This window comes from Streptantibioticus cattleyicolor NRRL 8057 = DSM 46488 (assembly GCF_000240165.1).
Taxonomy (GTDB): Bacteria; Actinomycetota; Actinomycetes; order Streptomycetales; family Streptomycetaceae; genus Streptantibioticus; species Streptantibioticus cattleyicolor.
In genome coordinates, this window is record NC_017586.1 from 5369946 (window position 1) to 5425764 (window position 55819).

The 55819-nt window shown below is 74.1% G+C and carries 51 protein-coding genes, 1 tRNA gene and 2 pseudogenes (2 of these 54 only partly in view); 26 read left to right on the forward strand and 28 right to left on the reverse strand.

Annotated features, from left to right (window positions below):
- Positions 1-268, reverse strand: partial view of an ABC transporter permease gene (locus SCATT_RS23530; protein ID WP_014145679.1) — the 5' portion only. Its footprint begins 638 nt before the window's first position; only the first 268 of its 906 coding nucleotides appear in the window; its start codon is at positions 266-268; the stop codon falls past the left edge of the window.
- The gene (locus SCATT_RS23535) at positions 265-3177 is read right to left on the reverse strand and encodes an alpha/beta fold hydrolase (protein WP_014145680.1); all 2913 of its coding nucleotides are present in this window, start codon (positions 3175-3177) and stop codon (positions 265-267) included. Before SCATT_RS23535 ends, SCATT_RS23530 begins: the two co-directional genes overlap by 4 nt.
- 261 nt (positions 3178-3438) lie before the next feature.
- On the opposite strand from SCATT_RS23535, the gene SCATT_RS23540 reads away from it, so the two are divergent.
- The gene (locus SCATT_RS23540; protein ID WP_014145681.1) at positions 3439-4419 is read left to right on the forward strand and encodes an aldo/keto reductase; all 981 of its coding nucleotides are present in this window, start codon (positions 3439-3441) and stop codon (positions 4417-4419) included.
- 10 nt (positions 4420-4429) lie between these two features.
- On the opposite strand, the gene SCATT_RS23545 is transcribed toward SCATT_RS23540, so the two are convergent.
- Complete coding sequence (locus tag SCATT_RS23545) at positions 4430-5467, reverse strand: sphingomyelin phosphodiesterase (protein ID WP_014145682.1); 1038 nt, start codon at positions 5465-5467, stop codon at positions 4430-4432.
- A 371-nt stretch (positions 5468-5838) separates the two neighbouring features.
- Between SCATT_RS23545 and SCATT_RS23550 the strand changes: the two genes are divergently transcribed.
- Positions 5839-6246 (forward strand): universal stress protein, encoded by a 408-nt coding sequence (locus tag SCATT_RS23550; protein WP_202447765.1) that lies wholly within the window; start codon positions 5839-5841, stop codon positions 6244-6246.
- A gap of 78 nt (positions 6247-6324) precedes the next feature.
- On the opposite strand, the gene SCATT_RS23555 is transcribed toward SCATT_RS23550, so the two are convergent.
- Positions 6325-7224: a transketolase family protein gene (locus SCATT_RS23555; RefSeq protein ID WP_014145684.1), complete on the reverse strand. Its 900-nt coding sequence runs from the start codon at positions 7222-7224 to the stop codon at positions 6325-6327.
- A gap of 102 nt (positions 7225-7326) precedes the next feature.
- Complete coding sequence (locus SCATT_RS23560) at positions 7327-8043, reverse strand: thiamine pyrophosphate-dependent enzyme (RefSeq protein WP_014145685.1); 717 nt, start codon at positions 8041-8043, stop codon at positions 7327-7329.
- A 54-nt stretch (positions 8044-8097) separates the two neighbouring features.
- Here SCATT_RS23560 and soxR point away from each other — a divergent pair, with 54 nt between their 5' ends.
- From soxR to SCATT_RS23575, 3 genes are all read left to right on the forward strand, one after another.
- Entirely contained in the window at positions 8098-8583 is a 486-nt protein-coding gene (soxR, locus tag SCATT_RS23565) for a redox-sensitive transcriptional activator SoxR (RefSeq protein ID WP_014145686.1), read from the forward strand.
- A 107-nt stretch (positions 8584-8690) separates the two neighbouring features.
- Positions 8691-8764 (forward strand) — tRNA-Pro (locus tag SCATT_RS23570).
- A gap of 937 nt (positions 8765-9701) precedes the next feature.
- On the forward strand, positions 9702-10472 hold the full coding sequence (locus SCATT_RS23575) for an IS5/IS1182 family transposase (protein WP_014626964.1): 771 nt from the start codon (positions 9702-9704) through the stop codon (positions 10470-10472).
- A gap of 53 nt (positions 10473-10525) precedes the next feature.
- Here the strand turns inward: SCATT_RS23575 and SCATT_RS38680 are convergent, their stop codons facing one another.
- Both SCATT_RS38680 and SCATT_RS23585 read right to left on the reverse strand, forming a co-directional pair.
- Positions 10526-10948, reverse strand: a complete 423-nt coding sequence (locus SCATT_RS38680) for a hypothetical protein (RefSeq protein ID WP_014145688.1) — start codon at positions 10946-10948, stop codon at positions 10526-10528.
- The gene (locus SCATT_RS23585; RefSeq protein ID WP_231905152.1) at positions 10872-11243 is read right to left on the reverse strand and encodes a type IV secretion protein Rhs; all 372 of its coding nucleotides are present in this window, start codon (positions 11241-11243) and stop codon (positions 10872-10874) included. The genes SCATT_RS38680 and SCATT_RS23585 overlap by 77 nt, the downstream gene beginning before the upstream one ends.
- Positions 11244-11707: 464 nt before the next feature.
- Between SCATT_RS23585 and SCATT_RS23590 the strand changes: the two genes are divergently transcribed.
- The 3 genes from SCATT_RS23590 (at position 11708) to SCATT_RS23600 (ending at position 14751) form a co-directional block, all read left to right on the forward strand.
- Entirely contained in the window at positions 11708-12310 is a 603-nt protein-coding gene (locus SCATT_RS23590; protein WP_202447766.1) for a GNAT family N-acetyltransferase, read from the forward strand.
- An 81-nt stretch (positions 12311-12391) separates the two neighbouring features.
- The gene (locus SCATT_RS23595; protein WP_014145691.1) at positions 12392-13399 is read left to right on the forward strand and encodes a glycosyltransferase family protein; all 1008 of its coding nucleotides are present in this window, start codon (positions 12392-12394) and stop codon (positions 13397-13399) included.
- Positions 13396-14751: an MFS transporter gene (locus SCATT_RS23600; RefSeq protein WP_014145692.1), complete on the forward strand. Its 1356-nt coding sequence runs from the start codon at positions 13396-13398 to the stop codon at positions 14749-14751. The genes SCATT_RS23595 and SCATT_RS23600 overlap by 4 nt, the downstream gene beginning before the upstream one ends.
- Positions 14752-14762: 11 nt before the next feature.
- On the opposite strand, the gene SCATT_RS23605 is transcribed toward SCATT_RS23600, so the two are convergent.
- The 3 genes from SCATT_RS23605 to SCATT_RS23615 all read right to left on the reverse strand — a co-directional run bounded on the left by SCATT_RS23605 (position 14763) and on the right by SCATT_RS23615 (position 19340).
- Positions 14763-16238 (reverse strand): alpha/beta hydrolase, encoded by a 1476-nt coding sequence (locus tag SCATT_RS23605; protein WP_014145693.1) that lies wholly within the window; start codon positions 16236-16238, stop codon positions 14763-14765.
- Between the two features lie 206 nt (positions 16239-16444).
- Positions 16445-17866, reverse strand: coding sequence for an amidase (locus SCATT_RS23610; RefSeq protein WP_014145694.1), 1422 nt, complete (start codon positions 17864-17866; stop codon positions 16445-16447).
- A 139-nt stretch (positions 17867-18005) separates the two neighbouring features.
- Positions 18006-19340, reverse strand: a complete 1335-nt coding sequence (locus SCATT_RS23615) for an alpha/beta fold hydrolase (protein ID WP_014145695.1) — start codon at positions 19338-19340, stop codon at positions 18006-18008.
- An 80-nt stretch (positions 19341-19420) separates the two neighbouring features.
- On the opposite strand from SCATT_RS23615, the gene SCATT_RS23620 reads away from it, so the two are divergent.
- The 6 genes from SCATT_RS23620 (at position 19421) to SCATT_RS23645 (ending at position 23421) form a co-directional block, all read left to right on the forward strand.
- Entirely contained in the window at positions 19421-20038 is a 618-nt protein-coding gene (locus SCATT_RS23620; protein WP_014145696.1) for a TetR-like C-terminal domain-containing protein, read from the forward strand.
- 63 nt (positions 20039-20101) lie between these two features.
- Positions 20102-20782: a class I SAM-dependent methyltransferase gene (locus SCATT_RS23625; RefSeq protein WP_014145697.1), complete on the forward strand. Its 681-nt coding sequence runs from the start codon at positions 20102-20104 to the stop codon at positions 20780-20782.
- Positions 20783-21137: 355 nt separating this feature from the next.
- Positions 21138-21320, forward strand: coding sequence for a hypothetical protein (locus tag SCATT_RS40610; protein ID WP_041824954.1), 183 nt, complete (start codon positions 21138-21140; stop codon positions 21318-21320).
- A 159-nt stretch (positions 21321-21479) separates the two neighbouring features.
- A complete protein-coding gene (locus SCATT_RS23635; RefSeq protein WP_014145699.1) occupies positions 21480-21779 on the forward strand; it encodes a hypothetical protein in 300 nt (99 codons plus the stop codon).
- Between the two features lie 69 nt (positions 21780-21848).
- Entirely contained in the window at positions 21849-22505 is a 657-nt protein-coding gene (locus tag SCATT_RS23640) for an outer membrane protein assembly factor BamB family protein (protein ID WP_231905154.1), read from the forward strand.
- Between the two features lie 130 nt (positions 22506-22635).
- Positions 22636-23421: a DUF427 domain-containing protein gene (locus tag SCATT_RS23645; protein ID WP_014145701.1), complete on the forward strand. Its 786-nt coding sequence runs from the start codon at positions 22636-22638 to the stop codon at positions 23419-23421.
- On the opposite strand, the gene SCATT_RS23650 is transcribed toward SCATT_RS23645, so the two are convergent.
- The 4 genes from SCATT_RS23650 to SCATT_RS23665 form a co-directional block, all read right to left on the reverse strand.
- Positions 23402-24577 (reverse strand): MAB_1171c family putative transporter, encoded by a 1176-nt coding sequence (locus tag SCATT_RS23650; protein WP_014145702.1) that lies wholly within the window; start codon positions 24575-24577, stop codon positions 23402-23404. The two genes, SCATT_RS23645 and SCATT_RS23650, sit on opposite strands and share 20 nt — an antisense overlap.
- A complete protein-coding gene (locus SCATT_RS23655; RefSeq protein WP_014145703.1) occupies positions 24574-25260 on the reverse strand; it encodes a hypothetical protein in 687 nt (228 codons plus the stop codon). The genes SCATT_RS23650 and SCATT_RS23655 overlap by 4 nt, the downstream gene beginning before the upstream one ends.
- A gap of 188 nt (positions 25261-25448) precedes the next feature.
- Positions 25449-25964, reverse strand: a complete 516-nt coding sequence (locus SCATT_RS23660; RefSeq protein ID WP_202446730.1) for a helix-turn-helix transcriptional regulator — start codon at positions 25962-25964, stop codon at positions 25449-25451.
- Between the two features lie 483 nt (positions 25965-26447).
- Entirely contained in the window at positions 26448-26840 is a 393-nt protein-coding gene (locus SCATT_RS23665; RefSeq protein ID WP_014628585.1) for a DUF5997 family protein, read from the reverse strand.
- A gap of 86 nt (positions 26841-26926) precedes the next feature.
- Here SCATT_RS23665 and SCATT_RS23670 point away from each other — a divergent pair, with 86 nt between their 5' ends.
- Together SCATT_RS23670 and SCATT_RS39730 are read left to right on the forward strand one after the other, a co-directional pair.
- Entirely contained in the window at positions 26927-27682 is a 756-nt protein-coding gene (locus tag SCATT_RS23670; RefSeq protein WP_014145707.1) for a LysR substrate-binding domain-containing protein, read from the forward strand.
- 74 nt (positions 27683-27756) lie between these two features.
- A pseudogene (locus SCATT_RS39730) lies at positions 27757-28490 on the forward strand (Mut7-C RNAse domain-containing protein).
- A gap of 21 nt (positions 28491-28511) precedes the next feature.
- Here SCATT_RS39730 and SCATT_RS23680 read toward each other — a convergent pair.
- The 4 genes from SCATT_RS23680 to SCATT_RS40405 all read right to left on the reverse strand — a co-directional run bounded on the left by SCATT_RS23680 (position 28512) and on the right by SCATT_RS40405 (position 33685).
- The gene (locus SCATT_RS23680) at positions 28512-29180 is read right to left on the reverse strand and encodes a hypothetical protein (protein ID WP_014145710.1); all 669 of its coding nucleotides are present in this window, start codon (positions 29178-29180) and stop codon (positions 28512-28514) included.
- 95 nt (positions 29181-29275) lie between these two features.
- Positions 29276-31495, reverse strand: coding sequence for an ArnT family glycosyltransferase (locus tag SCATT_RS40400; RefSeq protein WP_014628586.1), 2220 nt, complete (start codon positions 31493-31495; stop codon positions 29276-29278).
- 150 nt (positions 31496-31645) lie between these two features.
- Entirely contained in the window at positions 31646-33472 is a 1827-nt protein-coding gene (locus SCATT_RS23690; RefSeq protein WP_014145712.1) for an ABC transporter ATP-binding protein, read from the reverse strand.
- A gap of 78 nt (positions 33473-33550) precedes the next feature.
- Positions 33551-33685: a hypothetical protein gene (locus SCATT_RS40405; protein WP_014628587.1), complete on the reverse strand. Its 135-nt coding sequence runs from the start codon at positions 33683-33685 to the stop codon at positions 33551-33553.
- Between the two features lie 315 nt (positions 33686-34000).
- Here SCATT_RS40405 and SCATT_RS23695 point away from each other — a divergent pair, with 315 nt between their 5' ends.
- Complete coding sequence (locus SCATT_RS23695; RefSeq protein ID WP_014145713.1) at positions 34001-35443, forward strand: APC family permease; 1443 nt, start codon at positions 34001-34003, stop codon at positions 35441-35443.
- Positions 35444-35467: 24 nt separating this feature from the next.
- Here SCATT_RS23695 and SCATT_RS23700 read toward each other — a convergent pair whose 3' ends face one another.
- Entirely contained in the window at positions 35468-35893 is a 426-nt protein-coding gene (locus SCATT_RS23700; RefSeq protein ID WP_014145714.1) for a DUF7144 family membrane protein, read from the reverse strand.
- 91 nt (positions 35894-35984) lie between these two features.
- Between SCATT_RS23700 and SCATT_RS23705 the strand changes: the two genes are divergently transcribed.
- Together SCATT_RS23705 and SCATT_RS23710 are read left to right on the forward strand one after the other, a co-directional pair.
- A complete protein-coding gene (locus SCATT_RS23705; protein ID WP_014145715.1) occupies positions 35985-37289 on the forward strand; it encodes a VWA domain-containing protein in 1305 nt (434 codons plus the stop codon).
- A gap of 2 nt (positions 37290-37291) precedes the next feature.
- Positions 37292-38119, forward strand: coding sequence for a hypothetical protein (locus SCATT_RS23710; protein ID WP_014145716.1), 828 nt, complete (start codon positions 37292-37294; stop codon positions 38117-38119).
- A gap of 39 nt (positions 38120-38158) precedes the next feature.
- Here the strand turns inward: SCATT_RS23710 and SCATT_RS23715 are convergent, their stop codons facing one another.
- Complete coding sequence (locus SCATT_RS23715; RefSeq protein ID WP_014145718.1) at positions 38159-38593, reverse strand: YchJ family protein; 435 nt, start codon at positions 38591-38593, stop codon at positions 38159-38161.
- 60 nt (positions 38594-38653) lie between these two features.
- Positions 38654-39676 carry a polyprenyl synthetase family protein gene (locus SCATT_RS23720; protein WP_014145719.1) on the reverse strand — a complete coding sequence of 341 codons (1023 nt, stop codon included), beginning with the start codon at positions 39674-39676 and terminating at the stop codon, positions 38654-38656.
- A gap of 143 nt (positions 39677-39819) precedes the next feature.
- Here SCATT_RS23720 and SCATT_RS23725 point away from each other — a divergent pair, with 143 nt between their 5' ends.
- Together SCATT_RS23725 and SCATT_RS23730 are read left to right on the forward strand one after the other, a co-directional pair.
- Complete coding sequence (locus SCATT_RS23725; protein ID WP_014145720.1) at positions 39820-40221, forward strand: RNA-binding S4 domain-containing protein; 402 nt, start codon at positions 39820-39822, stop codon at positions 40219-40221.
- Positions 40221-40991 (forward strand): nucleotidyltransferase domain-containing protein, encoded by a 771-nt coding sequence (locus SCATT_RS23730; RefSeq protein WP_014145721.1) that lies wholly within the window; start codon positions 40221-40223, stop codon positions 40989-40991. Before SCATT_RS23725 ends, SCATT_RS23730 begins: the two co-directional genes overlap by 1 nt.
- 46 nt (positions 40992-41037) lie before the next feature.
- On the opposite strand, the pseudogene SCATT_RS36800 reads toward SCATT_RS23730, so the two are convergent.
- The 4 genes and pseudogenes from SCATT_RS36800 to argJ all read right to left on the reverse strand — a co-directional run.
- A pseudogene (locus tag SCATT_RS36800) lies at positions 41038-41721 on the reverse strand (EamA family transporter); the annotation flags it as partial.
- A 324-nt stretch (positions 41722-42045) separates the two neighbouring features.
- The gene (locus tag SCATT_RS23745; RefSeq protein WP_014145723.1) at positions 42046-43491 is read right to left on the reverse strand and encodes an RtcB family protein; all 1446 of its coding nucleotides are present in this window, start codon (positions 43489-43491) and stop codon (positions 42046-42048) included.
- A gap of 25 nt (positions 43492-43516) precedes the next feature.
- Entirely contained in the window at positions 43517-43969 is a 453-nt protein-coding gene (locus SCATT_RS23750) for an archease (RefSeq protein WP_014145724.1), read from the reverse strand.
- Positions 43970-44088: 119 nt separating this feature from the next.
- Positions 44089-45243 (reverse strand): bifunctional glutamate N-acetyltransferase/amino-acid acetyltransferase ArgJ, encoded by a 1155-nt coding sequence (gene argJ / locus SCATT_RS23755; protein ID WP_014145725.1) that lies wholly within the window; start codon positions 45241-45243, stop codon positions 44089-44091.
- A gap of 687 nt (positions 45244-45930) precedes the next feature.
- Between argJ and SCATT_RS23760 the strand changes: the two genes are divergently transcribed.
- The 4 genes from SCATT_RS23760 to SCATT_RS23775 all read left to right on the forward strand — a co-directional run bounded on the left by SCATT_RS23760 (position 45931) and on the right by SCATT_RS23775 (position 51668).
- Entirely contained in the window at positions 45931-47307 is a 1377-nt protein-coding gene (locus SCATT_RS23760; RefSeq protein WP_014145726.1) for a sensor histidine kinase, read from the forward strand.
- Between the two features lie 59 nt (positions 47308-47366).
- Complete coding sequence (locus SCATT_RS23765) at positions 47367-49376, forward strand: glycoside hydrolase (protein WP_014145727.1); 2010 nt, start codon at positions 47367-47369, stop codon at positions 49374-49376.
- 176 nt (positions 49377-49552) lie between these two features.
- On the forward strand, positions 49553-51097 hold the full coding sequence (locus SCATT_RS23770; RefSeq protein ID WP_014145728.1) for a hypothetical protein: 1545 nt from the start codon (positions 49553-49555) through the stop codon (positions 51095-51097).
- A 109-nt stretch (positions 51098-51206) separates the two neighbouring features.
- Entirely contained in the window at positions 51207-51668 is a 462-nt protein-coding gene (locus tag SCATT_RS23775; protein WP_231905156.1) for a hypothetical protein, read from the forward strand.
- A 14-nt stretch (positions 51669-51682) separates the two neighbouring features.
- On the opposite strand, the gene SCATT_RS23780 is transcribed toward SCATT_RS23775, so the two are convergent.
- Genes SCATT_RS23780 through SCATT_RS23790 form a run of 3 tightly spaced genes read right to left on the reverse strand, consistent with a single transcriptional unit; the run spans position 51683 to position 54589 of the window.
- Entirely contained in the window at positions 51683-52237 is a 555-nt protein-coding gene (locus SCATT_RS23780) for a cupin domain-containing protein (RefSeq protein WP_014145730.1), read from the reverse strand.
- Positions 52238-52253: 16 nt separating this feature from the next.
- Positions 52254-53492, reverse strand: a complete 1239-nt coding sequence (locus SCATT_RS23785) for a cytochrome P450 (RefSeq protein WP_014145731.1) — start codon at positions 53490-53492, stop codon at positions 52254-52256.
- Positions 53492-54589, reverse strand: a complete 1098-nt coding sequence (locus tag SCATT_RS23790) for a type III polyketide synthase (protein WP_014145732.1) — start codon at positions 54587-54589, stop codon at positions 53492-53494. Before SCATT_RS23790 ends, SCATT_RS23785 begins: the two co-directional genes overlap by 1 nt.
- Before the next feature lie 494 nt (positions 54590-55083).
- On the opposite strand from SCATT_RS23790, the gene accD reads away from it, so the two are divergent.
- A protein-coding gene (accD, locus tag SCATT_RS23795) for an acetyl-CoA carboxylase, carboxyltransferase subunit beta (RefSeq protein ID WP_014145733.1) crosses the window boundary here: on the forward strand, positions 55084-55819 show its 5' end (the start). The gene runs 1055 nt beyond the window's last position; 736 of the gene's 1791 nt are visible here — the first part of the coding sequence; its start codon is at positions 55084-55086; the stop codon falls past the right edge of the window.

A 55819-nucleotide genomic window follows, 5' to 3' on the forward strand; every position in this document is an offset into this window, starting at 1 on the left:
CGGAGGAGGTGGCCACCGCGATCAGCGAGGGCACGTTGCCGCGCCCGGAGGGCGTGCCCCCGATGGCGAACGCCGCCCACACCACCACCGGCAGCAGCACCATCACCGCCGCGGTCACCATCGTCCGCCGCCGCAGCAACTGGCGTACCGCCTCCACCCGGAACGGCAGCGTGCGCCCCGCCCGGTAGCCCACGGCGCCGGCCGCCCCCCGCTCCGTGGCCGCGGACCCCGACTCCGGCGTGCCCGGCGCGACCGTGGATCCGCTCACGCCGCACCTCCGATCAGTGACAAGAACGCGTCCTCCAGCCGCCGGTGCGGACCCACCCGCTCCACGGCGACCTCCAACCGCAGCAACTCCGCGAGGAGTTCGGGCACGGTCATCCCCTCCAGCCGGATCAGGAGCCCGTCCTCGGCGGCCTGTGCGAAGGCCACTCCGGCGAGCCCGGCGACCTTGGCGGCGGTCGCGGTCAGCGTGCCGGCGTCCGCCCCGGCCACCCCGACGGCCAGCAGCGAGCCGTCCCCGGTGATCTCGGCGACCGGGCCCGCCGCGACCAGCCCGCCCTTGTCCATCACCACCAGATGCGTGCAGCTCTGCTCCACCTCGGAGAGCAGGTGGCTGGAGACGATCACGGTGCGGCCGGTGGCCGCGTAGCGGGTGACCATCGCCCGCATCTCGCGGATCTGCGGCGGGTCGAGCCCGTTGGTGGGCTCGTCGAGTATCAGCAGATCGGGCAGGCCCAGCATGGCCTGGGCGATCGCCAGCCGCTGCCGCATGCCCTGCGAGTAGGTGCGCACCGGGCGGTCGAGCGCCTCCCCGAGCCCGGCGATCTCCAGCGCCTCCGCCGTGTGGGACTCCGCTGCCGGGCGGCCGGTGGCCCGCCAGTACAGATCGAGGTTGGCCCGGCCGGTCAGATGGGGCAGGAAGCCGGATCCCTCGACGAACGCGCCGACCCGGGAGAGCACCGGCGCCCCCGCCGTCACCGGCCGGCCGAAGATCTGGATCTCCCCGGCGTCCGGACGGATCAGCCCCATGATCATGCGCATCGTCGTCGTCTTGCCCGCGCCGTTGGGGCCGAGCAACCCGACCACCTGGCCCCGCGCCACCTCGAACGACACGTCCCTTACCGCGTACCGGTCCGCCGCGCCGCGGTAGCGCTTGGCGAGCCCGGAGACCCGCAACGGCACGTCGCCGTCGGCGGGTCGGGGCGGCGCCACGGGGTCCCCGGCCGCCGCGGACCGGCGACGCCGTACGCGTCCGGTCAGCAGCAGTGCCGCCGCGACGGCCACCGCCACGGCGGGCAGCACCCACACCCACACCGGGATCCCCGGAGTGCCGGTGGTCAGCGCCGGATCGGTCGGCACCACCAGCCCCGGGGCGTCCCCGGCGAGCGCGACCCGGTACGTCGCGGGACGGACGGGGGAGGAGTAGGCGAGATCGGTGGCGGAGAAGACCAGGCGCAGCCGGTGACCGGCGGCGAAGGAGTGGTCGACGGCGGGCAGGGTGACGGTGACCGTCCGGGCGCCCTCGCCGTTCCCGGACCCGCCCGGCCCCGCGCCGGTCACCCGCAACGGCGCGGCGAGCTGGTGCGGCAGGCTCGCGCGGCCGTCCGGACCGACGTCGTACACCTTGCCGAAGAGCACCGCCTCCCCGTCCGGGGCGTCGGAGCCCACGGTGATCCGCACCTGGGGCGAACCGGTCATCCGCAGCGGCTCCGTCAGCGGTGCCGTGTCGAAGACGGCCTGCTGGCCCGGGAAGTCCAGCGAGACGCCCTGGCCCAGTGAGGAGAGCGCGGAGAGCGCGCCGACGCCGGGCAGCGCCGAAATGGCGGGCGGGTCGCCGCCGGCCGGGTTGGACACGTTCTGCGGGCCGCCGATGAGCACCAGTTGACGCCGGCCGGTGCCGTCGAGCCCCGGGTAGCGGCCGGCCGTCGCGCCGCGCAGCACGGTGTCACCGGTGGTGGTGTCGATGCCGCCGGCGCGGGTGACCCGGAACGCCGGGCCGGTGGCCGCGCCGGTGTGCTTGAGGTAGTGGTCGAACCAGGCGGTGACCCGGGCGTCCACCCGCGCGCCCTCCGGATCGCCGCCGTCGTGTCCGCCCGCCGTCCAGTCGACCGCCACCGGGGCCCCGTTGGCCGCGATGGCGCGGGCCGCCTCGTCGGCCTGGCCGAGCGGGAAGAGCGAGTCGTTCTGCCCCTGGAGGAGGAGGGTCGGCACCTTGATCCGGTCGCCCACGGAGGCCGGGCTGGACCGGGTCAGCAGCCGCACGGCGGCCTCGTCGGCGTGGCCCTCCACGGCGACCCGCTGGTACATCGCGCACAGCTCGGCGGTGAACCGGCAGGAGGAGGCCGCCGCCGTACCGCCGTAGGACCCGGCCACCGCCCCGGCGAGCCCGGTGGTGCCGGTCCCCGGTGCGCCGCCGGGTGCGCCGGCCCCGCCGCCGGGGCCCGTCCGGCCGGCGGCACCGCCCGTACCCGGGGCCGTACTCGGCGCCGGGCCGGCCGGGCTGCCCGCGGAGGCGGTGGTGAAGAAGATGCCGGACCACAGCTTCTTGAAGACGCCGGAGTCGGCGGGCTCGGCCCGGGCGCCTTGCGGGAAGAGCGACTCGGCCAGGTTCCACCAGGTGATCTGGGGCGCGATGGCGTCGACGCGCTTGTCGTACCCGGCGGCCAGCAGCGCGATCGCCCCGCCGTAGGAGGCGCCGGCGATGCCGACCCGAGGGTCGTCGGGGCCGTCCAGCTGGACGTCGGGGCGGTGCCCGAGCCAGTCCACCAGCCGCCGTACGTCGGCCACTTCGCGGTCGGGGGCGTCCAGCCCGATGGCTCCGGTGGATCTGCCGAAGCCCCGGGCCGACCAGGTGAGCACCGCGTACCCGGACCGGGCCAGCTGCTCGGCCTGGCCGGTCATGTCGTCCTTGCTGCCGCCGAACCCGTGGGCCAGCAGCACCGCGGGGCGCCGGCCGGGCCCGCCGGAGGTGAAGAAGGACGTGTCGATCCGCACCGTGCGTGAGCTGCCCGGGGTCTCCGGCATGGCCAGCATCCGGTCCTCCCGGTGCACCGGGGCCGGCTGCCCGGCCACCGCGAACGAGACGGCACCGCCGGTCAGCACCGCCAGCACCGCCACGAACGACAGCACCAGCCGGCGGCGCGGGCGCCGGAATCTGCGCGGGGCGTGAGCCATGGGGCCGTCCTCGGTTCGTCGGGTCCGGAGTGTCCTGAGGCGGGCACCTCTTCGCACACCAGTGCGCCTGTCGACGATCACGCCAACGTTCCCGGTCCGGCCCCCGTTCCCGGACGCGCCCACAGGACGCCGTTTTCACCCGGACGAGGGGGTCGGGCATCCGATGTTGACGCGCCTCCCGGCCGCACGGCCACCTCCCCCGCGCCACCTCGCCTGTACCGTCGTCACCACCACCCGGCCCGCCTACCGACCTGGAACCCCATGAGCCTGGCACGACTGGCAACCGTCCCGCCCACCGGCCGATTCGGCCTCGGCCTGGCCGCTGTCGGGCGCCCCGGCTACATCAACCTCGACCGCGACGCCGACCTGCCCGCCGACCGTTCCGTGCCCGCCATGCGCGAACGCGCCCACCAACTGCTGGACGCCGCCTACGCGCAGGGCATCCGCTACGTCGACGTCGCCCGCTCCTACGGCCGCGCCGAGGAGTTCCTCGCCGACTGGCTGGCCGACCGCCCCCACGCCCACGACGTGGTGATCGGCAGCAAATGGGGCTACACCTACACCGCCGACTGGCGCACCGACGCCGAGGTGCACGAGGTCAAGGACCACACCACCGCCACCTACGACCGCCAACTCCCCGAAACCCGCGCCCTCCTCGGCGACCGCCTCGACCTCTACCAGGTCCACTCGGTGACCCCCGACAGCCCCGCGCTCACCGACCGGGCGCTGCACGAACGGCTCGCCGCGCTCGCCGCCGACGGCGTCACCGTCGGCGTCTCCACCAGCGGACCCGCCCAGGCCGAGGCGATCCGCGCGGCACTCGCGGTCACCGTGGACGGCCGACGGCTCTTCGGCAGCGTCCAGGCCACGTACAACCTGCTGGAACCCTCCGCCGGCGCCGCGCTCGCCGAAGCGCACGACGCCGGGGTCACCGTCATCGTCAAGGAGGCGATGGCCAACGGCCGGCTGGCCGGACGCGACACCGACGACCCCGGCACGCGGCTGCTGCGCCGGATCGCCGCCGAGGCCGGGGCCACCTGCGACACCGTGGCCCTCGCGGCGGTCGCGGCCCGGCCGTGGGCGGACGTCGTGCTCTCCGGCGCCGCCACCGTTCCGCAACTGCGCAGCAACCTCGCGGCGGCCCAGGTGCGCCTGCGACCGGCCTGGCTGCAACAGCTCGCGGCGCTCGCCGAACCGGCCGAGGTCTACTGGCGGCACCGCTCCGGCCTGCCCTGGCGGTGACCGGGGCGGATCACCCCAGGGTGAAGACGGCCTCGACCGGGTAGTGGTCGCTGGGTGCGGCGCTGTCCAACTGCCCCTGGCTCCAGCCGCTCTGCGGGTCGAAGTCCACCGTGACGCGGGGCAGCGCGGCCGGTACCGGCCGGCCGGGCGCCCGGAGGTACCCGAGGTAGTCCAGGTCGTCGCGGTAGTCGACCGGGAAGTCCTCGACCCCCGCCATGTACCGGCACCAGGCCGACACCGAGCAGTCCATCGTGGTCCGCGCCGCCGACGGATCGGTGGCCGGGGTACCGAGCACGCCGCCCACCGCGTCCTGGGCGTCGGCGTGGTCGCCGCGCGCCTGGCCGTGCAGGTACTCGACGTTGAGGTCCCCGCCGATCAGCACCGGCGCAGAGGCGCCGGCGATGCCGTCCACCCAGCCGCGGATCTCCCGCAACTGACCGAGCCGGGTGGCCTGCGTGGTGGCGGTCGGGGTGTTCGACTGGTCGGCCTGGAGGTGGGTGCCCACCACCCACGCCGGGTGCCCGTCCTTCTCCACGCGCACCAGCGCCGCGCCCTTGTTGGCGTCGTAATCCCACGTCCCCGACGTCGAGTTGGTGAAGACGTGCGCGTACTGCGCGGTGATCGGGTACTTGGACAGGATCATCGTCCCGCCGTTGATCACGAACGGCGAGTTGGAGCAGTTGCCGCTGACACCGGTCCAGCCGCCGCCCGAGCAGACCTGGCCCACCACGGGCGTCCGGTACGGGTAGAGATCGGCCAGCCCGGCCGAGATATCGTCGGTGGCGGTGTGGTTGAACAGTTCGTCGAGGACGACCACGTCGGCGTCGTGCTCGCGCACGATCGCCTCCACGACCGGGGTGCGCCGGGCGGCCTGCTCGTTCTGCGTCGAGTCGACGATCGCGGTGCCCATGTCGACATTCCAGGCGAAGACCGAGAGCGTGGGCGCGGACCCCGCCGGTACCGTCCCGGCCGTCGCCGGGGTGGCACCGGCGAGGAGCGCGGCGGCCACGCAGGCCGCGGCGGCGAGCAGGGAGCGTCGTACGGACACACAAGCCTCCGATGATCGGGCGGTTCCCTTTCGGCCGGGGGAGCCCCGGGCCGGGGACGGCAGGCGGACGCTAGCTACCGCTCAGTACGGTGAGGGGAACGCCAGGTGGTTGCCAAGCGGCCGGACGGCCAAGCCTTGGCCAAAGCCCCCGGGGCCGCCCACGCCGCACCCCGTCCTGTCCGGCTGTCCGACCCAGCCGATACGCTCGGGGGGTGGGCAATGACATGGCCGGACCGGAGAACGCGGACCCGCACGACCCCGAGCCGGGGGACGCGGCACACGACGGGCCGGAGGGAACGGGCGACGGCGCGCCCCGACCCGCCCCCGCCGCCCCGGTGTTCGAACGCGGCACCGACGGTCCCAAGGTCATCATGGCCGGTGTGGACGGCACCGAGTCCTCCTGGCGGGCCGCCGCCTACGCCGCCGGACTCGCCCGTCGCCAGGGCTCGCTGCTGGTCATGGTGTACATCCAGCCGCTCGCCCTGGCCGGCTCGCCGGGGCTGACGCTCTCCATGGCCGAGACCACCTCGGAGATCGCCGACGAGATCGCGGCCCAGGCCAGGGCGGCGGCCGAACGGCTCAGCTCGGTCCACCGGGTGCGCTGGGAGTTCCGCACCTTCCCCGGCGACCCCTTCACCGGCCTGGTCAAGGCCGCCGACGACCTGCGCGCCGACGCCGTCGTGGTCGGCGCCTCCGAGCAAGCCGGCCACCGCTTCATCGGCTCGCTCGCGGTCCGGCTGGTCAAGACGGCCCGCTGGCCGGTCACGGTGGTCCCGTAAGGGTTCCCCGCCGGCGCTCGGTGACCGTCCATGAGGCTCCGGGCGCGCCGAGCGCGGGAAGCCGGTGACGCGGGCCGTTCAGCGCAGGAACCCGGTGATCCGCTCGCGCAGCCCGGCCGCGTCCAGCCCGTGCGCGGCCACGTGCTCGCGCCACGTGCCGTACCGCCGCAACTCCTCGCGCGCCGTGCCCAGCCCCAGCACCCGGTGCGGAACGTCGGCCAGCGCCTCGGCGGCGAAGGACACCGAGGTCCCGGCCAGGTACGGCTCGACCAGCACCACGTCGGCCGCGTCGGCACGCCCCACCTCGGCACGGAGCCCCTCGGCGTCGAACGGACGCACGGTCGAGGCGTACAGCACGGTTACGTCGAGCCCCTCGACGGCCTCCCGTACCGCGTCCAGCATCGGTCCGACGGCCACCACGACCCCGCGTCCGCCCTCCCGGACCCGCTGGAAGTGCCCGGGGGAGATGGGCAGCGCCTCCCGGTTCGCGTGCTCGCTGAGGCGTACGTACACCCGGTTGTCGCCGTCCGCCGCCGCGTGCCGCAGCAGCTCCTCAGCCTCGTCCGGGTGACCGGGTACGTGGACGGTCCAGCCGTCCAGCGTGTCGAGCAGCGCCACGTCCCCGGGCCCCTGGTGGGTACGTCCGCCCGAGGCGATGTCGTACGAGGCACCCGAGCTGACCAGCACGGCTCCGGTGCCCTGGTGGCCCAGGTCCAGCTTGACCTGCTCGAACGGGCGCTCCACCAGGAAGCTGGCGAAGGTGTGCACGATCGGCCGCATCCCGCTCAGCGCCAGCCCGCCGGCCACCGAGACCAGCAACTGCTCGCGGATGCCGACGTCGATCACCCGGTCCGGGTGGCGGGCCGCCCCCTCCTTGAGCCGGTCGGAGGAGATCACCGCGAGGACGGCCGCCAGCCGCGGGTCCTCGTCGAGCAGCCGGGTGGTGACGGCGGTGAAACGTTCACGCATGGTGTCCATGGATGGTCCTCGGTGTGAAGCGGCAGGGGGGAGAGGGAGGGAGCGTCCGGGGTGCTGGCAGGCGTCCCCGGTGGTTCATGGCGTTTCCGGCGTGCTCGGCGTTCAGGCGTACTTGGGCTCGACCCGGGCGACGACGGCGTGCGGACGCCCCGGGTGCGGCGCGGTGAACGCCTCGTACAGCGCCTCGTGGTCCCGGCCGTCCACGGTCACCGCGGACCAGCCCTCGACCTCGAACCGGGAGGCGAGCCCGCCCCGCCAGCCGTAGGTCGCCGAGGCGTTGTCGACCGCCACCACGTGCAGCCCCTCCAGCCCGACCGCGCCGGCGAAGGCGATCGCCTCGTGGTTGCTGCCCTCGTCCATCTCGGCGTCGCCGACCAGCACGAACGTACGCGCGGCCCGCCGCTGGGCCTTGAGCCCGAGCGCGGTGCCGACCGCGATCGGCAGCCCGTGCCCGAGCGACCCGGAGGCGATCTCCACCCCCGGCACCAGCAACCGGTCCGGGTGGTGGCCGAGCGGCGAGTCGAACGTGCCGAACCCCGGCAGCCACTCGCGCGGCACGAACCCCTTGGCGGCGAGCACGGCGTAGTACGCCATCGGGCCGTGCCCCTTCGACAGCAGGAACCGGTCCCGGTCGGGCGCGTCCACCGTCTCCGGCGAGACGCGCAACACCCGGTCGTAGAGCACCCACAGCACGTCCAGCGTGGACGTGGCGGCCGGCCCGTGCTTCTCGTCACCGGTCATCAGCGACATCAAAGCGGGCAGCTCGGCGTAGCCGGCGGACGGGTTACGGGGGAGGGCGAACGACGATGTCGAAGTCATGCGCCGATCTTGCAACTTCAAGTTCCCTTGAAGTCAAGGGCTATCGTGGGCCCCATGCCGAAGCCACATCCGCAGGACCGCCTCACCATCGGCGAGCTCGCCGCCCGCAGCGGCCTGGCCACCTCGGCGCTGCGCTACTACGAGGAACTCGGCCTGCTCCAGGCCGAACGCACCGCCGGCGGCCAGCGCCGCTACCCGCGGGCCACGCTGCGCCGCCTGGCCTTCATCCGCGCGGCCCAGCAGGTCGGGCTCTCCCTCGACGAGACCCGCGAAGCCCTCGCCCGCCTCCCGGAGAACCGCACCCCCAACGCCACCGAGTGGGCCGCCGTCGCCCGCTCCTGGCAGCGCCGCATCGACGCCCGCATCGCCGAACTGGAAGCGCTCCGGGGCCGCCTCCTCGGCTGCGTCGGCTGCGGCTGCCTCTCCCTGACCCGATGCGCCATCTACAACCCCGCCGACCAAGCCGCCACCCGCGGCCCCGGCCCCCACTTCCTCCTCGGCGACCCCCCGGACCCGTCCGATCACCCTACGCGACGGTAGCTTCACTCCGCACCCCCCACTCCCGGGGCTGCGCGCGAACCACCCCCGAAGTGCGGTATTGTTCTTCTGCGCGGTCAGCCGGGAGAAAACCCCGGCCGAACGAGCACCGGGACGTGGCGCAGCTTGGTAGCGCACTTGACTGGGGGTCAAGGGGTCGCAGGTTCAAATCCTGTCGTCCCGACGGTGCTGAAGGCCCGCTGAGTTGGGAGAGATTCCCAGGTCAGCGGGCCTTTCGCGTGTCCGGGGATGGGTCGGTGTCGGCGGCTTCGGCGGGGCGCCGGCTGGGAGCGTGGTGGGAGCCCTCTGGGAGCGCTCGTGCTCCCAGAGGGCTCCCTGGTGCGGTGGTGGTCAACGGGGTCCGGTTTGTCCGTCGTCCGTTCTGGTGGATGTAGGGCGCCGTTGCGAGCCGTTGCTGGCGGTCGTCAACTGTTGGCGTCAACGGTCACCCTGATGTGGGTGGGTGCTGGGTGCGTCGAGAGGCGTAAGAGCCCCTTGACGGGTTCGAGGGGCTGGTTGTCGGTGGGAGCGTAGTCATAGGACGGCCGGGCAATGGTGGCCGGTTGCGGCTTGGTTGTGAAGAGTCGCAGCTCAACCGGTCGCGGGAGTCCTTGCGTTGTGCTGAGGCTGAGTCCAAGACCGGGTAAAGCCCCTTGGCGTTTCCCGCAGACGGGGCACTCCCGGGCCGGCCGGGCGGTAGACGGCGGTTCCGCGCTGTGGGGCGCTGCTTTCGGGGGCGTTGGACGGCCTATTGGTAGTGCTGGCGTGGTGGGGGGCTGGTCGCTGTGCATGCTGTGGTGTGTGGGATGAGGCGGTCTTGCCTCGGTGGTTGATGGCAAATAAGCAACGGGGTGAGCGGCGGACACTGTAGCGCTGAAGTGTGTTGTGGGAGGCCGTGTTTGGGCGGGTGGTGTGTTTGCGTGTGGGCGACGGTTTGGACTCCGTAGTGTGAACCCGTGATGGTGTGGTCGGCAGTCGTGGAGGATCTCTAACCTCGCGCTTTCACGAGGTGGAGTGTCCGAGGCTTGATCAAATAAGCGGAGAGTGCTCGTGACCTGCAACGATGGGACTCGTCTAAGGGCTGTCCCGTAACTGCTGGTCACGGGTGAGATGATCTTGCTGTGTCTGGTGTGATCACGGCGTCTGAGCCCTCCTGGATAGCCCCGTTCACTGGGCTGAGCCCGCGCCAGTTCGGCAAGCTGATCACCGCGCTCCGGCGTGAGGGTGTGGACCCGGTGCGCAAGGGTCGGCCATGGAGCCTGCCGCTGGAGGACCGCGTGCTCCTGATCGCCGCGTACTGGCGGACGAACCTGACCCTGCGTCAACTGGCCCCGCTGTTCGGGGTGTCCAAGTCGGCGGCCGACCGCATCATCGACCACCTCGGGCCCGCGCTCGCGCTCCAGCAGCGCAAGCGGTTCCGCAAGGACACCGTGCTCATCGTGGACGGCACCCTCGTTCCCACCCGTGACCACACCATCGCCGAGCAGTCCAAGAACTACCGGTACTCCACCAACCACCAGGTCGTCATCGACGCCGACACCCGGCTCGTCGTCGCGGTCGGCCGACCAGTCGCAGGCAACCGCAACGACTGCAAGGCGTGGGAGCTGTCCGGCGCGAAAGACGCCGTCGGCAAGACCACGGTCATCGCAGATGGCGGCTACCGGGGCACCGGCCTGGTCATCCCGCACCGCCGCGAGAAGGGCCAGACCGAACTCCCGGAATGGAAGGAGGAGCACAACGCCTCCCACCGCAAAGTCCGCGCCCGTGTAGAGCACGTCTTCGCCCGGATGAAGGGCTGGAAGATCCTTCGCGACTGCCGGCTGAAGGGCGACGGCGTCCAGCACGCCATGCTCGGCATCGCCCGCCTGCACAACCTCGTCCTTGCCGGGTGACGCAGAAACCAGCAGGCCACCAGACCCGTCAGAGATCATTTACGGGACAGCCCTTAGGGAGGAGCCGGAGAGCGTTCTGCGCTCACGCCGCACGACGCGGCCCTGCATGTCGTACTGAAACGGGTGCGTCCCGCCATGCGCAGCAGGGTGCCGGTGTAGTGGCGGTCGCCCTGCCGGTCGGCGGTGAGGCCCACCTCCGACGCGGCCCATTCGGCAGCGGTGGTGTTCTCGCAGGTGTCGTAGGAGTACCGCTCCATGCGGTCGCCGTGCCGCTTCTCGGTGATCCGGCCGCCCGCGTCGAAGTCGTACGTGACGGTTCCGGTGGCGCTGTCGCGGACGCCGGAGAGGAACCCGTCGGGCGCGGTGGGCGAAGTCGGCTCGGTGGTGGCCGGCGGTCGCCTACCGGCCTGGCCGTACGGTCCGGCTGGCGACTCGGTGCAGTGCGTCCCACTCCTGGGAGGTGATGTCCGTCGCACCGACCTGGCACCCGATCTCGCGCCCCGCTTGGTGGTAGCTGAACGCGAGCGTGTGTCCAGTCATGTGCAGGACGGTCGGCTGGTCGTCCGCGCCGTACTCCCAGCGGCTTGCCGCACCTGACGGCAGGCGCTGCTCCGTCCGGTGCCCGACCGCGTCGTAACGGCTCTCCACACTGTGGCCGCCGACCGTTTCGAGGAGCACCCGGCCCAGTGGATCGCGGTCGATCACCAGCTCAGTGTCGGGGCTCGTGGCGCGGACCAGGCGGTGGGCCGGGTCGTAAGCGAAAGCGGTCACGACACCGTCAGTGTTGGCCTGTTGCAGCCGCACACCAACCATGCTCCCCGCGGTAACAGGGAGACAGTACGGCGTACCAACCTCACGGCCTTCCTGCCAGCCATGCGCGGTCCTCACCAGGAGCCCTTACTCGGCAGCAACGACATGCACGCGCACGGCAGTTGCCGACGCCGGCCATCGACACGACACGTCGCACGAAGCCACAGAGTGAACACCAAGCCGCTCCTGGACGTCCACCGCGTTAATCGTTCCTGAGTGACCGTCAGTGATGCATGCCTGTTACAACTTCCAGACGTTTTCCGGCGAACCCCTTACGGCCCGGGCGCGTCGTAGGTCACACAGGACGCACCTGTCACGGCGGACGCCGGTGCGGCGGTCAGGCCGGCTGGCCGGCATCTTCGTTCCGCTCGCCGTGACAGTGTCGTCACCCGCCCACGACGACAGGACCAGCTCACGTGAACGCGATGTCTTCTCCGGCCGTGCCCTCGTTCGAGACCATTGATGACATACGTCGGCGTTTCTTCCCCGTGCGGCTTCCGGGGGCGGGGAGCGGGGTCGGGAGGTGTGTCGATGAGGCGACGTTCAGGGAGGCGGTAGGGCAGATCTACGCGTCCGTCTTTCCGGACCGGGATGCCTATCCGTACCAGCCCAAGTCGCAGGAGCTGGTCGCCGAGTACCGGAGTCTGCACCAGGAGCGGATCCTGATCGAGGATGCCGACGGGAAGTTGATGGGGTGGCTGAAGGGGCGGATGGCGGACCCTGACACGTTCTATCTGGGGACCAGCGGGATGCTGCCGGAGTACCGGACGCAGCGGATCGCGGCGTTGTGCTACGCGAAGCTGTTGGAGTACCTGCGGGCGCTGGGGTACGAGCGGGTGACCTCCGAGCACCACCCGAGCAACCGCACCGCGATGATTTTCCAGCTCAAGCACGGTTTCAGCATCGAGGGCATGAGCCTGGACGAGCGCTGGGGACCGATGGTGAAGATGGTGCGCTTCTTCGACCAGGACCGGCAGGCCGAGTTCGACCGGCGCTTCGGCTTCGAGCAGTACCCGAAGGGCATCTGACCCGGCCACCCCGGGTACGGGAGCCGTCCCGGGGTGGCGTCCACGCCCCGCCCCCCCCACTCAGCGATTTGACGAGGAAGCGTGCACATCACCTATCTGCTCGCCACCAGCAGCAACGCCATCTACGACGGGAAGTACGGCCAGCGCGGGCGCTACCACACCTACGGCCAGCAAAGCTTCGTCCTCGACCTGGTCGCGACGATGAGCAGGGCGGGGCACACCGTACGGCTCGTCGTCGACGCGCTGTCGGCGTTCGCCCTGACCTCGACGTTCCGGGGCATGGACGGTGTCACCCTGACGGAGGAGGCCGATCCGTCGGCCAAGACTGATCTGATCCTGGTCGACGAGGTGCACGACGAGATGCTGATGGGTTTCGACGCGCACGTACCGGCGTTCAGGATCGTCCATCACGCGGGGCGTCGCTCGTCCGACTACCTCGTCTCGCGCTGTGAACGGTTCCTGTGCATGACGGAGAACGCGCTGGCGCTGCAACGCGAGTATCTCCCCGCGGAACAGGCGGTCCTCGTCCACCAGGGCGTCGACCTGGAGCGTTTCCCCGCCGTCCTCGACAAGGGCCGCCCGGCGCGACCGCGGGTCCTGCTCTACTGCCGGCTGGACTCCGGACGCGAGGCACTGCTCGGCCGGATCGTGGAGAACATCGACCGCGAGGAGTTCCTGGTGTACGTGGCCGGTGACGGCCCGGGGTTCTGGGACTTCAGCGACCGCTTCGGCAGCGAGATCGTCCTCATCAACCACGTGCCGTGCCAGTCGATACCCAACCTGCTCGGGGAGATGGACGTGGTCATCTCGCTCGGGCGCGGCGCGATGGAGGCCATGGCGACGGGGATACCGACGCTGTGCGCGGGCCACCGCTACGCCGGACCCATCACGGCCGACAACATCGGCGACCTCATGCGGTACAACCTCACCGGCGTCGGCAGCGACCGGGACCCCTCCCTCGTCATGACCGACATCCGCGAGGCACTGGCCGGTGACCGGCACGTCGTGCGGGCGCTGGCGGAGGAGCGGCTGTCGGCCGATGCCTTCATGGAGACCGTCTCCGACCTGTACGCGCGGGCCGCCGGATGACGGACGGCACCGCCGCTCCGACAGCGCACGGGACGACCGACACGCCCCCCGACGCGCGACCACCTCGGCTCTTCGCGTCCCGCAACCCACGGCTGTACTACGCCGGGCTGGTCTTCTCCCAGGTCGGCACCAACACGCAACTCGTGGCGCTGGGTTGGTTCACGTACCAACTCAGCCACGACGCACTCGTGCTCGGTGTCGTCAGCGCGGCGCCGATCCTCACCATGCTGCTGCTCAGCCAGGCGGGCGGGGTGGTCGCCGACCGCTTTCCGCCGCGCCGGGTGCTGCTGTGCACCCACTCGCTGCTCGCCGTGCTGACCCTGCTCCTCGGTCTGCTGGCGCACAGCGGCTCACTTCGGGTGTGGCATCTGGTGGTCAGCGCGCTGTGTGTCGGCGGTGTCAACGCGATCGGTCTGCCGACGGAGCAGGTCTTCGTCTCGGAGGTCGCGGGGGACGCCCTGCTGAAGAAGGCGGTCACGCTCAACAACGTCGTCCTCAACCTGTCGTTGGTGGTCGGCTCCAGCGTGGCGGGACCGCTGATGGGGGCGGTGGGCCTGGGCGGGGTCGTCCTGCTCAACGCCGGGTCCTACCTGGTGATGCTCACGGCACTGCTGCTCGTCCGCCCGGCGCAGCTCCACGCCCGCCCCCGGCAGCCCGGCAGGCGCCCCCGGGTGCGGGGCGCGTGGGGGTACGTGCGGCACAGCCCCGGTCTCACGTTGCTGCTGCTGGTCATCGGCATCGTCGGCCTGTTCGGCACGAGTCTTCCGTCGCTGCTGCTTCTGCTGTGTTCCGGCGAACTCGCGGCGCGGGCCGGGGCGTACGGCATCCTGCTCGCCGTGGTCTCCGTCGGTTCCCTCATCGGGGCCTTGCTGACGTGGCGTACCAAGGTGGTGTTGTCCACGGTGCTGGGGAGCAGTCTGCTGCTGGGGGTCCTGGAACTCGTCACCGCCGCCATGCCGTCGCTGCCCACCCTCGGTGTGGTGCTGCTGCCGGTCGGGGTGGTTTCCCTGGTTCTGCGGGCGGGACTGCTCAGTCTGGCGCAGTTGCAGACACTGCCGGAGTTCCGGGGCCGGGTGATGGCGGTGTTCCAACTCGTCTACCGGACGGGGTGGTTCCTCGGCACGCTGATCGCGACGTGGCTGGCGCGGACGCTGGGGCCCCGTCCGGCGATCGCGTTGGGCGGGGCGGCGGTGACGCTGCTCGTCGCGGTGGTCGTCGTGGTGATGACCGCGTTCCGCGCCATGTCGGTGTCGCTGGTCGCGCGGCGCGTTCCGCGGGTCAGCTTCGCCCTCGCGCCGGAGCCCGAGGGCCGCCACCGGCGCACCCCGCGCCACATGGCGGCGGATACCTGACCCCGGGCCCGCTACGCGGGGCAGCGCGTATCGGCCGCCGGGCGGTGTCCGGTCAGGAGGAACTCGGTCACCGCCCGGTCTCCGCAGGCGTTGCCGTTGGCGAGGTAGGAACCGTGTCCGCCACGGTCGACGGTGACCAGGCGGGCCCGGTCGCCGAGGGCGGCCCGCATGCGCAGGGCGCCGAAGTAGGGCGTGGCCGGGTCCCGGAGGTTCTGGAGCATGAGGATGTCGGAGGGCCCGTGCGAGGTGATGCGGACCGGCTCGTCCGCCGGAGCGGTGTGCCAGAACGCACAGGGGGTGATGTTCGCCGGCTGCCCGGCGGTGAGGGGATGACGGACGCGGTCGGCCGCCACGGCGCGGGCATAGCCGCGGACGTCACGGGGCCAGCGCACGTCGTTGCAGAGCGTCGCGGTGAACACGGAGGCGTCCCGGTCCGGCATCGGTGTGGTGTATCCGGCGGGCAGGGCGGGTGTGGTGCGGGGGTCTTCCACCGACTTGACCAGCCGGGCCAGCCAGGGGAAGTTCACATCGCTGAAGAGTGCCTGCTGGACGGCCTGGCGCAGGACGTTGCCGGTGAACGGCCGGTGCGCGGTGGTGGTCGCCCGGGGCGTCCGGTCCAGCCGGTCGGCGAGGGCGAGCACCTGCGGCCTGACGTCGGCGGCGTGCCGGGCGAGGCGCAGCCCGTCGCGGTCGCGCGCGGGATCGGCGGCCCAGCGGGCGAAGTCGGGGAACCGCTCGTCGGCGGCGGCTGCCGTGTTGGCGGTCCAGGCGCGTCCCACCCGCGCCGGATCGGGGTCGTCGGTGCTGTCGAGCACCACCCGGTCGGTGCGTCCGGGGTGCTCCTGCGCGTAGACGGCGGTCACGTACGTGCCGTACGACACCCCGTACATCGACAGCTTCGCGGTCCCGAGGGCCTGGCGGAGGAGTTCGATGTCGCGCACCTCGTTCGCGGTGGAGTAACCGCGCACGACGGCACCGCCGTTGCGGGCGCAGGCGTCGGCGATGCGCCGCGAGCGGGCGACGCTGTCGCGGATGTCGCCGCCGGGGCCGGGCCAGTCGCGGAGGTTCATCACGTCCCGGTCGGCGGCGCTCAGCCCGCAGCCGGCCGCGGTGGAGGCACCGGTGCCGCGCGGGTCGAAACTGACCAGGTCGTAGGCGCCGTGCAGCGCCTCGCGCAGCTTGGGCCCGTTGTGGGCGAGCGATTCGACACCCGAGCCGCCCGGGCCGCCGGGAACGACCAGCAGGGTGCCGCGCCGGGCGGCCGGACCGTCGCCGACCAGGCGGCTGACGCGCAACGTGAGACGGGCGCCGTGCGGATTCCGATGGTCGACGGGGACGGAGAGGTCGGCGCACTGCTGGGCGTCGGGGCCGCCGGGTTGGGCGCACGGCTGCCAGGAAAGTGCCGTCGCCGACGCGGGGCCTGCGGCGGTGAGGCATGTCGCGCCGAGTGTCAACGCGCCGAGCAGCGCGGCCAGTTGGTGCTTCATCGTTGCCTCCAGGCTTCGGGGGATCGGCGGTCGGCGGTGGCGTCCGGGTGCCTCGCGTGACGCCCGGGTGGCCGGTCGGCCACCGGAGCCTTGCCGTTCAGCCACTGTGGCCTGGAACGGGCCCGCCCGCGTCCCCCGTTGACGGGTTCGCCTTCCCCCGTACGGGGGAGGACGCGCGCCGGGCCGTCCGTCCCGTTCCGCCGGCGTCAGCCGGCGAGCCCCGGGCGCCGGTCGCGGACCGGGCTGACCGATTCGAGGGCGGCGCCGAGGCGGAGCACGGTGGGCTCGTCGTACCAGCGGGAGACGAGCTGGACGCCGATGGGCAGGCCGGTGGCGGTGGCGTGGAAGGGCAGGGAGAGGGCGGGCAGGCCGGTGAGGTTGAAGGGAACGGTGGCGCGCATGATGCCGCGCGCGGGTACGGTCACCCCGTCGACCTCGAACGAGGAGCGGGCGAACGGCGGGGCGGGGATCGGGCAGACGGGGCACAGCAGGGCGTCGTACCGCTCGAAGTATCCGGCGAAGAGGGAGCTGAGCGAGTCGACCCGGTGCTGTGCGTCGAGGTAGTCGGCCATCGGCACCCGCGGGGCGTCGAGGGTACGGCGGATCACCCGGTGCAGTTCGGATTCGCGGCCGGCGGTGACCCGTTGGAAGTAGGGGACGACCTCCGCGGTGAACAGCACGGCGCTCAACTCCGTGGCGTCGACGGCCTCCAGCGCGTCGAGCGGTGCCGGTTCGACGGCGCAGCCCAGCTCCCGCAGCGCCTCGGCGGCGGACGTGACGGCGGCGGCCACCTCCGGGTCGACCGGGCCGAACGCGGGGGCGCAGGCCCAGCCCACCCGCAGTCCGGCGAGCGACGCGGGGCCGTCGGCGGTGGCGTCGAGCGGCGGTGCGTGGTGTACGTGGCCGTCGACGCCGTCCGGGCCGGAGAGCACCGTGAGGGCTGTGGCGATGTCCCGGACGCTGCGGGCCATCGGTCCGACGTGCCAGTAGCGGCTGGGGACTTCGGGCCAGTGGCCGGTGACGGGGATCCGTCCGCGGGTTGCCTTCAGGGCGGTGATCCCGGTGTGGTGGGCGGGGCCGCGCACCGAGATGGCCACGTCGCTGCCGAGGCCGAGGGGCGACATCCCGGCGGCGATCGCCGCGGATTCGCCGCCGCTCGACCCGCCGGGGGTCCGTTCGGTGTCCCAGGGGTTGCGGGTGAGGCCGAAGAGCGCGTTGTCGGTCTCGGTCCAGTAGGAGAACTCCGGGAGGTTGGTCTTGGCCAGCGGTATCCCGCCGGCCGCCCGCAGTCTCGCCACCGATGTCGCGTCGGCCACAGGGACGCGGTCCCGGAAGAGCGCCGAGCCCCGGGTGGTGGCGGCCCCCGCGACGTCCAGTGAGTCCTTGACGGTGAACGGGACGCCGTGCAGCGGCCCGACCGGCTCTCCGGCCGCCACGGCGGCGTCCGCGTCCCGCGCCGCCGCGAGCCCCTGCTCGGCGAGTACGGCCACCACCGCGTTGAGTTCCGGGTCGACCCTCTCGATCCGTTCCAGGTGTGCCCGCGTCACCTCCACCGCGGACACCTGCCGCGTGCCGATCAGCCCGGCCAACGCGGTCGCGTCCAGCCGGCACAGTTCGTCCCCGCCCATCACACCCACCTCCTGAAGGCCCCCGTGGACCACCATCCTGCACGGTGTCGTTGTATAGGTAAACCATCGTGGTCGGGGTGGCACGGGGTTCTCCCGCGCTGGCCCATCACCACACCGCACCGGACCACCCCCGCCAACCTCACCTTCCCGCGTCGAGGAAGGCGGCGATGTCGTGCCGGGTCGGGTAGTCGGGCAGGGGGGCGGGGCGGTCCTGGAGGAAGGCGGTGACGACGGCGAGGGCGCGTTGGTCGTTGTGGTCGAGGCCGTTCCACATGTGGTGTCCGACGCCGGGGAGGTACTGGGTGCGCCGGATGGCGGGGTCGGCGGCGAGGACGGCGGTCTCCCAGCGGCGCACCTGGGAGGAGCACTCGGCGAGCATCAGCATGGCGGGGACCCGGGAGCGCCCCAGCCGGGGGGCGATGGAGGGGGAGTCCTGGACCGTTCGCTGGACGCGGAGGCTGGCGGCGGGGCTGAAGGAGAAGTTGCGCGGGGTGTCTTCGACCGGGATGCGGTGGGCGTCGCGTGCGCAGTAGTCGGAGGCGGTGTCGCTGCCGAGGTCGGTGGCGGTGAACGCGTTGTCGCCCTCGGCCTGGCCGATCAGTCCGGTGTCGGGGGTGAGGAGCCCGAGTCGCATCAGGCCGAGTCCGACGGCGTAGCGCGGGGTGGTGGTCGAACGGGGGCCGGCCGGCGCGGGGGCGAGGCCGCGTGCGGACGGCCGGCCCAGGTGGCCGGTGAGCCGCGCGGTCGGGCCGTCCATGGGGCCGGGTTCGGCGATGACCGCCCGGTGCAGTCGCGCGGCGGCGTCCGGATCGGCGAGGGCGCGGGTGAGGACGACCGCGCCGGACGAGAAGCCGAGGACGTCGGCCCGGCCCTCGCCCAGGCGGTCGACGAAGGCGGCGAGGTCGCGGACCGATCGGGAGATCGTGTACCGCTCCATGGGGAGCAGGTCGCTGCGTCCGCCGCCGGCCTGCTCGTAGGTGTACACGTCGTACCCCGCCGCCGCCAGCAGCCGCAGGAACCGGTGGTCGAGCAGTGAAATGCCGCGTACCGGGCCGCCGTTGAGGTAGACCAGCGGGACGGGGTGCCGGGGGCCGGTCCCCGAGGGCGGGTAGTGGTACACCGCGACCCGGCTGCCGGTGGCCAGGTTCCAGTGCTGCGTGGCCACGAACGGCAGGGCGGGCGGAAACCGCCGGGCCGTGGGCACGGTGGGCACGCAGACCGACAGCGTCAGCGCCGCGGCGACGGCCACCGGCACCAGCGGTGCCGACCGCGCCCGCCCCGCCCGCCGCCGACCCCGCCACAACGCCGCGACCACCGCGACCCCGAGAGCCACCGACCACGCCACGAGCCCGGAGCCGGCCCCGTCCGTGAGCACGATCGACGCGAGGAAGACGACGGCCACCGCCACCACGGCGGCGAGCGCCGCCAGTAAACGGCCGGCGGTACGGAACGGACGCGGGACGAACGCGGGCATGGCTGACCCCTTGACGGTCGCGGGAGTTTCAGAACACTGTTTCAGAACGATGTTATCAGTGCGCTGCGTAGGCTGGCCCCATGGGAAGGCCGAGGACCAACGACGACACCGTCAAGGAGCGCCTGGTGGTGTGCGCGACCGAGATGCTCGCCACCCGGCCGAGGGAGTCGGTCACGGTCCGTGCCCTGGCCGCCGCCGCCGGGGCGTCGACGACCGCGGTGTACTCGCTCTTCGGCGGCAAGGACGGGCTCATCGCGGAGGTGCGCGGCAGGGCGGTCGCGGGGCTCTTCCATGACCTGTCGGCGGTGCCGGCCGGCGACGACCCGCTCGCCGACCTCTACGCGCTCGCCGTCGCGTACCGGCGCTGGGCCGGTGAACACAGCCACCTGTACACGGTGTTGTTCGGCGGGGTGCAGTCGTTCGACCCGTCGGGCGCGGTGGGTGCCGCCGATCCCGTCCGGCCGCTGCTCGACGCCATCGACCGCGCCCTGGCCGCCTCCGTCCTCGCCGGTGACGTCACCTCGATCGCCCTGTCGGTCTGGGTGACCCTGCACGGCCTGGTGACCCTCGAACTGGCCGGTGCCCTCGACGCCGCCATGGCCGAGGCCACGTTCCGTACGACGGTCCACGCCACGCTGCGCGGCTGGGCGACACCGGCGGTCTTCCGCGGGCTGCGGGAGGCGGACCCCGTCCGGTGAGCCCCGGCGGACGGGCGGGAACGACGGGGGGACGCCGCCCGTTGGACAGGTGTGGAGCTGAAGATGCGAGCGGGGCACCGGGGAACGGGCCCGGGGGCGATCACCCGGGACGGCTGCGCGGTCGAGCTGTACTCACGGTTGCCGGTCAGGGGTGAGCCGGACGTCATCGCCGCAGCCGTGCCGCCCGGCTCGCGCATACTCGAACTGGGCTGCGGGGTGGGCCGGATGACCCACCCGCTCGTAGCGCGCGGGTTCACGGTGACCGTGGTGGACGAGTCCCCGGAGATGCTCGACCGCGTCCGCGGAGCGCGTACGGTGTGCGCCCCCATCGAGGGGCTCGACCTCGGCGAGACGTTCGACGTGGTGCTGCTCGCCTCCTGCCTGGTGCACGCCGGGGACGTCGAGGTGCGCCGGGCGCTGCTGCGTACCTGCGTCGGCCACCTCGCGCCGGACGGCTGCGTGCTGATCCAGCGTGAGGGCGAGGGCTGGCACACCGACGTGCCACGGGAACGCGTCGACCCGCACGGCTACACCTTCCGTGTCGTCTCGGCCGAACCGGTCGGCGACGGCGTCAACTCGGTCCACGCCGTATACGAGTTCCCCGACGCCACCTGGACCCAGACCTTCCTCGCCCGTCCGCTGACCCGGCCCCAGTTCGAGGCCGCGCTCGCCGAGACCGGGCTGAGGGTCGACGCCTACCTCACCGACGACCGGACCTGGGTACGGGCGGTCCGCGCGGCCTGACCGGTCGGGTGCGTCGTGCCGTCCGGGCCGGGCCGGGCGGGGACGGGACACCGCCGTGCCGTTCGAGGTGCTGAGGCCGGTCGGGGTGTCGTAGCCGGGTCCGGCGGTGCAGAAGTACGCCGGTTTGCAGCTTCCGTTGTTCCCCTGGGTCACGTCGTTGAGGGAACCGGCGTGGGCGTAGGGGTAGGACGCGGGGTTGGAGCCGGCGGCGGGGGCACCGGCGTCCGCGTAGACCCCGGCGACGATCGGCGTGGCGGCGCTGGTGCCGCCGTAGACGCCCCAGCCCTTCTCCTGGTAGCTGTCGTAGACGGCCTCGCCGTGGCCCGGGTCGGCCGACGCGGAGACATCGGCCGCGATGCGCTTGGCGCAGCCGGTGTCCTTCTGCCAGGACGGCTTCGGCTCGTACGCCGAGCAGCCGGAACCGGTGCCCTCGCCCGGCTTGGTGTTCCAGACGACCTCGTTCCAGCCACGGGAGTTGGACGCCCGGACCAGTGAGGTGCCGCCGACCGAGGTGACGTACGGGGAGCTGGAGGGGTAGCCGACGCCCCAGGAGTAGTCCCAGTCACCGCTGCCGGCGACCACGGCGACGCCGGGGTGGTCGTAGTAGTCCTTGTCGTACGTCGGGTCGGAGGAGGACTCCTTCCATATGTAGCGCCCGCCCCCCGTGACCACCTCACCACACGAAGGACGACGGACCATGGTGAAAGCACGCCTGAAATCGGCGACTTCGGCGACAGCGAGGGCCGCGCTGGCCGCGGTGGTGACCGCGGTACTCGCCGGAGCCGGTGTCGCCACGGCGGCCGGTGGGTCGCAGCCACCCGCCGGCCACCACCGCGCCGGCTCCGAACCGCGCAACCTCGACCAGCTCAAAGCCCAGGTCAACGCCTACTACAACGGCTACCAGGACCCTTCCGGCCACCACCACATCGGCCCCGACAGCCGATGGGCCGCCGATGTGACGGCCCGGATCGCCCAGGCCAAGAGCCGTACGGGGTGATCGCGCGGGATGGGCCGGTCGGTGCACGGGCAGGTCGATCGCCCGCAGTCCGGAAGGCGCCCGGTCTACGTGGTGACCAAGGACGGGGCGGTACGCGCCATCGGCCGCGCCGACGCCAGGGTCCGCTGGACCGTCCGCACCCCCGTCGGCGTCCACACCGACCCCGGCCCGGTCGGCGCCACGGCCCCGGGACGCCTGGTGGTCAGCACCCGGAAGGGCGCCGTCGCCGCGTTCGACACCGCCGACGGACGGACCGTGTGGACGCTGCCGCACCAGTCCGACAGCCTCGTCCGCCCCACCGTCGACGGCGGCACGGTGTACGTCAGCGGCACCTCGCTCACCGTCCGCCGGGCCGCTGACGGCAAGGAGCTGTGGACGGCCCACGGCGAGGACGCGGCCTACCACCAGCCGGTGAGCTGCGGCCCGCCGACCGTCCTCGCCGCCTTCGGCGCGTGGCCGTGGAAGCTGAAGGCCGCCACCGGGCAGGAACTCTGGGCCTCCCACGCCCCCGGCGGCGCCGTGGGCGCTGGACGACGCCGTCAAGAGCGCGACCGACCTCGACACCGCCGACGCCGCCGACGGCCTGCCGATCTGGACCTACCGCCTCCCCGAGGGCGACCGCCACTGGCTGACCGGCGACGGCAACCGGGTGTTCGTGATGTGCGACGACCGGCTGCCGGCGCTGCCGGTGTTCTGGTGCCGCGCCGGTCAGGGTCCGCCCGGTGAGGAGCGGCGTCCGGCGCGGTGCCTGGCAAGGCGCCGGACGCGTACGAGGTGACGCACGGGCGCGCCGGTGATTGGCTGGAGGGGCGGGCCCGCGGTCCGTTCCGACCGTCGTCGTGAGAGGCAGGAAGTGATGGAGCCGATCCCCTCCGGCCACCCGGGCATGATCGTGCCGGTCGGGCACGTCGAGCCGGTGCCCCGCCGGATCCGCGGCTTCGTGGCCGGCCGGCCGGTGTTCGACACCGTGCGGGCGCGGTACGTGTGGCTGTGGCCCGGCTATCCGCAGTACTGCGTGCCGTACGAGGACGTCGCCGACGGGGCCCTCGCCGACGAGGGGCGCGACGACAACCTGGAGGTCGGGCAGGGCCGCCGCCACACGCTCCGGCTGGGCGCGCTGTCCCGCCCCGGCGCGGCCTGGCGGTGGGGCGACGACGCGCCGTCCGGCGTCACCGGTCACGTCACCTTCCGCTGGGAGGCCGTGGACGCGTGGTTCGAGGAGGACGAGGAGGTCTTCGTCCACCCCAGGAGCCCGTACACCCGGGTCGACGCGCTGCGGTCGGGGCGCCCGGTCCGCGTGACGCTCGACGGGGTGGTGCTCGCCGACGCGCCGTCGTCGGTGATGGTCTTCGAGACCGGCCTGCCGACCCGCTACTACCTCGACCGGGTCCACCTCGACTGGACCCGCCTGCACCCCACCGCGACCGTCACCAACTGCCCGTACAAGGGACGCACCACCGGCTACTGGTCGGTCACCACCGACCGGGGCACCTACCCCGACCTCGCCTGGTCCTACGACTTCCCCACCCGGCAGCTGTCCCCCGTCGCCGGACTGGTCGCCTTCTACAACGAACACGTCGACATCGACCTCGACGGCCACCGGGTCCCGCGTCCGGAGCCGGTCAGGCGTCCTCCAGGGTGAGCGAGGCGGCCAGCGCGTCGGCGACGGGGGAGTGGTAGACCGCGGCGAGTTCGCGCAGCCGCCGCACCTCGGTGGGGAAGTCGAAGTCCAGCTCGGGGGAGGGCGGTTGGGCGGCGGCGGCCGGGGCGGTGACGGGCGCGGCCCCCGTCAGCTTGGCGGCACGGGCGGTCCGCAGCCACAACGCCTCGGCCAGCGCCGCGCGTTGTGCGGCGGGCAGGTCGGCGCGCTCGGCGGCCCGGCGGGCACGGTCGCGTACCTCCTGACCGCCGTAGGCGGCCAGGACCAGGGCGGCGTCGCGGATCTCGATGACCCGCCGGTGCAGCCGGATCCGCGGGCCGCGGCTGACCGGGGCGTCCAGCACGACGTCGGGGACGGCCTCGGTCAGCGAGGACCACAGCGGACGCAGCCGGCGCAGCGACCGCCGGTCGCGCAGCGAACGCAGCAGCACGCCCACCGCGGGGATCGAGTTGCCGACGATGATCAGGGTGATGGCGCTGTACTCGACGACGTCCGCGACGGCGTTGGCGGTCACGTCGTCCAACGGGAAGGCCAGCCGGGTCAGATGGACCGCCAGGTGCGCCGAGCGGAAGAGGCTGTAGAGCGCGCCCAGTGCCGTACCGGTGCCCAGCACCCGCAGCCCGACCCGCAGCGACCCCGCGCCGGCGTGGCGGCCGTAGCTCCAGAACAGCCAGGTCGCCACCGACATCGCCACGCCCAGGTAGCCCAGGAAGACCAGGCAGTATCCGGTGCCGGGCAGCGAACCGATGCTCGCGTCGAAGAAGTTGTCCGCCTCGGTGGCCCGGGGCGTGGCGGCGAACAGCACCGTCATCCCGGCCATGGCGACCGCGGCGAACGCCAGCAGCGGCGGTCGGCTGCGGCGCACCGCGGCGGGCCGGGCGATGGAGATGACGAAGTCCAAGATGGCCGCCGAACCGGCGATCCCCAGCAGGTTCTTGCCCAGCGTGGCCAGGTTGTGCACGCCGGTGTCGAGGTCGGTGACGCGCTGGATCTCCGGCACGCCGAGGGTGGAGGCGGCGGAGATGCAGGCGAACGCGACCCACAGCGCGCGCTGCCGCGCCACCCGCACCGCCGACGGCAGCCGCCAGAAGGTGACCGCCCACAGCATCACCAGGACGACGATCTTGGCCGTGCTCATCGGCGGCGCACCGGATGCCCGAAGGCGTCGTTGAGGCGGGCCAGGACGTCACGCGCCTGCCCGGACGCCGAACGGGCCTCGTTGCGGCTGGCCTTCTCCAGGATCAAGGTGGCCAGCGTCTCCGCCTCCCGCTCCTGGCGGCTGGCGAACTTGGTGCGCCCGAGCAGGGCGGCGATGCGGGTGGCCGACAGGCCGATCTCCTCGTCGACCGGTTTGGCTGCGGCGGCGGTGGCGCGGACCCGGGCGGCCTCGGCGCGCAGGATGTCGGCGACCGGCAGGTCGGGCCGGTCGGCACCGGCGACGGACTTGTGGGTGCGGCCCAGGATGCGCTGGAAGTGCCGTTCGGCGGCGGCGACCTCCTCCTCGGTGGCGTCCTCGGCGACGTCGAGTTCGGGGGCCACATGGCCCAGCAGCATGTGGGAGATCTCGTGCAGCACGATGTGGACCTTGAGGATGTCGGCCGCCCCGGCCTCGTAGAAGACCAGGTCGGCGACGTCCAGGCCGATCCAGATGCCGCACGGGAGATCGGGGTCGGGCGGGCCGTCGAGCGGCAGCAGGAGGAGCGGGCGGCCCCGCTGTTCGGCGATGTTCCGGCAGAACGCGTCGAGCTCGAACGGCTGCGGGATGGCCAGTTGGCCGGCGACGGCCGCGCACTGGCTCTGCGGGCGCCTCCACCGCCTCATGGACTACCTCACCGCATTTCAGGCACCGTCCGGGAAGACGGGACCAGGGCTTGGTTCGTCAGGGGAACGGTGCAACCGCTTTTCGCCTCGCGGCAGCAGCATATGCAACGCGGCCCGGGCACGCCCCGGCCGGGCCCGTCGTGGACCCGTGGGCGGCCTCCGTCCGCACGGCCGGTGTGACCTTCGCCTCAGCTTCTGCGGCGTCTGGCGCGTCCGGGGCGGCCCGGGTCGACGTCGGGCAGGCCCTCGGCGGTGCGGAACCCTTCCACGATCCCCTTGATGCCGCGCAGCGACTTGGCGGACAGGCCGCTGAGGCGGAACGCCACCGCGCGGACGTCCTTGTCCTCCAGGACGTCGGCGAGTTCGTCGCCGGCCGAGGCCCGGTCGACGTCGTCCTTGATCTCCCGGATGCGGGACTCGACGGTGTCGAAGACGGCCTCGTCGAAGAAGATGGAGACCGGCACGCCGAAGAAGTTGGCCAGGGCGCGCAGCGAGTCCACCCCGGGGTTGGTGACCTTGCCGGTGCGGATGGCCTGGATCGTGCCGTGCGAGACGGTGGGGTCCCCCTCCCCGGCGCGCTCCTTGATCAGCTCCGCGATCTCCGCGTAGCTGTAGGAGTCCCGCCCCTTGGGATGGATCTCGCGCATCAGGTAGTCGAGTACCTGGGCGATCGTACGTTGACCGGTCGGGGGTTTCTCACCCATCGCCGTGATCACTACTCCTCGCCCTGTGGGTTGCCGTCGTCGAGTGCCGGAGCGCTGTCATTATCCACTTTGCTAGATGAAGAGTGCTACCGGGGCAAGATCCCCTCTATCACGCTTGACGGGTTCCGCACCGTCGCGCCCTCCATCGTGCTCTCTAGAAGATTAGACGTATCGCAGTTGCGCACCACCGGGGGGCATCTGGTCTACTAGATGCGCGGGGGACGTCGGCGCACGGCCACGGGGGTGTCGTGCGCCGACGTGCAGAGCTGGACCGGGGGAACGGGCGGCGGACGCCTCGTCGGCGTCGCGGAAGACGGCGGCCCGGAAGAAGCCGGAAAAGGAACGGACCCCGCTGACGGGGGAAGCAGCGGGGTCCGCAACCAGTATGGCATATGCCGAAAAGACGTCGCGCGCCGCGCGGGACGTACCCCGCGGCGCGCGACGCCGACGACAGATCCGGGGCGCACCCCGGACGGGTAAGGGCTAGGCGCTCTCGCGCTGCTCCTCGGCCTTCTTCTCCTTCAGCCGCGCGGCTTCCTTGCGCACCTCGGCCTGGGTGGCCCGCTCACGCCGCAGCCACTCGGGGTCCTCGTCCTTGAGGGCGTCGATCTGCTCGGTGGTGAGCGGCTCGGTGACGCCGCCACGGGCGAGGCCGGAGATGGAGACGCCGAGCTTGGCGGCGACCACGGGGCGCGGGTGCGGCCCGTTGCGGCGCAGCTCCCGCAGCCACTGGGGCGGATCGGCCTGCAGGGCGTTGAGCTCGTCGCGCGAGACGAGGCCCTCCCGGAACTCGGCGGGGGTGGCCTCCAGGTACACACCCAGCTTCTTCGCCGCGGTGGCGGGCTTCATGGTCTGGGTGCTCTTGTGCGACGTCATGGAGTCAAGGATATTCGAGCGCGCGGGGTGGCCCGACCGGCTCCGGCCGGGCCGTGCGGCGCGGGACCCCGGGATATCCTGGCCCGGTGACAGGCTCCGACGCACCCTCCTCCTTCCGGCTCGCCTACGTTCCGGGCGTGACCCCCGCGAAGTGGGTGCGGATCTGGGACGAACGGTTCCCCGGCGTCCCGCTGGAGCTGACCCAGGTCTCCGCCCAGGACGCGCCCGGCGTGCTGCGGCGCGGGGAGGCCGACGCCGGGCTGCTGCGGCTGCCGGTCGACGGCACCGACCTCAGCGCCATCCCGCTGTACACCGAGACCACGGTGGTGGTGGTCCCCAAGGACCACGTGGTGGCCGCCGTGGACGAGGTCACCGCCGACGACCTCGCCGACGAGATCGTCCTCCACCCGCTCGACGACACCCTCACCTGGGAACACCGCCCCGGCCGCCCCGCGATCGACCGCCCCGCCACCACGGCCGACGCCGTCGAGCTGGTCGCCGCCGGGGTGGGCGTCCTCGTCGTCCCGCAGTCCCTCGCCCGGCTCCACCACCGCCGTGACCTCACCTACCGGACGGTCACCGACGCGCCGCAGTCGCGCGTCGCCCTCTCCTGGCCGGAGGCGGCCACCACCGACCTGGTGGACGACTTCATCGGCGTCGTCCGCGGCCGGACCGTCAACAGCACCCGGGGCCGCCGGGCCGCCGCCGGACAGCAGGAGCAGAAGAAGACACCGCCGAAGGCACAGCGCAAGACGCCGCGCCCGGCCCGGCCCACCGCGGGCGGCACCGCCGGACGCGGCGCCAGGACCCCCCGGCGCGGCAAGCCCCGCCGCCGTTCCTGACCCCGGCGGCCCCGGCCTGCCGGGAGGCGGAAAATACCCGGACCCGGGCGGTGCCGCGGTGGCATGCTGGCGGCGTGAACGGACCGGAGATCCGCGTGAGTTTCGCCTCCGAGCTGGGGGTCTTCGTCGCGCGGGAACGGCGCCGGGGGCCGGCCCGCCGCGTCACCGACGGCACCTCCAGCCTCGGCCACCTGGTGGAGTCGCTGGGCGTGCCGCTCACCGAGGTCGGCCGGCTGCTGGTGGACGGCCGCGAGGCGGACGCCGCCCACGTGCCGGCCGCCGGTGAGTTCGTGCGGGTCGGTGCGGTGACCCGGCCGCAGACGGTGCCGGGGGCGCCGCTGCGTTTCCTGCTCGACGTCCATCTGGGCACGCTGGCCCGCCGGTTGCGGCTGCTCGGGGTGGACGCCGCCTACGAGAGCGCCGACATCGGCGACCCGGCGCCGGCCGCCCGGTCCGCGGCGGAGCGCCGGGTGCTGCTCTCCCGCGACCGCGGCCTGCTCAAGCGCCGTGAACGTGGGCCGGCGCCTACGTCTACAGCAGCCGGCCCGACGAGCAACTGCGCGACGTGCTGGGCCGGTTCGCCCCCACGCTCGCCCCGTGGACCCGGTGCACCGCGTGCAACGGGTCGCTGGTGGCGGCGGACAAGGACGCGGTACGCGACCGGCTGGCGCACGGCACCCGCCGCACCTACGACGTCTTCGCCGCCTGCCCGGCCTGCGACCGGGTCTACTGGCGCGGCGCCCACCACGCGCGGCTCCAGGCGATGGTCGCCGCCGCGCCGGCCGAGTTCGGGACCCCGGTCGGCTGAGGGCGGGCGGACCGCGGTGGTTCACCGGTGCCCGGCCAGCTCCTGGAGTTCGCGGTAGCCGTGTTCGTCGTGGCGTACCCGCACCAGCGCGTCGACCAGGCGCACGTACTCGCGGTCGTCGGCGGCGAGACGGCGCAGCGCACCGGCGTCCTCGCCGAGGCCGAGCCGGTGCGCCGCGTCCAGCGCCTTCTTGTCGGCGAACGGCAGCAGTTCGTCCCAGAGCACCTGGACCTCGCGGCAGAAGGCGTCGACGACCCCGTCGTCCACGTCGGCGAAGTGGCGGAGCAGTTCGCGTTCGCGGACCGGGTCGTGTCCGGCGTCCTCGCGCAGGCCGCCGAGGTCGCCGCCGTGGTCTTGCTGGAGGTGGAGGGCGGCGTCGGTGACCGCGGTGGCGATGCCGGCCGCGTCGCCCTCGGGGTAGCCGGCGTCGCGCAGCGCGTGGTCGATCCGGTCGCGGCCGGCTTCCAGCACCCCGCCCGCGGTGGACCACCGGTGACCGCGCAACTCCTCGAAGGTGCGCACGGCCGTGCCCGGCGCGACCCGGGCGTTCACCAGCGCCGCCAGCTCCAGCATCTGGTAGAGGGCGTGCGGCTGCTCGCGCAGGTGGATCTCGGCCTCCTCGGCGAAGCTGCGTTCCCCGTAACGCTCCAGCAGCGCCCGGGTCACCTGCTCACGGTCGGTCGCGGTCATCGCCGGCCACCTCCGTCCCGTCCGCCGTCGTGCCGGTTCGGTGGGCCGGGTGCCCGCTTACGGACCCGGCCACACCTGCCGTGGCGGTGCCGGGGTCAGGCCCGCTCCGGCGCGCACTCGTACAGCGTCCCGCCGCCGCCGAACGCCTGGGTGGTGGTCACGCCGTACCGGGCGGAGGGCACCGCGGCGCAGTGGGCCCGGACCCAGGTGCGGACGCGGCCGGTGGCGCCCGCGGTGCCGCCGCGTCCGGGGAAGCCGCCGCCGGAGCCGGAGAGCAGGACGAAGCGCAGTCGGCCGCCGCGGACCAGGGCGGTGAAGTCGCCCGGTGAGGGGTGGGGGACGGAGCCGCTGAAGCCGCCCATGGGCAGCACGGTGTCGCCGGTGGCCAGGATGTAGGGGGAGGCGGCGTTCCAGCCGTCGGTGGCCAGGACGTAACGGGCGCCGCCCTGGCGGGACTTGACGTACGCGTACAGCTTGCGTTCGTCGGCGGTGAGCCGGGTGGTGATGTCACCGCCGGGTCCGCCGCGGGAGGCGCCCGCCGCGCCGGGGACGGCCCTGGCCCGGCCGCCGCCCATCGCCGAGGGGCCGGCGCCGGCGTCGAAGGCGCTGCCCGCGTACGCCGGGTCGAGCACCGAGGCCGACCAGGCGACCGGGGTGACCACCGCCCCGGCGAGACCGGCCAGCACCCCGGCGGTCACCAGCCTGGACCGGGTGCGCCGGGTGACCCGGCCCAGCACCATCGCGGCCACCCCGGCCAGACAGGCCGCCGCCGTCAGCCACTTCAGCCACGGCAGGAAGTCCGGGTGGAACGAGGACAGGTACCAGCTCCAGACCGCCTCGGCGGCCACCGCCACCGGCAGCGCCCAGCCCCGGGGACCGCCCGCCCGGTAGGCCCGCCGCATCAGCACGGCGCCGGCCGCCGTCAGCGCCGCCAGCGGCGGGGCCAGCGTCGCCATGTACGCGGTGTGCGGGATGGAGCCCATCGCGCTGAACACCACGCCGACCACCACCAGCCAGCCACCCCACAACACCAGCCCGCCCAGCGTCCGGTCACCCCGCCCGGCACGCCGCCGCCACCACACCCCGAGCACCAGCGTCAGCAACGCGAACGGGTACAGCCAGCCGATCTGCGGCGCGAAGCGGCTCTGGAAGAGCTTCAGCCAGCTCGGCCCGGCGTCCATGCCTCCCGGCCCGCCGCCCGGAGCGCCCGGCCCGCCCCGGCCACCGGCGAACGGCCGCGCCGAGCCGGTGCCTTCGCCGGTGCCGCCGTTCCTCGCCGCCTTGCCGCCGCCCGCCGGGAAGACGCCGTTCCCCGGTGCCCGGGTGCCGGGGAACGGAGCACCGCCGAAACCGCCGGCCCGCCACGACGCCGTACCGCCCGGACGCGTCCCCCGCGCCGCGCCGCCGGACCCCGTCGAGGCCACCGAGCCGGGGACGTGGATGCCGAAGCGTTCCAGGCCGTTGTAGCCGAAGACCATGGCGAACGCGCTGTTGTCGGTGCTGCCGTCCACGTACGGCCGGTCCTTGGCCGGGACGACGGTCATCATCACCACCCACGACAGCGACACCGCCAGGCAGACCACCCCGGCCACCAGCAGGTGGCCGACCCGGCGGCGCAGCCGCACCGGCGCCGCCACCAGGTAGGCGGTGGCGAGCGCGGGCAGCACCATCCACGCCTGGAGCATCTTGGCCTGGAACCCCAGCCCCACCCACACCCCGGAGAGCACCAGCGAACGCAACCGGGCGTCGAGCAGCGCGCGTTGGGCGCAGTCGGCCGCCATCACCAGGCAGAACGTCAGGCCGCCGTCCTCCATGGAGTGGCCGAACATCGAGGCCACCACCGGGGTGCAGGTGAACAGCGCCGCCGCGGTGATCCCCGCCACCGGCCCCGCCCAGCGCCGCACCACCCGGTGGAGCACCAGCACGCAGATGACGCCCTCGACGCACTGCGGCAACGTCACCGACCAGGCGTGGAAGCCGAACAGCCGGGCGGAGAGCGCCTGCGGCACGAAGGAGCCGGGGATCTTGTCCGGGGTGATGGTGGCCCCCGGGTCCATCGCCCCGAACAGCAGCGCCTTCCAGCTCACCGACATGCTCTTGACGGCGTCGGAGTAGTACAGCGCGAAGCCGGACGAGGTGATGTTCCACGCGTACAGCACGGCGGCGACCACGGCCGTGGCCAGCAGCGCGGGGCGGGCCCACGGCGGCTGGCCGGCCGGCGAGCGCCAGAACCGCCAGGCGGCGCCGGGCCGCCGACTCGCCGACCGCGACGGCCGGCCGGCCCGCGGACAAGGATCGGCAACGGTCGCGGACACCACGAACACCTCCGGGATGGCGGGGAAGCGGGCCCGATGTGTGGCGGCCGTCCCGGCCGCGGCCCTGGATCACCGTAGACCGGCGGTGGATGAGAAAGGTCTGGTGCCGATGAGGGTCCGATTAATTTCGCCCCGCGGTGCCTTCGCGGTTCAGTCCGGGTGCCCGGGCGACGTGCCGGCACGGGTGTCGGGGAGCAGGTAGACCGCGTCGGCGTGGCGGGCGAGGGCGTGGTCGTGGGTGATGAGCACGGTGGTGCGTCCGGCCATCAGCCGTTGCAGCGGGCCCAGTACGTTGGCCGCCGCGCGGTCGTCGAGGCCGGCGGTGGGTTCGTCCAGGACGAGCACCTGGGTGCCGCGCAGGAACGCCCGGGCGATGGCGACGCGCCGGGCCTGTCCGCCGGAGAGCTGGAAGCCGTTCTCGCCCACCACGGTGTCGTAGCCGTCCGGCAGCGCGGTGATGAAGGCGTGCGCGTCGGCGTCGCGGGCGGCCCGGGTGATCTCCGCCGGGGAGGCGTCCGGGCGGCCGTAGGCGATGTTGTGTCCGATGCTGGCGTGGAACAACTGGGCCTGCTGCGGCAGCAGTGTGACCGCCTGCCGTACCGCCGTCACCTCCATGTCCCGCAGGTCCACCCCGTTGAGCCGCACCGCCCCGCCCAGCGGGTCCATGAACCGCACCAGCAGCTTGGCCAGCGTGGACTTGCCCACCCCGCTCGGCCCCATCACGGCGAGCACCTGACCGGGCGCCACCGTGAACCCCACGTCGTCCAGGACCACGGTGCCGGGGTGCGAGGGGTAACCGGCCCGCAGGCGCTCGCAGGTCAGCGTGGCCGGCCCGGACGGCGGCGGGACGGGACGGGCGGGGGCGGGCAGCGGGGAGCGGACGCGCAGGAGTTCGAGGACCCGTTCGGCGGCGGCGCCGGCCGCACCGACCATGGTGACCAGGCCGGACAGGGTGCGTACCGGGCCGAAGAGCTGGGTGAGGAAGGCGGCGAAGGCCAGCAGTCCGCCCAGGGTGAGCGCGCCCCGGGAGAGTTCGAAGGCGCCCAGGCCCACCACGGCGAGCCCGCCGACGACCTCCAGCACGTCGAGGACGGCCGGATAGAGGAAGCCCACCCGGGCGGTGGCGAGTTCGGCCCGCATCAGCGAGCGCCCCTCCTCGTCCACCCGGGCCACCTCGCGGTGCTGCTGGTTGTAGGCGTGGCTGAGGCCGGACAGCGCCAGGCTCTCCTCCAGCACCGCGGTGAGCGCGCCGTTGCGGCGGCGTGCCTGCCGGGACAACTCCTGCACCCGGCCGCCGAACCGGCGGGCGGCGACGGCGAACACCGGGGCGGTGGCCAGCGCGGCCAGCGCCAGTGGCCAGCTGAGGTAGAAGGCGGCGGCGACCGAGAACACCATGCTGATCACCGCGGTGACGAACTGGATCACCCCGGAGGCCACCAGTTGCTCGACCCGCTGGACGTCGGAGGTGATCCGGGCGACCACGTCACCGTGGCGCCGGGTGTGCAGGGTGTCCGGCGGCAGGGTGTGCAGATGGGCGGTGATCGCGGTGCGCAGCCGCAGGATGAACCGTTCGGCCACCCGGGCCGTGGTGTAGTCACCGGCGAAGGCGGCGACCCCCGCGGCGGCGGCCAGCCCCACCATGGCCCCGGCCAGCGGCCAGAAGGCGGCGAACCGCCGGGGCACCAGCACCTGGTCGATCAACTCCTTGAACAGCCAGATCGACACCACCTCACCGGCCGCCCCGGCGACCATCAGCAGCGCGGCCACCGGCAGCCAGTACCGGTCGGGCCGCACCCACGGCCAGAAGCGGCGGAAGACCGCCGACGGTGATTCGGCGGGGGAGACGGCCACCGGGCCGTCGTCGGCGTAGGTGTGCCGGGGCGCCGCGTGCCTGCGGCGCGGCCGGTCGGCAGGCTCGGTCACGTCCGGTCCGCCGCCGGTGCCCCCGGCGGGCCGTACGCGGATCACGTCCACCACGTCGCGCACCTTCCGGACAAAGAGGTCGGGGACCGCCGGAAGGATCCGGGGCCCCCTGGGTCAGATGTTCCGCGGCGGTCAGTAGTACCCGTAGCCGCCGTACCAACGGTCGTAGCAGCCGTGGTGGTGGTGATGGTGGTGACGGTGGCGACGGAAGAAGTCGCCCCGGCCACGGCCGTATCCGCGTCCGAAGAACGATCCGAAGAATCCCATGGTGACCTCCCTTCCAGGGTTCGTCGTTGGGCGAGTTGCCGTCGCGTCGGCCGCCCGTGCGGGGCGTCGGCACGACCTCACCCAGCATACGTACACCCCACATATACGGACAAATTGGGGCAGTGTTCACCGTTGGCCGGCCGAATTCTTCTGCGAGGGCACGGTGATTACCATCCGCACTTGTACGGTTGCCCAACGTACTGTCCGGGCTTGACTGATGATGCGTCAGGTTTGTCCGGGCGCCGGTCTGCCGAGGATTACCGCGCGCACGGCACGGCCGCAGGCACCGGCCAGGTCACGACAGGGAGGCGGCGGATGGCCCGAACCGGACCCTCGGACGGCACGAGGCGGCCCGCCGACGACGGCCCCGCGGCCGGCCGGCGCCCCGAGGAGCGCTCCACCGCCCCCGGGCTGCGCCGCGCCTCGCTGGGCCCGCTGGGCGTCCTCGCCATCGCCGTCTCCGCCATCTCGCCCACCACCTCCGTCTTCCTGGTGTACGGCTCGGCGCTGCGGTCGGCCGGCACCGGGGTGGTGTGGGCGTTCGTCATCGGCGGGGTGATCGCGCTCGGCATGGCGCTGTGCTACGCCGAGGCCGGTTCGCTCTTCCCGTCGGCGGGCGGCGCGTACACCATCGTCCACCGGGCGCTCGGCCCGGTGGCCGGCGGGGTGACCAGCACGCTCTTCCTGCTGCTCGGGCTGGTCTCGACCGCCTCCATCCTGGTCGCCTCGGCCACCTACGTCTCCTCGCTGGTGCCCGGCGGACTCCCCGTCGGATGGCTGGCGCTCGGCATGATGGCGCTGGTCACCGCGGTCTCGGTGGGCAGGATCTCGCCGGCCGGCTGGGTGGCGGGCGGCATGCTCGTCCTGGAACTCGCCGTCGTCCTGGTCTTCACCGCGGTCGCCTTCGGCCACGCCGCGCACGGCGTCCACCCCATCACCCACCCCGTGGTCGTCTCGCACGGGGCGGCGGGCCCGGTCGGCGCGGCCGGGCTGCTGGCCGCCGTGGTGCCCGCGCTCTTCGCCTTCAACGGCTACGACTGGCCGCTGTACTTCGCGGAGGAGGCCAAGGGGTCACGCCGGACCGGGCCGCGGGCCGTCGTGGTGGCCGCCGTCCTCGCCGTGGTGGTCGAGGTGCTCGCGGTGATCGCCGCCACCGGCGCCGTCGGCGACCTCGGCAGGGCCACCGCGGACCCCTCCCCGCTGGCGTTCGTCGCCCACCAGGTGCTCGGCCCGGCCGGGGCCGACGTGCTGATCGCCGGCGTCGCGCTGGCCATGTTCGACACCGGCCTCGCCGCCAACCTCGGCTACGCCCGCGTCTACTACGCCGCCGCCCGCGACGGGATGCTCCCCGGCCCGCTCGGCCGCTTCTTCGGACGGGTCTCGCCGCGCTCCCGGGTGCCGGTGCGCGGCTTCCTGTTCCTCCTGGCCGGCAACGGGCTGCTGTGCGTCTTCAGCTCGCTGGACGACCTGATCACCTTCACCGGCGTCATGATCGTCATCGTCTATCTGCTGGTGGCCGTCTCTGCGCTGGTCTGCCGGGTACGCCGGCGCGGGGCGCGGCCCCCGTTCCGCATGCCGTGGTGGCCGCTGCCGCCGCTGGTCGCCGTCGTCGGTGTGGTGGTCGCGCTCAGCCGGCAGGACCCCCGCGACCTGCTGACCGCCTTCGGCCTCGCGGCGGTCGCGGCGGCCGGGTACGCGGCCGTACGGCACCGGCTGCCGGCCCGGGCCCGGCCGCGCGAGGACGACGGCGCGCCGTGACCCGGGCCGGGAGGCGTGCCGGGCTCACCGCCGACGCCGCGCCGCCGGCCGGTCGGTGCACAGCGACCAGATCACGAAGAGCCCGATCGCCACGGTGATGACGGCCCAGGCCGGCTGGTAGGGCAGCCACCCGACGTTGACGACCACCACCGCCGCGGCCAGCGCCACCCCGACCGCCCGCGCCCACGCCGCACCGGCGAGAACGCCCCACCCGACGGCCACCGACAGCACCCCGAGGGACAGGTGGATCCAGCCCCAGGTGACCGGGTCGAACCGGAACAGGTAGTCACCGATGGCGGCGTAGACGTCGTCGCGGGCGATCCCCGCGATGCCGCCGAGGACGCCGAGCACGCCGTCCACCAGCATCAGCACCCCGGCGAAGACCGTGCCGCCGGCCGCCCACACGCTCGGGCGCCGCGTCGTGCCCCGGCCGCTGCCCCCACTCCCCATGGCCGCTCCTCCCGCAACCGTGGCCCTGGCCGCATTCCCCCGCCCAACCAGCCGTTTAGGAGCGGGAGGTGACGGTCATTACGATCTGCGGGTGATCACCAGACGACGATCCGCGGCCGGCCTGCTCAGCATGCTGGCCGCCTTGACCATGCTCGGCGCACCACCCGCACAGGCCGGGGAACCCGGCGCCAAGGAACCGCCCAAGGTCGAACTGGTCCTCGACGTCAGCGGCTCGATGCGGGCCCAGGACATCGACGGCCGCAGCCGCATATCCGTGGCCCAGCAGTCCTTCGACGAGGTCGTGGACGCCCTCCCGGACGAGACCCAGCTGGGCATCCGCGTCCTGGGCGCCAAGTACCCCGGCGAGGACAAGGCACTCGGCTGCCAGGACACCCAGCAGATAGCCCCGGTCGGCCCGGTCGACCGCACCGAGGCCAAGACGGCCATCGCCACGCTGCGGCCCACCGGCTGGACCCCCATCGGGCTCGCCCTGCGCGCCGCCGCCAAGGACCTGGGCAGCGGGGAGACCACCCGCCGGATCGTCCTCATCACCGACGGCGAGGACGACTGCGCCCCGCCCGACCCCTGCGACGTCGCCCGCGAACTGGCCGCGCAGGGCACCCACCTGGTGGTCGACACCCTCGGCCTCACCCTGGACGACAAGGTCCGCCGCCAGCTCACCTGCATCGCGGACGCCACCGGCGGCACCTACACCGCCGTCCAGCACCAGAGCCAGCTCACCGGCCGGCTCAACCAGCTCGTGGACCGCGCCAAGGACACCTACCGGCAGACCCCCTCCCAGGTCTCCGGCACCGACGGCTGCGACCACGCGCCCATCCTCACCCCCGGCGTCTACACCGACCGGGAGCGCTTCGCCGAGCACCGCTGGTACCGGGTGCCGGTCCAGCCCGGCCAGGAACTGCGGGCCTCGGTCTCGCTCGCCCTGGACCGGCCGCTCAACCCCGACTACGGGGTGCTGCTGCGCGCCACCGCCCCCGACGGCCGGGAACTCGTCCGGGGCACCGACGCGGGCAGCGGACGCACCGACGTCCTCTCCGCGGGGCTGCGCTGGTCCGGCCAGGAAGCCCCGGCCGCCACCCCCAGCGCCTCGGCGACCACCGCGCCCGACGGCACCGCCGCCACCGACACCGTGGCCGCGCACACCGTCTGCCTGGTGGTCAGCAACTCCTTCTCCGCCCCGGCGGGCGTACGCACCACCCCCGGCATGCCGCTGGAGCTCACCGTGGACGTGGTGCCCTCGTCCGCCGGTCCGCACGGGCCGGACCTGGGCCGCGGCTGGCTGCTGCTGCTCGTGCTGGCGGTCACCGGACTGCTGGCCGGCCTGATCTTCGGCTGGCTCGCCCGCTGGCGGATCGCCGTCTGGAGGGAGAACTGACCATGCGCGCACGGACAACGGCCGCCCTGACGGCCGCCGCCGCGGTCACCGTACTGGCCACCGCGGGGCCCGCCCTCGCGGACGCCACACCCACCCCGTCCGCCTCCGCCTCGGCCGGCGGCGACACCACGGTCACCACCGCCGGCACCTCGTTCCTGACCGCCACCACCATCCGCCCCGGCCAGCACGCCGAACTGGCCGCCTCCACCGGCGACTACCTGTACTGGTCGTTCGCCGCCGCGGCCGGGCAGACCGACCACGTCACGGTGGACATCACCCTGCCCCCGGCCGCCGACCGGCACGGCGAGGCCACCTGGACCGTCGAGGTCTTCGACGGGCTCCGCCGCCGCCAGGCGTGCGCGGCCGGCGCGCAGACCGTCACCGCCGACACCGGCGACCAGTCGGTGGCGCTGGACTGCACCTTGCGGCAGATCCGCTCGTGGGCCGAGCCGTGGTCCGGCGACCCACTGCCCGGCACGTACTACCTGCGCGTCTCCGCCACCGACCTGCCCGAGCAGGACCTCGGCCTCGCGGTACGCGCCCAGGTACGGCTCACCGCGAAGAACGGCGACGGGCAGCCGGACGGCGCCTCGCTGAAGGAGCCGTTGTCACCGGCGGTCAACGCCGGTGCCACGGTGGCCCCGGACACCGCGGTCTCCGCGGCCCCCTCCGCCGCCGCCTCGGCGCCCAAGCCGGTGGCTCAGGCCAAGGGGTGGTTCGCCTCGCTGTCCACCCGGTGGCTGTGGACCGCGGCCGGCGGGGTGCTCGCCGCGCTCGCCGGGGTGGGCGGCTACACCCTCACCCGCCACCCGCGCCGCTGGTTCTCCTGAACCCCGGCCGGGCCGCCCACCACCGGGCGGCCCGGCCCCTCACCCCTCGACCACGCCGTCCACGTACACCCAGGCGCCCTCGTGGCGGCTGAAGCGGCTGTTCTCCCGCATCTCGCCACGGCGCCCCCGCTCGGTGTACTCGGCGCGGAACTCCACCGTGCCCTCGGTGTGGAACGCGCTGCCGCCGGTGGTGCCCAGGATCTCCAGCCGCGTCCAGCGCACCCCCGGGGCCGGCTCCACCGCCGGCGGCCGGGTGTCCGGATGCCAACTGCGCAGCAGATACGCCTCGTCGCCCACCGCGAACGCGCTGAACCGCGAACGCATCAACTCCTCCGCGGTGGCCGCCCGCGCCGCCCCGCTGTGCAGCCGCCCGCAGCACCCCGGATACCCGGCACCGCTGCCGCACGGGCACGACGCCGGGGCCGGCGCCGCCGCCGGGCGGGACGGTCTCGGTCGGGAGGTTCTCTTGCCCATGCGTCCATTGTGGGGTCCGGTCTCGCGGCGGCCGGGCCCGGGATGACGGCACGGCGTGGGTCACAGGTCCCGGTGGGTCACCAGGTCGGCGATGAGGTCCAGTGCGCGGGCGCCGGTGGGGGAGGGGCGGGCGGCGGACAGTTCGGTGCGGGCGAGTTCGCGGCGGCGGAGCGCTTCCCGGTGCGCCCAGTCGCCACCGCCGGCTTCCCGTACCAGGCGGGCGGCTTCGGGGATCCGCGGTTCGGCGAGGGGACCGCGGCCCCGGTACAGCTCGCCGAGGCGGTCGGCGGCCGGGGTGCCGGCGGTGAGGGCGGCGACCACCGGCAGCGTCTTCTTGCGCCGCCGCAGGTCGGCCCCGGACGCCTTGCCGGTCACCGCCGGGTCGCCCCAGATGCCCAGCAGGTCGTCGACGAGCTGGAAGGCGAGGCCCAGGTGGTGGCCGAAGCGGCGCAGCGCGGCGACGCGTGCCGGCTCCGCGCCGGCCGCCAGCGCCCCGAGCGCGCCCGCCGCCGCCAGCAGCGACGCCGTCTTGCCGGCGGCCATCGCCACGCACTCCGCCAGCCCCACGTCGTCGCGCCCTTCGAAGGTCAGGTCCGCGCTCTGCCCGGCCACCAACGCCCGCAGCGCGTCGCTCAGCTCCCGCGCCGCCGGATACCCGCCGGCCACCAGGTCCCACGCCGCCGCCAGCATCGCGTCCCCCGCCGACACCGCCCGCCGGGCGCCGAAGACCGACCACGCGGTGGCCCGGCCGCGCCGGGTACGGTCGCCGTCCATCACGTCGTCGTGGACCACCGAGAAGTTGTGCACCAGCTCCACGGCCGCCGCCACCGGCACCGCCTCCGACACCCGCCCGCCCAGCGCCCGCGCCCCCGACAGCACCAGCGCGCCCCGGATGCCCTTGCCCCAGCCCACCTGAGTGGCCCGCCCCGCCTCGTCCCACCAGCCGAAGTGGTAACCGGCCACCGTACGCACCGGCGCCGCGAACCGGGCCACCGCGGCGCGCAGCTCCGGCTCGGTGAGCCGCCGCGCCCACCGCAGCAGCTCCCACGCCTCGTCGTTCGCACTCCCCGTGGCCGCCGTCAACGCTCCGTCCTCGCCGGTACACCGGACGGGCGGACCCGCCGTGCCGTCCGCGCCGTACGTTGCCGGTTACCCGGGCGCGGGCACCGCAAGCACGGCGGAAAACGGCTCGCGGGTCCCCCGGGCGGGCGCCGTAGAGTCGGGGCATGGCAACAGAGGAAGGGACGACGGGCACCGTACGCGTCGACAGCTGGATCTGGTCGGTGCGCCTCACCAAGACCCGCTCGCTGGCCGCTGCGGCCTGCCGGGCCGGCCACGTCCGCGTCAACGGGGAACGGGTCAAGCCCGCGCAGCCGGTGCGCGTCGGCGACGAGGTCCGCCTGTACCACGCCGGACGGGAACGGGTCGTGGTCGTCTCCCAGGTGCTCCGCAAGCGGGTCGGCGCCCCGGTGGCCGCCACGGCGTACGTCGACAACAGCCCGCCGCCCCCGCCCCGCGAGGAGACGCTCGCCGTCCCGGTGCGCGACCGCGGCGCCGGACGGCCCACCAAACGCGACCGCCGCGAGATCGAGCGGCTGCGCGGCCGGATGTTCCCCGGCGGCGTCTGATGGCGGACGACGAGGCGTTCGCCCGGCGGGTCGCCGACCGCCTGGCCGGGCTGCCCGGGGTCACCGCGGTCGCCCTCGGCGGCTCCCGGGCCCTGGGTACCCAACGACCGGACAGCGACTGGGACTTCGCCGTCTACTACCGCGACGCCTTCGACCCGGACGACCTGCGGGCGGTCGGCTGGCCCGGGCAGGTCTCGCCGGTCGGCGGCTGGGGCGGCGGCGTCTTCAACGGCGGCGCCTGGCTCGACGTCGACGGCCACCACGTGGACGTGCACTACCGCGACCTCGCCGACGTCGAACACCAGTGGGCGCGCGCCCGGAGCGGTGACTTCGACGTCGAGCGGCTGCTGTTCCACCTGGCCGGCATCCCCACCTACCTGGTCGTCGGCGAACTCGCGGTCAACCGGGTGCTCCACGGCGAACTCCCGCGCCCCGGCTACCCGGACGAGCTGCGCCGCACCGCACCGCGCCGCTGGTGGTCCGACGCCCGGCTCACCCTCGGCTACGCCCGCGCCGCGCACGCCGCACGCGGCCACCTCACCGACTGCGCGGGCGCCGTCGCCACCGCCGCCTGCCAGGCCGCCCACGCGGTCCTCGCCGCCCGGGGCCGCTGGGTCACCAACGAGAAACGCCTGCTCGCCGACGCCGGACTGCGCGAGGTGGACGCCGTCCTCGCCGGCCGCACCGCCACCCCCGCATCGCTGACCGAGGCGCTGGACGAGGCGGAGGCGCTGCTGGAGACGGCGGTGGAGACGGCGACCCGGCGGTGAACGGCCGGGCCCGACGCCGCCACCCCGCCGAGCCGGCCGCGGCCACCACCACCGCCAGCACCCCGGCCCACTGCGGCCCGGCCAGCCGCTGCCCCAGCGCCACCAGCCCCAGCAGCGCCCCGACGGCCGGCTCCAGCGCGCACAACACGGCGAACAGCCGCGGCGGCATCCGGCGCACCGCCAGCAACTGCAACGAGTACGGCAGCACACTGGCGACCACCGCCACCACGGCGGCCCGCGCCAGCACCCCCGGGTCCAGCAGCCGCGCGCCGGCCCGCACGACCCCGTACGGCAGGGACAGCAGCGCGGCCCAGGCGACCGCCAGCGCGAGCCCCTGACCGCCCGGCAGACACCCGGCGAGCCGGCGGCCGAGCAGGATGTACCCGGCCCAGCAGCCGCCCGCCAGCACCGCGCACCCCAGCCCCACCGGGTCCAGCCGCCCGCCGAAGCCACTGAGCGCCACCACCCCCGCCGCCGCCAGCGCCGCCCACAACAGGTCCGCCGGGCGGCGTGAGCCGCACAGCGCGACGGCGAACGGACCGGCGAACTCCAGCGTCGTCGCCGCCCCCAGCGGGATCCGCGCCAACGCCTCGTAGTAGCCCAGGTGATGCGCGGCGAGCAGGGTCCCGGCGGCCACCACGACCAGCCCGCCGCCCGCCGTGGACGGACGCCCCGGCCGCCACACCGCGACCAGCACCACGGCCGCGATCAGCAGCCGCAGCGCGACCATCCCGGCCGCGCCCACCACCGGGTACGCCCCGGCGGCCACCACCGCCCCGCCCTGCAACCCCAGCACACCCGCGACCACCAGCACCGGCCCCGGAACACCGGTCGACCCCCGCCCGATGACCTCCTCCTCCCACCGCCACGTCGCCGGGAGCCTGGTAGCCTCCCTACGTCCACCACAACCGACGCGATCCGCAGCCGCCGGCCCGTCCACCAGGGCTGCGACGCGGGCTCGGGCCCGCCGCACGGCGGACCCCGGGGGCGGGGGATTCCGTACCGGCAGGGGGTGGGCGCGGCGTGGTCTTTTCCCGGGCTTTACCGGGCGGGGTCACCCCTTGACCACGCCGAGCGGTACGAGGCGGGCCACCTTGCGGCACAGTCCCGCCCCCTCGGCGGCGGCCACCACCTCGTCGACGTCCTTGTACGCCTGCGGTGCCTCCTCGGCGAGGCCGCGCCAGGAGGAGGCGCGGACGGCGACGCCGTGGGCCTCCAGTTCGCCGCGGAGCCGGTGGCCGTCGATCTCGCGGGCCGCGCGGTGGCGGCTGCGGACGCGTCCGGCGCCGTGGCAGGTGGAATGCCACGCGTCCCCGTCGGCCACGCCGGTCAGCACGTAGGAGGCGGTGCCCATGGTGCCGGGGATCAGCACCGGCTGGCCCACCGCGGACAGGTCCGCCGGCAGGTCGGGGTGGCCAGGCGGCAGCGCCCGGGTGGCGCCCTTGCGGTGGACGCACAGCAGGCGCGGGGCGGCGTCCTCGCCCACCGGGTGCCTCTCCAGCTTGGCCATGTTGTGCGAGATGTCGTAGACCAGGTCGAGCCCGCAGCCGACGCTCTCGGCGAAGGCCCGCCGGGCCGCCTCGGCGAGCAACTGCCGGTTGGCGCGGGCGTAGTTGGCGGCGGCTGCCATCGCGGCCAGATACGCCCGGCCGGGCCCGGAGTCCACCGGGGCGCAGGCGAGCTGGCGATCGGGCACCTCGATGCCGTAGCGCGGCATGACCGGGTCCATCGCCCGCACGTGATCGGTGCAGATCTGGTGGCCCAGGCCGCGCGAACCGCAGTGGATCATCACGCAGACCTGCCCCGGCGCCAGCCCCATCGCCCGCGCCGCCGCCGCGTCGTGCACCACGTCGACCGCCTGCACCTCCAGGAAGTGGTTGCCCGAACCGAGGCTGCCGACCTGGCCCAGCCCCCGGTCGACGGCGCGTTCGCCCACCTGGCCGGGGTCGGCGCCGGGCAGCGTGCCGCCGTCCTCGCAACGTTCCAGGTCGCGGGGGACACCGTGGCCGCGTTCCACCGCGTAACGGGCGCCGTGCGCCAGCACCTCGGCCAGCTCGGCGCGGCTGACGTGCCACACCCCGCCGCGTCCGGCGCCGCGCGGCACCCGCCGCCCGAGGCCGTCCATCAGCCGCTCCAGCCGCCGCCCGAGCCCGTCCCGGTCACACCCGGCGGCCAGCAGCCGCACCCCGCAGGAGATGTCGAACCCCACCCCGCCGGGGGAGACCACACCGCCCTCGGCGATGTCGGTGGCGGCGACCCCGCCGATCGGGAACCCGTACCCCCAGTGCACGTCGGGCATGGCGTAGGAGGCGGTGACGATGCCGGGCAGCGTGGCCACGTCGGCCACCTGCTGGAGCGCCTGGTCGCCGGAGGCCTCCGGCAGCAGCCTGCGGGTGGCGAAGACCACCCCCGGCACCCGCATCGCGCCACGGCGCGGGATGCGGTAGCGGAACGGTGTCTCGGCGACCGCCTCGGCCACCATGTGTTCGGCCGGCTTCACGGGACCTCGCCTCCCTCGCCCCCGGTCACACGTCCAGCGTCACCGCGCACCGCCACCCCGAGGGGCCGCCGCCGAACTCCAGCCGGTGCCAGGTGACCGCCTTGGGTACGGCGCCGGTGACGGCCAGCGAGGCGGCGTCGGCCATGGCCAGCCGGACCCGCAGGCCCTCCGGCAGCCAGGTCACCTCGGTGGCCACCGGCACCTCGCCGGCGCTGTCGAGCCGGTAGACCACCTCGTCGAGCAGGGCGACCAGCCGGTCCTCGGCGCCCGCGCCGCCCAGCTCGACCAGGTGCTCGCGCGACGGACGGGCCCCGGCCGGGTCGGCGAACGCCTCGACGGTGGCGGCCACCGCCTCGGCCAGGCAGCCTTCCCGGGTCGGGGCCCATGCCTCGATCCGCAGGTCGGCGGTGTGCGGCAGCGCGCGGTGGCCGCGCTCCGCGCGGTCCCGGCCGGACGTGGGGTCCGCCGCCGTCATCACCGTGTGTCCGTTCCGTGTGCCCGTCCGGTGTCGTGTCCGTCCTCTGTGCCCGGTCGCCTGCCCGGCCGTGCCCGTTCCATCCGTGTTCCGTGGCGGGCCGGGCGCACGGCGGGCGCGGATCAGGTGGTGTAGCCGGAGTTGAGGTCGACGTAGCCGGGTGTGAGGTCGCAGCCGTAGACGGTGAAGCCCGCGTCGCCGATGCCGAGGCCGACCCGGATCACCACCTCGGAGCCGGACAGGTAGCCACGGGCCGCCTCCAGGGCCGCGTCGTCGGGCTCCTGGGGGTACATCGGCAGGTCACCGTAGGCGATGGTGACCTTGGCCGGGTCGATGGACGGGTCGTCGTCGAGCTTGCCGATCGCCATGGCGACGCGTCCCCAGTTGGGGTCGGCGCCGTGCACCGAGGTCTTCACCAGCGGGGAGTTGACGACCACCTTGGCCACCCGCTTGGCCTGGGCGGCGTCCCGGGCGCCGGTGACCCGCACCTCGATGAGCTTGGTGGCGCCCTCGCCGTCCGAGGCGATGTCCCGCACCAGCGTCAGCGCCCCCTGGTACAGCACCTCCTCGAAGCGCGCCGGGTCCACCGGTCCGGCCAGCCCGTTGGCGAAGACGGCGGCCGTGTCGCTGGTGGAGGTGTCGGTGTCGATGCTGAGCGCGTTGAACGTGCGGTCCATCACGCGGCGGAAGAGGGCGTCCAGCTCGGGCGCGGGCACGTCGGCGTCGGTGAAGAAGAAGGTGAGCAGGGTGGCCATGTTGGGCTCGATCATGCCCACGCCCTTGGCGATGCCGACCAGGACCGCGTCGCCGCAGCGCAGCCGGACCACCTTGGGGCGGGTGTCGGTGGTCATGATCGCGGTGGCCGCGGCGTCGTAGTCGGCCGGGTCGAACGGCCAGGACAACTTGGCGATCCCGGCGCGGATGCCGTCCATCGGGTACGGGCGGCCGATCACCCCGGTGGAGCCGATCACGAGCTGTTCCGGCGCGATCCCGGCCTTCTCGGCGACCAGCCGCCGTACCTCGGCCGCGTCGGCCTCCCCGGTCGCGCCGGTGGCGACGTTGGCGTTGCGGGAGATCACCACCATGCCCCGGAAGTCCTGCGCGGCGGCCGACGCCCGGCTGAGCGTCACGCTCGGACCGGCGAACCGCGACCGCGTGAACACCGCGGCCGACACCGCGGGCACCTCCGACACCACCGCCGCGAAATCGTCGGCGTCGTCCTTCAGCCCCATGTTGGCCGTACAGGAGCGGAACCCTTGCGGCGCGAGCAGGCTCATCTGCGCTTCCCTTCCCGGTCGTTGCGTCGTCCCATCTCTCCGACGCGGCACCGCAGAACGGTAGCGCATATCCTTACTCCATTGCGCATGGATATGCGCATCCTCCCCCCGAACGGCCCCGCACCGCCGCCACGCCTCCGGTTCTGAGACGGTGGACCCATGCGTACGAACGATGGCGCCGGGCGGAGAGGACTCGGCCCCGGGGTGGCCGGGGGCGCCGGAGACCGGGCCGCCGACGGTTCCCGCGGCCCAGTCGCGGGGCGTGGCGCGGGCCGGGGCGCCGGGCATGCCGGGGATGCCGGCGTGCAAGCCGCCGGGGGCGCCCGGGCCGCGTGGGGGAGCGGACCCGAGGCGACCGGGGGTCGGGCCGCCTGGCGGGCGGATAACCGGACCGCCGGGGGCGCCGGGATCGCACGGGCCGCCGGGGGTGTCGGGGGTCGGGCGGCCGGGGGTTTCCGCGGCCTTGTCGCGAGCCGGGCCGCCGGGGGTTTCCGCCGCCCGGTCACCGGGCAGGCCGCACGCCGGGATGCCGGCGCACAAGCCTCCGGGGGCTCCGGGACCGCCCGGGCGACCGGCGATGCCGGCCCGCAAGCCTCCGGGGGCGCCGACGGGCAAGCCGCCGGGGGTGCCCCGGCCGCGCGGGGGCACCGGGGTGGGGGGCGGGGGCCTTGGCGGCGACGGGGGGCGTTGCGGCGGCGCCTCGCGCTGATCACCTCGGCCACCGTCGCCCTCGTCCTCCTCGGCGCCTGCGCCGCCGCCTTCGCGGTGATCCGTTACGAACTCACCCACCAGCTCGACCTGCAACTGACCCAGCAGGCCCACCTCGTCCGCCAGGAAGGCGTACGGCAGCCACGGGTGCTGCACGGCGACTGCGACTGGCTGGCGGCGCCCGCCTGCGCCCAGGTCGTCCCGGCCGACCCGGCGCAGGACGGCGCCACCCGCTTCGTCCTCCCGGTCGGCCCGCAGGCGCGGGACGTCGCCGCCGGACGCCACGGCGACCGCCTCACCGACATCACGGTGGCCGGCCACCCGGCCAGGATGCTCACCACCCCGGCCGGACCCGGCCGGGCGCTCCAGGTGGCGGTGCGCTCCGACGCCGCCCACGACGCGATCCGGCAGGCCGGCGAGGTGATGGCGGTGGTCGGCGGGGTCGGCGTCCTGCTGGCCGGCGCCCTCGGCTACGCCGCCGCCCGTACCGGACTCGCCCCGGTGGCCCGGCTGACCGCCACCGCGGAACGGATCGCCGCCACCCGCGACGCCCGGCACCGCATCGAACTGCCCCCCGGCCCACCGCACCGCCAGGACGAGGTGACCCGGCTGGCCGCCAGCTTCAACACCATGCTGGGCGAGCTGGAGCAGTCCGTGGCCGCCCAGCGCCGCCTGGTCGCCGACGCCTCCCACGAGCTGCGCACCCCGCTCACCGCCCTGCGCACCAACGCGGAACTCCTCGCCCGCCCCGACCGGCTCACCCCGGCCCAGCGCGACCGGGCCTCCGGCGCCCTCCAGCGCCAGCTGCGCGAGGTCACCCAGCTCGTCGGCGACCTGGTGGAACTCGCCCGCGACGAGGAACCGCAGCCGCTGCTGGAACACCTGCGCCCGGCCGCGCTCGCCGAGGAGTGCGTCCGCGCCGCCCGCGACCACCACCCGGGGACCGCCTTCGAGCTGCGGGTGGCCCCCGGCGCGGCCGGTGCCGTGGTGCGCGGCGTCCCCGCCCGGCTCGCCCGGCTGCTGGGCAACCTGCTCGACAACGCGGCCAAGTTCAGCCCGCCCGGCGGACCGGTGGAGGTCGCCCTCACCCGCGCCCCGGACGGGGACGCGTTCGAGGTGACGGTACGCGACCACGGCCCCGGCATCGCCCCGGAGGACCTGCCGCACATCTTCGACCGCTTCTACCGCGCCTCCGCCGCCCGCGCCCTGCCCGGCTCCGGCCTCGGCCTGGCCATGGCCCAGCAGATCGCCCGCGCCCACGACGCCGTCCTGACCGCCGCCCCGGCCGACGGCGGCGGAGCGTGCTTCCGGCTCACCCTGCCGGTCACCGGCGACGACGGCGACGCCCCGTCCTGACGCGCCCGGCCCGGCGGTTGTGAGGACGGCTCTTACAAAACCCCGGCACGCTGCCCGCCATGCATGCGATCACCTCTCATCGGGCCGTACGCGGCCGGCGGCGGGCGGCCGTGGTGGCGCTGACGGCCGCCGCCGCCGTCACGGCGTGCGGGATCACCTGGTCGGTGGCGTCCGGAGCCCCGGTGGCCACCGGGGTGCGGGTGGCGGACGGGACGGTACGGGTCCCGGTCGACGGGGGCACCGCCGAGGTCGGCACCGACACGCTGGCGGTCACCGCCCGCGCCGCCGACGGCACGCGGCTGACCCTGTCCGCCCCCGCCACCGCCCGCCTCGGCACCCCCGGGCACGTCGTGGTGGACGGCGGCACCGCCCGCTGGACGCTCCCGGCGGCCGGGCTGACCGTCACCGCCGGCGCCGAGCACGGGCGGCTGCGCGTCACCGTGCACGGCGACCGCGACGGCTCCACCCTGTCCTGGCCGGTCACCGGCACCGACCACGACGCGGCCACCGTGCAGCTGCCGCGCGGCGACGGACTGGGCATCCCGGTCGCCGACCCGTGGTGGAACACCGCCCCCGACGGCCTCGCCGGCCACACCTACGACCTCACCGCCGACCTGACCATGCCGCTGTGGGGCTACACCCTCGGCCGGCACGGGGTGAGTTACCTGGTGCCGAGCCCGGCGGGCACCTCGGTCGGCTTCACCTCCGCCGGCCGCCGGCTGCGCGCCACCGGTGAACACACCTTCTCCCGGCGCGAGGACACCCGCGACTACACCGTCACCTTCGCCCTCACCGCCCCCTCCCCGGTCGCCCCCGCGCTGGACTACCGCGACTGGCTGACCGAGCACGGCCAGTTCGTCCCCCTGCGCCGCAAGATCGCCGCCAACCCGGCCGTCGGCAGGCTGCTCGGCGCCTTCCACGCCTACACCTGGGGCGAGGCCCGTACCGAGCAGGGCGTGCGGCGGATGCGGGCGCTGGGGCTGACCCGGATGTGGCTCGGGTACGACGCCGACGGCGACCCGATGAGCGCGCGGGCCACGGCCGCCGCGCGGCGGGCCGGCTACCTCGTCGGCCCCTACGACTCGTTCGCCAACGGCCAGGACCCGGCCACCTCCGACGCGCCCACCTCCACCTGGCCGGCCCCGGTCTACCCGGACTACTGCGTGCGCGAGGCCGACGGCACCGTCAAGTCCGGCTTCCACGGCCGGGGTTGCTACCTCAGCTCGCAGGCGTTCCGGCTCGCCGAACCCACCCGCCACCTGCTGGCCGACCGCACCCGGCAGATGACGGCGAACGGCGCCGACAGCTACTTTCTCGACGTGGACGCGGCGGGCGAACTCTTCGACGACCACAGCCCGGCCCACCCGATGAACAAGCGGCAGGACCAGGCCAACCGGCTGGCCCGGATGCGCACCCTGTCCGGCCCCGACAAGCTCGTCCTCGGCTCGGAGAGCGCCGGCAGCTGGGCGGCGCCGGTGCTCGACTTCAGCCACGGCTCCGCCACCCCGGTCGCCGACGGGCTGTGGCCACTCGAACGCGACCGGCAGACCTGGGGCGGCTACGCACCGGCCAAGGCGCCGGGCGTCTACTTCAAGCCCGTCACCCTCCCCGCCGACCTGACCAAGGCCATGTTCGACCCGGTCTACCGGGTGCCGCTGTACGAGACGGCGCTGCACGACTCGGTGATCAGCCTGGACCGCTGGGAGCTGTCCTACACCAAGCTTCCGAACGTCCAGACCGACCGGGCGCTGCTCGCCGTGTTGGACAACTCCCCGCTCAACCTGGTGCTCGACGGCCCCACCCTGGACCGCTACGGACACCAACTCGCGGCGCTGCAACGGTACTTCGCGCCGCTGCACCAGGCCGCCGGCACCCAGCCGATGACCGGCTACCGGCAGCTGACCGCCGACCGCACCGTGCAGCGGACCACCTTCGGCGACGGTGTGCTCAGCGTCACCGCCAACTTCGGCACCACGCCGTACCACGGGCTCCCCGGTGGCTGCGTGGACGCCACCCTGCGCGGCGACCACCACCCGCGACGGCTCTGCCCCGAGCCACTGACCCCGTGACCTCTTGATCCCGCCCCGGGCGCCCCGTGACCGCACCGGCCACGGGGCGCCCGGACGTGACCTGGGTCACCATCGCCCCGCTCCGGCTAAACCGGTGCTTACCCTTGCGTATTGAACGAATGCCGCAAGGGGGGCGAGCCGACCGGGACGAGTCGGCGAGCACAGGAGTTGAGCGCATGACCGACCACGCACCGGCCCGTCCGGAGCGCCACCAGCGCTACCTGCGGGTGCACCAGGACCAGCACCCGGGACTCGTCGCGTACGCACGCACGCTCACCGGTAGCCCCTGGGTCGCCCCCGACGTGGTCGCCGAGGCCCACTTCCGCCTCTGGCAGGACCCGCCGGCCGACGAGGCCGCCCAGGAGCTGCCCGCCCTCCTCACCCGCCAGGTGCACGACCTCGCGGTCGCCGCCGACCCCGAGCCCGACCGCCGCTGGTCCTACTCCGACCTGCTGGTCGCCGTCCTCCACCGGCTGCCCCGGCGCTGGGTGACCGCGCTGTGGCTGACCCAGGTCGAGCAGGCGTCCACCGCGGTGGTCGCCCGACGGCTGCGGACCGGGCGCGGCGCCGCCACCGCGCTGGCCGGCCGCGCCTTCGACGGCGCCCGCACCGCCTTCCTGATGGCCCAGCCCGGCACCCCCTGGGACCGCTCCTGCGCCCCGCACTGGGAGCGCATACCGGAGTGCGTGACCGCCGGTGACCAGGCGTCCGCGCCGGCCCGGGGGACCCTGCTGCACACCGAGGGGTGCGCCGACTGCCGGTCCCGGCTGGCCGCGGTGGGCCGGGCCGCCGAACGCTTCCCGGCGCTGCTCGGCCCGGCGCTGCTGGCGCTGCTGCTCGGGGGTACGGCGGAGTGGCTCACCCCGCTGATCGGCGCCGTCGAGGCCGACCGCCGCCTCGGTCCGGTGGGCCGGGTGCTCGCCCGGGCGCCGCGCCGGATGCGCAGCACCCCGGTGGCCGCGGGCACGGCCGGGGTCGCCTGTCTGGCCGGGGTGGGGCTCGGCCTCGGGCTGACGCTGCCCGGTTCGGCCGGCGGCACCCAGCACGTCTCCGACCCGAACGCCGGGTCGCACGCCGGGGTGCACGCCCCCGCCGACCCCTCGCCCTCCGCCCGCCCGGCGGCCCCGCAGGACGCGCGGACCTCCGGCCCGCTCCCGTCCGGCTCCGGCCACACGTCGCCGTCGCCCTCGCACGTCACGGTCCCGGCGGCGCCCGCCCGCCCCGGTGCCGGCACGCCGGGCGGAACGCACACCCCGGCGCCCGCCCCGGACCCGGCCACCCACGCCCCGGCGGCGACGCCGAAGGGAACCCCGGCCCCGAGCACGCCGACGCCGCGTACGCAGCCGTCGACCCCTCAGCCGTCGAGCCCCGCTCCGGCCACCTCCGCGCCCGCGAGCCCGGCTCCGTCGAGCCCTCAGCCGTCGAGCCCGGCTCCGGCCACCTCCGCGCCCGCGAGCCCGGCCCCGTCGAGCCCCCAGCCGTCGAGCCCGGCTCCGTCGAGCCCCGCCCCCGCCACCCCCACGCCCTCCGGCGCCGCCACCTCGCCGTCCCCGGCGGACAGCGGCTCGACCACCACGGCACCGGCCACCACCCCGGCGTCCGGCAGCCCTTCACAACCGGCCGCCTCCGGCTCGCCGTCGTCCCCGGGCGGCAGCACGGCACCGGCCGGATCCTCCACCCCATCCACCCCGGCGACGGGTACGGAACGACCGGCCTCTTGACGGATACCAACAAGTAGGTACTGTTTCGTCCACTCATCGTCCGGTTGACAACCAGCGCCCACAGTTCGGCGCAGACAGCAAGACGGGGTCTCACGCAAGGACGGACAACGTGGAACCGACGACACCCCCATCCCCCCGGCCCGCCCGATGGCCCGGCGCGGTGTGCCCACCCGGCGCACCCGGCTTCGTCCAGTCGGCCAAGGCGTGGCTGTTCGACCTGGCCCCTGCCCGGTGGCGGTACGAAGAGGCGCTCCACACCCATCCCGCCGAACTCGCCACCATGATCCGGCTCCACCTCGAAGCCGAGATCACCGCCGTGCAGACCCGGCTGCGCACCCTGCGCGGCGGGGCCCCGGCGGACGGTGGCGGCACCCCCGCGGTCACCCCGGCGGTGCCCGAGGCGTGCGCGGTCTACGCCCGCGAGCACGCCTGGGCCTGCGCCATGCTCGACCAGGTCAGGCTGATCGAGGACGCCCTGATCACCGCGTGCCGGGCCGCCGCGGGACGGCGCCGGGCCGGCGGCGCGCCGCGCCGCGCCGCCGTACCCGCCCCGCGTCCGGCCACCGGCTGAGCCGGGCCGCGCCGTCAGCCCCCGGCCGGACGGCCGGCCGGGGCGCGCGCGTCGGTGCGCAGCGGCGTGATCTGGTGGATGTCGTAACGCTCCCGCAGTTCGGCGATGGCCGCCGGGTCGGGCGGGCCGCCGCCGTCGAGGATCTCCAGCAGTTCCTCGAAGTACCGCTCGTGGGCCGGGGGCGGCGCCGACTGGAAGAGCATCCTGGCCGGCTCGTCGGTGGGGTTGGCGAACGCGTGCGGGCACCCCGGCGGCACGTGGGCCACCGATCCGGGGCCGGCCCGCACCACCGTCGAGCCGTCCGGGCCCTGCCACGACCGCCAGCCGTGCGGGGTGCGCTCCCGGGGCTCGAAGGCGAGCAGGTCCAGCTCCCCTTCCAGGATGTAGAAGACCTCCTCGCTGTGCGCGTGGGCGTGGGCGCCCACGTCGAACCCGGGCGGCACCACCACCTCGAAGACCGAACCGACCGCGCTGTGTTCCCCGGTGACTTTGAAGGTCACCTCGTGGGCGGGGGTCACGAAGCGCCGGCCGGCCCCCGGGGGCAGCACCAGACCGTTGAGCACGCTCATCGCCGTCCTCCTTCCGTCACCAGGTCACCGGGAGCGCGTGGGGGCCGCGGATCAGCTCACCGCGCCGCCACTCGATCTCCTCCGGGGCGACCGCCAGCCGCAACCGCGGGAAGCGGTCCAGCAGCCCGCCCAGCATGACCTCGCACTCCATCTTCGCCAGCGACGCGCCCACGCAGTAGTGCGGCCCGCTGCCGAACGACACGTGCGGGTTGAACGTCCGGTCGAAGTCCATCCGGTGCGGGCAGGAGAACTTCTCCGGGTCCCGGTTGGCCGCCAGGTACGACACGTAGATGGGGTCGCCGCGACGCACCGTCACGTCGCCGAGGCGCACGTCCTCCACCGCGACCCGGGCCATGCCGACGGCGTTGCGGTGCGGGACGAAACGCAGCAGCTCGTCCACGGCCTGCGGCAGCAGCTCGCGCTCCGCGCGCAGTCTGGCCAGGTGGTCGGGGTGGGTGAGCAGCAGATACACCATGTTGCTGCTGTTGAACCGCACCGAGTTGGTGCCGCTGATCTGCATCAGCACGGCGAACGCGACCAGTTCCTGGTGGGTCAGGCGGCCGTCGCGCTCCGCCGCCGCCATGTGACTGAGCACGTCGTCGCGGGGTTCGGCGAGGCGTTGTGCCGCCAGGTCGGCGAAGTAGGCGCCGATGTCGTGCTTGGCCTGCTCGCTGGCCTCCCGGCCGGCCTCGGCGGATATCACCAGCCGGGCCCACTTGGCCATCTTCGGCCAGTCCTCCTCCGGAACGCCCATCAGCTCGCTCATCCCGCCCAGTGCGAACGGGGTGTTGAGGTGCTCCATCACATCGGCCGGCGGCCCGGCCCGTTCCATGGTGTCCAGCAGGCGGCCGGCGATCTCCTCGGCGCGTGGCCGCAGTTTCTCGATCCGCCGGTGGGTGAACATCGCCGCCACCGTCTTGCGCATCCTGGTGTGTTCCGGCGGGTCGGCGAAGCCCACCGCGTCGTCCAGCGGGATGAAGTGCGGTGCCAGCCGGGTCACATCCCGTCCGACCAGCGCCTCCCGGCTGAACCGCGGATCGGAGGTGACCAGCTTGACGTCGTCGTACCGGGCGGCGACCCAGGCCGGTTCGGTACCGTGCGGCAGCTTGACGAGGGCCGGCGAGTCCTGCTGGAGCAGCTCCTCCATGAACGGGTCGAAGTCCATCGCCTCGACCTCGTCCACCGACCAGAAACGCACCGGGGGAGCGTCGTCCCGCCCGGTTTCCCGGCTCTCCTCGTGGGGTCGGGTGGTCATCAGGCGTACCTCCTGTCGGAACGGGGCTGCTCGGTACGGACCCCGCCGTCCCCGTCGACCCAGGTGCCCAGGGCCATCTCGGCGGTGATCCCGGGGCCGAAGCCGGCGAGCAGGCCGCGGCCCGACTCGCCCACCGAGTCCTCCTCGAACATGCGGCCGAGCGCGTCCAGCACCACGGCGCTGGCGATGTTGCCGTACTCGGTGAGCGTGGCCCGGCTGAAGCGGAACGCCTCCGCGGGCACGTCGAGGAACCGGCACAGGTCGTCCAGGATCCGCGGGCCGCCCGCGTGCACGATGTAGAAGTCCAGCGCGGAGGCGTCCCAGTGGTGTTGGGCCGCCACCGCCTGGAGCGCCGGGCTGAGGGGTTCCATCGTCCCCGGCACCCGCTTGTCGAGCTGGAAGTGGAAACCGGTGGGGCGCACCGCGTAGGAGATCCACCCCTCGGTGTGCGGGATCAGGTACGACCCGTTGCGTTCCAGCCGCACCCCGGTGCCGCCCCGGCCGCGGACCACGGCGGCGGCGATGCCGTCCCCGAAGAGCCCGTTGGACAGCAGCGAGCCCACGCCGAGGTCGGTGGGCTGGTAGCACAGCGAGCAGAACTCGCAGGCGACGATGAGTGCGTTGGCGTCCGGATAGGCGACGCAGAAGTCATGGGCCCGGTTGATGGCGGCGCCGCCGGCCGCGCAGCCGAGCTGGGCGATGGGCATCTGCCGGGTCTCGTAACGGAACCCCATCTCGTTGATGAGCCAGGCCGTCAGCGACGGCATCATGAAGCCGGTGCACGAGACGTAGACGATCAGGTCGATGTCGGCCGGCTCGGTCCCGGCGTTGTCCAGCGCACGGCGCACCACCTGCGGTACGCGGGCCTTGGACTCCCTCTCGTAGATCTCGCTTCGTACGTCGAAGCCGGGGTGTCTGAGCACGTCGTCCAACGGCTGCACCAGGTGACGTTCCTTGACCCCGGTGTGTTCGATCAGGCGTAGCACCAGTCCGAGTTGTGAGTGGTGGGCGTGGAGGTCCCGGGCCAGTTCGAGGGTGTCTTCCATCGTGATGACGTGGTCCGGAACGGCGACTGCGGGTTTGCACAGGACCGCCATGGATCCGCTCCTCCTGAACGGTTCGATTCACACGGCTCGACCCGGTCGGCGGCGGTGACCATCTGCGTCGGTGGGGCGACGGCGCGCGTCGGCGGCGCGGGAAGCGCGGAACGCGGATACGTGACTGGACAACGCGCCGACGCGGGCCCTGGTCGGGTGGCCGACGCGGTTGTCGCTCGGTCCACGCTACGTCAGATGGCCTACCCCCGCATGCCGGACTCCGGGGTGCCCGTCGGGCCGGGGAGTGGTAGCCGTGTCACGTCGTCCGCTGTGCCGTGTCGTGCCGTGTCGTGTCGCGTCGGCGCGGGTGCCTGCTCCGGTTGCGGGGTGGTGGGGGCCGGAGGAACATCGGACAGGTGCGGTCCCGGCGACCGCCGTCCCGAACCGGCCCGGCCGTCCGTCCACCGGACGCCGGAAGGCCGGTCGCAGCCACGGTCGCTGCCGCCTCGGAAGCTCCCGATCCCGGTGAACCGACGGGGACCGCTGGAGGACAGATGCCCGACAGACCCCCGACAGCCGCCCTCTCCGTGACCAGCCCGGCCCCCGCGACCGGGGTGGAGTGGGCGCGCTGTCACAACTGCCAGGCGATCGTCTACGGCCGCTCGTTCGCACGGGCCGCCAAGACCTGCCCGGAATGCGGCAGACACGCGCAGCTGACCGCCGCCGAACGCATCGCGCAACTGCTCGACGACGGCACCGGCGAACCGCTGGAACCCGGTCGCACGCTTCAGGATCCGCTCGGCTTCACCGACTCCCGGCCCTACCCCGAGCGACTGGCCGAGGCCCGCGCGCACACCGGCGCCGACTCGGCCGTGCTCGCCGCCACCGGGCTGATCCAGGGCAGCCCGGTGGTGATCGCCGCGATGGACTTCCGGTTCATGGGCGGCAGCATGGGCAGCGCCGAGGGGGAGGCGGTGACCACCGCCGCCGAGGCCGCGCTGGCCCGCCGCATCCCGCTGGTCATCGCCACCGCGTCGGGCGGCGCGCGGATGCAGGAGGGCGTCTACTCGCTGTTCCAGATGGCCAAGACCGCGCAGGCGCTGGCCGCGCTGGACGAGGCCGGGGTGCTCACCGTGAGCATCGTCTCCGACCCCACCTACGGCGGTGTCGCCGCCTCCTTCGCCACCCTCACCGACGTCATCATCGCCGAACCCGGCGCCCGGATGGGGTTCGCCGGACCGCGGGTGATCGAGCAGACCATCCGCGAACGCCTCCCGGACGGCTTCCAGA

Coding starts and splice junctions, on each gene's coding strand:
- SCATT_RS40610 (WP_041824954.1), top strand. CDS start 21,138: ATGCGCTTGGCGCAGCCGGTGTCCTTCTGCCAGGACGGCTTCGGCTCG.
- SCATT_RS23590 (WP_202447766.1), top strand. CDS start 11,708: ATGTCTTCTCCGGCCGTGCCCTCGTTCGAGACCATTGATGACATACGT.
- SCATT_RS23555 (WP_014145684.1), bottom strand. CDS start 7,224: ATGGACACCATGCGTGAACGTTTCACCGCCGTCACCACCCGGCTGCTC.
- SCATT_RS23790 (WP_014145732.1), bottom strand. CDS start 54,589: ATGGCGGTCCTGTGCAAACCCGCAGTCGCCGTTCCGGACCACGTCATC.
- SCATT_RS23655 (WP_014145703.1), bottom strand. CDS start 25,260: ATGAGGCGGTGGAGGCGCCCGCAGAGCCAGTGCGCGGCCGTCGCCGGC.
- SCATT_RS23715 (WP_014145718.1), bottom strand. CDS start 38,593: ATGGGCAAGAGAACCTCCCGACCGAGACCGTCCCGCCCGGCGGCGGCG.
- SCATT_RS23780 (WP_014145730.1), bottom strand. CDS start 52,237: ATGAGCGTGCTCAACGGTCTGGTGCTGCCCCCGGGGGCCGGCCGGCGC.
- soxR (WP_014145686.1), top strand. CDS start 8,098: ATGCCGAAGCCACATCCGCAGGACCGCCTCACCATCGGCGAGCTCGCC.
- SCATT_RS23615 (WP_014145695.1), bottom strand. CDS start 19,340: ATGCCCGCGTTCGTCCCGCGTCCGTTCCGTACCGCCGGCCGTTTACTG.
- SCATT_RS23645 (WP_014145701.1), top strand. CDS start 22,636: ATGGAGCCGATCCCCTCCGGCCACCCGGGCATGATCGTGCCGGTCGGG.
- SCATT_RS23665 (WP_014628585.1), bottom strand. CDS start 26,840: ATGACGTCGCACAAGAGCACCCAGACCATGAAGCCCGCCACCGCGGCG.
- SCATT_RS23620 (WP_014145696.1), top strand. CDS start 19,421: ATGGGAAGGCCGAGGACCAACGACGACACCGTCAAGGAGCGCCTGGTG.
- SCATT_RS23660 (WP_202446730.1), bottom strand. CDS start 25,964: ATGGGTGAGAAACCCCCGACCGGTCAACGTACGATCGCCCAGGTACTC.
- SCATT_RS23785 (WP_014145731.1), bottom strand. CDS start 53,492: ATGACCACCCGACCCCACGAGGAGAGCCGGGAAACCGGGCGGGACGAC.
- SCATT_RS23725 (WP_014145720.1), top strand. CDS start 39,820: ATGGCAACAGAGGAAGGGACGACGGGCACCGTACGCGTCGACAGCTGG.
- SCATT_RS40405 (WP_014628587.1), bottom strand. CDS start 33,685: ATGGGATTCTTCGGATCGTTCTTCGGACGCGGATACGGCCGTGGCCGG.
- SCATT_RS23680 (WP_014145710.1), bottom strand. CDS start 29,180: ATGACCGCGACCGACCGTGAGCAGGTGACCCGGGCGCTGCTGGAGCGT.
- SCATT_RS23650 (WP_014145702.1), bottom strand. CDS start 24,577: ATGAGCACGGCCAAGATCGTCGTCCTGGTGATGCTGTGGGCGGTCACC.
- SCATT_RS23600 (WP_014145692.1), top strand. CDS start 13,396: ATGACGGACGGCACCGCCGCTCCGACAGCGCACGGGACGACCGACACG.
- SCATT_RS23560 (WP_014145685.1), bottom strand. CDS start 8,043: ATGACTTCGACATCGTCGTTCGCCCTCCCCCGTAACCCGTCCGCCGGC.
- SCATT_RS23605 (WP_014145693.1), bottom strand. CDS start 16,238: ATGAAGCACCAACTGGCCGCGCTGCTCGGCGCGTTGACACTCGGCGCG.
- SCATT_RS23610 (WP_014145694.1), bottom strand. CDS start 17,866: ATGGGCGGGGACGAACTGTGCCGGCTGGACGCGACCGCGTTGGCCGGG.
- SCATT_RS23700 (WP_014145714.1), bottom strand. CDS start 35,893: ATGGGGAGTGGGGGCAGCGGCCGGGGCACGACGCGGCGCCCGAGCGTG.
- SCATT_RS23540 (WP_014145681.1), top strand. CDS start 3,439: ATGAGCCTGGCACGACTGGCAACCGTCCCGCCCACCGGCCGATTCGGC.
- SCATT_RS23770 (WP_014145728.1), top strand. CDS start 49,553: ATGACCGACCACGCACCGGCCCGTCCGGAGCGCCACCAGCGCTACCTG.
- SCATT_RS23635 (WP_014145699.1), top strand. CDS start 21,480: ATGGTGAAAGCACGCCTGAAATCGGCGACTTCGGCGACAGCGAGGGCC.
- SCATT_RS23625 (WP_014145697.1), top strand. CDS start 20,102: ATGCGAGCGGGGCACCGGGGAACGGGCCCGGGGGCGATCACCCGGGAC.
- SCATT_RS23730 (WP_014145721.1), top strand. CDS start 40,221: ATGGCGGACGACGAGGCGTTCGCCCGGCGGGTCGCCGACCGCCTGGCC.
- SCATT_RS23710 (WP_014145716.1), top strand. CDS start 37,292: ATGCGCGCACGGACAACGGCCGCCCTGACGGCCGCCGCCGCGGTCACC.
- SCATT_RS23535 (WP_014145680.1), bottom strand. CDS start 3,177: ATGGCTCACGCCCCGCGCAGATTCCGGCGCCCGCGCCGCCGGCTGGTG.
- SCATT_RS23695 (WP_014145713.1), top strand. CDS start 34,001: ATGGCCCGAACCGGACCCTCGGACGGCACGAGGCGGCCCGCCGACGAC.
- argJ (WP_014145725.1), bottom strand. CDS start 45,243: ATGAGCCTGCTCGCGCCGCAAGGGTTCCGCTCCTGTACGGCCAACATG.
- SCATT_RS23765 (WP_014145727.1), top strand. CDS start 47,367: ATGCATGCGATCACCTCTCATCGGGCCGTACGCGGCCGGCGGCGGGCG.
- SCATT_RS23550 (WP_202447765.1), top strand. CDS start 5,839: ATGGCCGGTGTGGACGGCACCGAGTCCTCCTGGCGGGCCGCCGCCTAC.